57 protein-coding genes, 6 tRNA genes and 3 rRNA genes (2 of these 66 cut by a window edge) are annotated in these 56204 nt (G+C 62.8%); 4 read left to right on the top strand and 62 right to left on the bottom strand.

All coding sequences use genetic code 11. The features are described from left to right. Positions 1-133: the 3' portion of a ribosome biogenesis GTP-binding protein YihA/YsxC gene (gene yihA, locus BM43_RS25335; protein WP_013696389.1), read on the top strand. Its footprint begins 527 nt before the window's first position; the window shows 133 of its 660 coding nt (coding positions 528-660); the start codon falls outside the window, past its left edge; it ends in the stop codon at positions 131-133. Positions 134-377: 244 nt separating this feature from the next. Beyond that, positions 378-1376, top strand: coding sequence for a porphobilinogen synthase (gene hemB / locus BM43_RS25330; RefSeq protein ID WP_013696388.1), 999 nt, complete (start codon positions 378-380; stop codon positions 1374-1376). Between the two features lie 107 nt (positions 1377-1483). Here the strand turns inward: hemB and dsbD are convergent, their stop codons facing one another. The 37 genes from dsbD to BM43_RS25150 form a co-directional block, all read right to left on the bottom strand. Beyond that, positions 1484-3469, bottom strand: a complete 1986-nt coding sequence (dsbD, locus tag BM43_RS25325) for a protein-disulfide reductase DsbD (RefSeq protein ID WP_036048495.1) — start codon at positions 3467-3469, stop codon at positions 1484-1486. After that, entirely contained in the window at positions 3462-3788 is a 327-nt protein-coding gene (cutA, locus tag BM43_RS25320; RefSeq protein ID WP_025099464.1) for a divalent-cation tolerance protein CutA, read from the bottom strand. Before cutA ends, dsbD begins: the two co-directional genes overlap by 8 nt. A 180-nt stretch (positions 3789-3968) precedes the next feature. Beyond that, positions 3969-4361 carry a 50S ribosomal protein L17 gene (rplQ, locus tag BM43_RS25315; protein WP_013696385.1) on the bottom strand — a complete coding sequence of 131 codons (393 nt, stop codon included), beginning with the start codon at positions 4359-4361 and terminating at the stop codon, positions 3969-3971. Positions 4362-4502: 141 nt separating this feature from the next. Further along, positions 4503-5480, bottom strand: a complete 978-nt coding sequence (locus tag BM43_RS25310) for a DNA-directed RNA polymerase subunit alpha (RefSeq protein ID WP_013696384.1) — start codon at positions 5478-5480, stop codon at positions 4503-4505. Positions 5481-5601: 121 nt separating this feature from the next. Next, positions 5602-6225, bottom strand: a complete 624-nt coding sequence (gene rpsD, locus BM43_RS25305; RefSeq protein ID WP_013696383.1) for a 30S ribosomal protein S4 — start codon at positions 6223-6225, stop codon at positions 5602-5604. A gap of 143 nt (positions 6226-6368) precedes the next feature. After that, positions 6369-6770 (bottom strand): 30S ribosomal protein S11, encoded by a 402-nt coding sequence (gene rpsK / locus BM43_RS25300; RefSeq protein WP_012734376.1) that lies wholly within the window; start codon positions 6768-6770, stop codon positions 6369-6371. 23 nt (positions 6771-6793) lie between these two features. After that, the gene (gene rpsM, locus BM43_RS25295) at positions 6794-7159 is read right to left on the bottom strand and encodes a 30S ribosomal protein S13 (RefSeq protein WP_013696382.1); all 366 of its coding nucleotides are present in this window, start codon (positions 7157-7159) and stop codon (positions 6794-6796) included. Between the two features lie 38 nt (positions 7160-7197). After that, the gene (gene rpmJ, locus BM43_RS39405) at positions 7198-7314 is read right to left on the bottom strand and encodes a 50S ribosomal protein L36 (protein ID WP_004199844.1); all 117 of its coding nucleotides are present in this window, start codon (positions 7312-7314) and stop codon (positions 7198-7200) included. A gap of 20 nt (positions 7315-7334) precedes the next feature. Beyond that, complete coding sequence (gene infA, locus BM43_RS25290; RefSeq protein ID WP_012734373.1) at positions 7335-7553, bottom strand: translation initiation factor IF-1; 219 nt, start codon at positions 7551-7553, stop codon at positions 7335-7337. A gap of 7 nt (positions 7554-7560) precedes the next feature. Further along, on the bottom strand, positions 7561-8907 hold the full coding sequence (secY, locus tag BM43_RS25285; RefSeq protein ID WP_025099466.1) for a preprotein translocase subunit SecY: 1347 nt from the start codon (positions 8905-8907) through the stop codon (positions 7561-7563). A gap of 43 nt (positions 8908-8950) precedes the next feature. Then, positions 8951-9385, bottom strand: a complete 435-nt coding sequence (gene rplO / locus BM43_RS25280) for a 50S ribosomal protein L15 (RefSeq protein WP_013696380.1) — start codon at positions 9383-9385, stop codon at positions 8951-8953. Between the two features lie 27 nt (positions 9386-9412). Continuing rightward, a complete protein-coding gene (gene rpmD / locus BM43_RS25275) occupies positions 9413-9595 on the bottom strand; it encodes a 50S ribosomal protein L30 (RefSeq protein ID WP_007730608.1) in 183 nt (60 codons plus the stop codon). Between the two features lie 15 nt (positions 9596-9610). After that, positions 9611-10129 carry a 30S ribosomal protein S5 gene (gene rpsE / locus BM43_RS25270; RefSeq protein ID WP_013696378.1) on the bottom strand — a complete coding sequence of 173 codons (519 nt, stop codon included), beginning with the start codon at positions 10127-10129 and terminating at the stop codon, positions 9611-9613. A 14-nt stretch (positions 10130-10143) separates the two neighbouring features. Beyond that, a complete protein-coding gene (gene rplR, locus BM43_RS25265; RefSeq protein ID WP_012734368.1) occupies positions 10144-10509 on the bottom strand; it encodes a 50S ribosomal protein L18 in 366 nt (121 codons plus the stop codon). A gap of 12 nt (positions 10510-10521) precedes the next feature. Continuing rightward, positions 10522-11052 carry a 50S ribosomal protein L6 gene (rplF, locus tag BM43_RS25260; RefSeq protein WP_013696377.1) on the bottom strand — a complete coding sequence of 177 codons (531 nt, stop codon included), beginning with the start codon at positions 11050-11052 and terminating at the stop codon, positions 10522-10524. Between the two features lie 16 nt (positions 11053-11068). Beyond that, positions 11069-11464, bottom strand: coding sequence for a 30S ribosomal protein S8 (rpsH, locus tag BM43_RS25255; RefSeq protein WP_013696376.1), 396 nt, complete (start codon positions 11462-11464; stop codon positions 11069-11071). A gap of 14 nt (positions 11465-11478) precedes the next feature. Then, entirely contained in the window at positions 11479-11784 is a 306-nt protein-coding gene (rpsN, locus tag BM43_RS25250) for a 30S ribosomal protein S14 (RefSeq protein WP_013696375.1), read from the bottom strand. 7 nt (positions 11785-11791) lie between these two features. Then, positions 11792-12331, bottom strand: a complete 540-nt coding sequence (gene rplE, locus BM43_RS25245; RefSeq protein ID WP_013696374.1) for a 50S ribosomal protein L5 — start codon at positions 12329-12331, stop codon at positions 11792-11794. A 14-nt stretch (positions 12332-12345) separates the two neighbouring features. Continuing rightward, a complete protein-coding gene (rplX, locus tag BM43_RS25240) occupies positions 12346-12651 on the bottom strand; it encodes a 50S ribosomal protein L24 (protein ID WP_013696373.1) in 306 nt (101 codons plus the stop codon). A gap of 9 nt (positions 12652-12660) precedes the next feature. Then, positions 12661-13029 carry a 50S ribosomal protein L14 gene (gene rplN / locus BM43_RS25235; protein WP_013696372.1) on the bottom strand — a complete coding sequence of 123 codons (369 nt, stop codon included), beginning with the start codon at positions 13027-13029 and terminating at the stop codon, positions 12661-12663. A gap of 303 nt (positions 13030-13332) precedes the next feature. After that, positions 13333-13605 (bottom strand): 30S ribosomal protein S17, encoded by a 273-nt coding sequence (gene rpsQ, locus BM43_RS25230; protein WP_012734362.1) that lies wholly within the window; start codon positions 13603-13605, stop codon positions 13333-13335. Next, positions 13602-13796, bottom strand: a complete 195-nt coding sequence (gene rpmC / locus BM43_RS25225) for a 50S ribosomal protein L29 (protein WP_004199856.1) — start codon at positions 13794-13796, stop codon at positions 13602-13604. The genes rpsQ and rpmC overlap by 4 nt, the downstream gene beginning before the upstream one ends. 9 nt (positions 13797-13805) lie before the next feature. Continuing rightward, positions 13806-14222, bottom strand: a complete 417-nt coding sequence (rplP, locus tag BM43_RS25220; RefSeq protein WP_013696371.1) for a 50S ribosomal protein L16 — start codon at positions 14220-14222, stop codon at positions 13806-13808. Positions 14223-14224: 2 nt separating this feature from the next. Continuing rightward, positions 14225-15025 (bottom strand): 30S ribosomal protein S3, encoded by an 801-nt coding sequence (gene rpsC / locus BM43_RS25215; RefSeq protein ID WP_012734360.1) that lies wholly within the window; start codon positions 15023-15025, stop codon positions 14225-14227. An 11-nt stretch (positions 15026-15036) separates the two neighbouring features. Then, on the bottom strand, positions 15037-15366 hold the full coding sequence (gene rplV / locus BM43_RS25210) for a 50S ribosomal protein L22 (RefSeq protein WP_004199272.1): 330 nt from the start codon (positions 15364-15366) through the stop codon (positions 15037-15039). 12 nt (positions 15367-15378) lie between these two features. Next, on the bottom strand, positions 15379-15654 hold the full coding sequence (rpsS, locus tag BM43_RS25205; protein WP_004199273.1) for a 30S ribosomal protein S19: 276 nt from the start codon (positions 15652-15654) through the stop codon (positions 15379-15381). Between the two features lie 10 nt (positions 15655-15664). Further along, complete coding sequence (rplB, locus tag BM43_RS25200) at positions 15665-16492, bottom strand: 50S ribosomal protein L2 (protein WP_013696370.1); 828 nt, start codon at positions 16490-16492, stop codon at positions 15665-15667. A gap of 2 nt (positions 16493-16494) precedes the next feature. After that, positions 16495-16809 carry a 50S ribosomal protein L23 gene (rplW, locus tag BM43_RS25195; protein ID WP_012734358.1) on the bottom strand — a complete coding sequence of 105 codons (315 nt, stop codon included), beginning with the start codon at positions 16807-16809 and terminating at the stop codon, positions 16495-16497. Next, a complete protein-coding gene (gene rplD, locus BM43_RS25190; RefSeq protein ID WP_013696369.1) occupies positions 16806-17426 on the bottom strand; it encodes a 50S ribosomal protein L4 in 621 nt (206 codons plus the stop codon). The genes rplW and rplD overlap by 4 nt, the downstream gene beginning before the upstream one ends. Then, complete coding sequence (gene rplC / locus BM43_RS25185; RefSeq protein ID WP_013696368.1) at positions 17426-18076, bottom strand: 50S ribosomal protein L3; 651 nt, start codon at positions 18074-18076, stop codon at positions 17426-17428. The genes rplD and rplC overlap by 1 nt, the downstream gene beginning before the upstream one ends. Positions 18077-18262: 186 nt before the next feature. Continuing rightward, a complete protein-coding gene (gene rpsJ / locus BM43_RS25180) occupies positions 18263-18574 on the bottom strand; it encodes a 30S ribosomal protein S10 (protein ID WP_012734355.1) in 312 nt (103 codons plus the stop codon). A 148-nt stretch (positions 18575-18722) separates the two neighbouring features. Continuing rightward, positions 18723-19913: an elongation factor Tu gene (gene tuf, locus BM43_RS25175; protein WP_013696349.1), complete on the bottom strand. Its 1191-nt coding sequence runs from the start codon at positions 19911-19913 to the stop codon at positions 18723-18725. 40 nt (positions 19914-19953) lie between these two features. Then, the gene (fusA, locus tag BM43_RS25170; RefSeq protein WP_013696367.1) at positions 19954-22056 is read right to left on the bottom strand and encodes an elongation factor G; all 2103 of its coding nucleotides are present in this window, start codon (positions 22054-22056) and stop codon (positions 19954-19956) included. A gap of 116 nt (positions 22057-22172) precedes the next feature. Then, positions 22173-22643: a 30S ribosomal protein S7 gene (gene rpsG / locus BM43_RS25165; RefSeq protein ID WP_004198359.1), complete on the bottom strand. Its 471-nt coding sequence runs from the start codon at positions 22641-22643 to the stop codon at positions 22173-22175. A 172-nt stretch (positions 22644-22815) separates the two neighbouring features. Beyond that, the gene (gene rpsL / locus BM43_RS25160) at positions 22816-23196 is read right to left on the bottom strand and encodes a 30S ribosomal protein S12 (protein ID WP_012734353.1); all 381 of its coding nucleotides are present in this window, start codon (positions 23194-23196) and stop codon (positions 22816-22818) included. A 312-nt stretch (positions 23197-23508) separates the two neighbouring features. Continuing rightward, positions 23509-25356, bottom strand: coding sequence for a DNA helicase RecQ (gene recQ / locus BM43_RS25155; RefSeq protein WP_013696366.1), 1848 nt, complete (start codon positions 25354-25356; stop codon positions 23509-23511). 25 nt (positions 25357-25381) lie between these two features. Continuing rightward, positions 25382-25918: a hypothetical protein gene (locus tag BM43_RS25150; protein WP_036048497.1), complete on the bottom strand. Its 537-nt coding sequence runs from the start codon at positions 25916-25918 to the stop codon at positions 25382-25384. A 200-nt stretch (positions 25919-26118) separates the two neighbouring features. Here BM43_RS25150 and BM43_RS25145 point away from each other — a divergent pair, with 200 nt between their 5' ends. Next, entirely contained in the window at positions 26119-27102 is a 984-nt protein-coding gene (locus BM43_RS25145) for a LysR family transcriptional regulator (protein ID WP_036048498.1), read from the top strand. A gap of 97 nt (positions 27103-27199) precedes the next feature. Here BM43_RS25145 and BM43_RS25140 read toward each other — a convergent pair whose 3' ends face one another. The 7 genes from BM43_RS25140 to BM43_RS25110 form a co-directional block, all read right to left on the bottom strand. Then, positions 27200-28114: a 2-hydroxyacid dehydrogenase gene (locus tag BM43_RS25140; RefSeq protein WP_036048500.1), complete on the bottom strand. Its 915-nt coding sequence runs from the start codon at positions 28112-28114 to the stop codon at positions 27200-27202. A 2-nt stretch (positions 28115-28116) separates the two neighbouring features. Further along, a complete protein-coding gene (locus BM43_RS25135) occupies positions 28117-28896 on the bottom strand; it encodes a class II aldolase/adducin family protein (RefSeq protein ID WP_036048502.1) in 780 nt (259 codons plus the stop codon). 48 nt (positions 28897-28944) lie between these two features. Beyond that, entirely contained in the window at positions 28945-30264 is a 1320-nt protein-coding gene (locus BM43_RS25130) for an MFS transporter (RefSeq protein ID WP_036048505.1), read from the bottom strand. 143 nt (positions 30265-30407) lie between these two features. Then, positions 30408-31583 carry a porin gene (locus tag BM43_RS25125; RefSeq protein WP_036048506.1) on the bottom strand — a complete coding sequence of 392 codons (1176 nt, stop codon included), beginning with the start codon at positions 31581-31583 and terminating at the stop codon, positions 30408-30410. Positions 31584-31868: 285 nt separating this feature from the next. Beyond that, positions 31869-32894 carry a histone deacetylase family protein gene (locus BM43_RS25120; protein ID WP_036048507.1) on the bottom strand — a complete coding sequence of 342 codons (1026 nt, stop codon included), beginning with the start codon at positions 32892-32894 and terminating at the stop codon, positions 31869-31871. Further along, positions 32891-34165: a Zn-dependent hydrolase gene (locus BM43_RS25115; RefSeq protein ID WP_036048508.1), complete on the bottom strand. Its 1275-nt coding sequence runs from the start codon at positions 34163-34165 to the stop codon at positions 32891-32893. The genes BM43_RS25120 and BM43_RS25115 overlap by 4 nt, the downstream gene beginning before the upstream one ends. Before the next feature lie 63 nt (positions 34166-34228). Continuing rightward, entirely contained in the window at positions 34229-35542 is a 1314-nt protein-coding gene (locus BM43_RS25110) for an MFS transporter (RefSeq protein WP_036048510.1), read from the bottom strand. Positions 35543-35732: 190 nt separating this feature from the next. Here BM43_RS25110 and BM43_RS25105 point away from each other — a divergent pair, with 190 nt between their 5' ends. Then, on the top strand, positions 35733-36689 hold the full coding sequence (locus tag BM43_RS25105) for a LysR family transcriptional regulator (RefSeq protein ID WP_036048512.1): 957 nt from the start codon (positions 35733-35735) through the stop codon (positions 36687-36689). 118 nt (positions 36690-36807) lie between these two features. Here BM43_RS25105 and rpoC read toward each other — a convergent pair whose 3' ends face one another. The 18 genes from rpoC to BM43_RS25015 form a co-directional block, all read right to left on the bottom strand. After that, a complete protein-coding gene (gene rpoC / locus BM43_RS25100; protein ID WP_036028992.1) occupies positions 36808-41070 on the bottom strand; it encodes a DNA-directed RNA polymerase subunit beta' in 4263 nt (1420 codons plus the stop codon). Between the two features lie 21 nt (positions 41071-41091). Further along, on the bottom strand, positions 41092-45201 hold the full coding sequence (rpoB, locus tag BM43_RS25095) for a DNA-directed RNA polymerase subunit beta (RefSeq protein ID WP_013696355.1): 4110 nt from the start codon (positions 45199-45201) through the stop codon (positions 41092-41094). 375 nt (positions 45202-45576) lie between these two features. Next, complete coding sequence (gene rplL, locus BM43_RS25090) at positions 45577-45951, bottom strand: 50S ribosomal protein L7/L12 (RefSeq protein ID WP_013696354.1); 375 nt, start codon at positions 45949-45951, stop codon at positions 45577-45579. 54 nt (positions 45952-46005) lie between these two features. After that, positions 46006-46503 carry a 50S ribosomal protein L10 gene (gene rplJ, locus BM43_RS25085; protein WP_013696353.1) on the bottom strand — a complete coding sequence of 166 codons (498 nt, stop codon included), beginning with the start codon at positions 46501-46503 and terminating at the stop codon, positions 46006-46008. Between the two features lie 297 nt (positions 46504-46800). After that, positions 46801-47499 carry a 50S ribosomal protein L1 gene (gene rplA / locus BM43_RS25080; protein WP_013696352.1) on the bottom strand — a complete coding sequence of 233 codons (699 nt, stop codon included), beginning with the start codon at positions 47497-47499 and terminating at the stop codon, positions 46801-46803. Beyond that, entirely contained in the window at positions 47500-47931 is a 432-nt protein-coding gene (rplK, locus tag BM43_RS25075) for a 50S ribosomal protein L11 (protein WP_013696351.1), read from the bottom strand. A 141-nt stretch (positions 47932-48072) separates the two neighbouring features. Next, on the bottom strand, positions 48073-48630 hold the full coding sequence (nusG, locus tag BM43_RS25070; protein ID WP_013696350.1) for a transcription termination/antitermination protein NusG: 558 nt from the start codon (positions 48628-48630) through the stop codon (positions 48073-48075). Position 48631: 1 nt separating this feature from the next. Further along, positions 48632-49012 (bottom strand): preprotein translocase subunit SecE, encoded by a 381-nt coding sequence (secE, locus tag BM43_RS25065; RefSeq protein ID WP_012734344.1) that lies wholly within the window; start codon positions 49010-49012, stop codon positions 48632-48634. Between the two features lie 39 nt (positions 49013-49051). After that, positions 49052-49127: transfer RNA gene (locus BM43_RS25060), tRNA-Trp, on the bottom strand. Between the two features lie 57 nt (positions 49128-49184). Then, positions 49185-50375 carry an elongation factor Tu gene (tuf, locus tag BM43_RS25055; RefSeq protein WP_013696349.1) on the bottom strand — a complete coding sequence of 397 codons (1191 nt, stop codon included), beginning with the start codon at positions 50373-50375 and terminating at the stop codon, positions 49185-49187. A gap of 62 nt (positions 50376-50437) precedes the next feature. Next, positions 50438-50512, bottom strand: a tRNA-Thr gene (locus BM43_RS25050). A gap of 26 nt (positions 50513-50538) precedes the next feature. Beyond that, a tRNA-Gly gene (locus tag BM43_RS25045) sits at positions 50539-50612 on the bottom strand. A gap of 38 nt (positions 50613-50650) precedes the next feature. Continuing rightward, positions 50651-50736 (bottom strand) — tRNA-Tyr (locus BM43_RS25040). An 891-nt stretch (positions 50737-51627) separates the two neighbouring features. Beyond that, positions 51628-51741: ribosomal RNA gene (gene rrf, locus BM43_RS25035) — 5S ribosomal RNA — on the bottom strand. A 186-nt stretch (positions 51742-51927) separates the two neighbouring features. Further along, positions 51928-54807 (bottom strand): 23S ribosomal RNA (locus BM43_RS25030). Positions 54808-55102: 295 nt separating this feature from the next. Then, positions 55103-55178, bottom strand: a tRNA-Ala gene (locus BM43_RS25025). 36 nt (positions 55179-55214) lie between these two features. Next, positions 55215-55291 (bottom strand) — tRNA-Ile (locus BM43_RS25020). Between the two features lie 64 nt (positions 55292-55355). Next, positions 55356-56204, bottom strand: a 16S ribosomal RNA gene (locus BM43_RS25015) (it continues 684 nt past the right edge of the window). The 16S, 23S and 5S rRNA genes sit together here with 2 tRNA genes alongside, the layout of an rRNA operon.

Here is a 56204-nt window from a genome sequence, read left to right as displayed (position 1 = left end):
ATATGAAGGGGCGCTGACCTGCCAGCTGTTCTCGGCGCTCAAGCGCACCGGGATCGACGAGGCCCACGTGCTGGTCGAGAGCTGGCTGCGGCCGGAGGTCGCCGGCGAAGATGACGCAGCTGTTGCAGAATAAGCGCTCCGCGCCTGGGTGCGCGGCCCCGAACGGAGGCTTGCCGTCGGTTGGCGCATAAAAAAACCCGCCGTTTCGCGGCGGGTCAAACAGCCTAATCGAATAACGACAGGCACCCGCTCAGGGAGGAGAAGCGGGGAGCGCCGCGCCTTGGCGCGAAGCTCGATCGCTATCATATACCATTGTCTCGAAATTTCACCGAAGGCTTTCGTAAGCTTTCCTTCAGACTGATTCCAGCGATTCCGTCATGAGTCTCCATCCCTTGCACCGTCCGCGCAGAATGCGCCGCGACGACTTCTCGCGTCGCCTGATGCGCGAAAACCTCCTCACCACCAACGACCTGATCCTGCCGGTGTTCGTCGTCGAGGGCAGCAACGTGCGCCAGGCGGTGCCGTCGATGCCCGGCGTCGAGCGCGTCTCGGTCGACCTGCTGATGGGCGTCGCCGAGCAGTGCGTCGCGCTCGGCGTGCCGGTGCTGTCGCTGTTCCCGGCGATCGAACCCTCGCTGAAGACGCCCGACGGCCGCGAAGCGACCAATCCCGAGGGCTTGATTCCGCGCGCGGTGCGCGAGCTGAAGAAGCACTTCCCCGATCTCGGCGTGCTGACCGACGTGGCGCTCGATCCGTACACGAGCCACGGCCAGGACGGCGTGCTCGACGAGAACGGCTACGTGATCAACGACGTGACGCTCGAGATCCTCAGCGAGCAGGCGCAGGCGCAGGCCGAGGCCGGGGTCGACATCGTCGCGCCGTCGGACATGATGGACGGCCGGATCGGCACGATCCGCGAGATGCTCGAGAGCGAGGGCCACATCCACACGCGCATCATGGCCTACTCGGCCAAGTACGCCTCGGCGTTCTACGGCCCGTTCCGCGACGCGGTCGGCTCGGCCTCGAACCTCGGCAAGGGCAACAAGATGACCTACCAGATGGACCCGTCGAACTCCGACGAGGCCCTGCGCGAAGTCCGCCTCGACATTGAGGAAGGCGCCGACATGGTAATGGTCAAGCCCGGCATGCCGTATCTCGATATCGTGCGTCGCGTGAAGGACGAGTTCCGTTTCCCGACCTATGTCTACCAGGTCAGCGGCGAATACGCGATGCTGAAGGCCGCCGCGCAGAACGGCTGGCTCGATCACGACAAGGTGGTGCTCGAGTCGCTGCTCGCCTTCAAGCGCGCCGGCGCGGATGGCGTGCTGACCTACTTCGCGCTCGATGCGGCGCGACTGCTGCGCGATCAGAAGTAAATCGCGGCGCGCCACGCGAGGCGCGCGAGCATGAAAAAACGGCGAAGCGTTTCAGGCGCTTCGCCGTTTTTTCATTGGATCCGGAGCTGCCCGCCGTGGCAAGCAGCTCAGGCCGAGGGCGCCGCGGCCGGTGCCCCGGCGCGATCGAGGCTGCGCAGGAAACGGTCGGCTGCCTGGTAGCCCACTACTCGACCCAGTTCACGACCGTCCGCGCCGAACACGATGATGCCCGGCGGCCCGAACAGGCCGAAACGCTTGAGCAGCGCCTGGTCGTCGGCGTTGTTGGCGGTCACGTCGGCACGCACCAGGTGCAACTGGCCGAGACGCGCCTGCACGCGCGGGTCGGTGAAGGTCAGGTGCTCCATCTCCTTGCAGGACACGCACCAGTCGGCATAGAAGTCGAGCATCACGGGCCGGCCGGCGGTCTTGATCACCTGATCCAGCTCGGTACTGGAACGCACCGGCGCGAAGGCCGGGCCTTCGGGGGCGCCGGCGCTGGCCGTGGCGCTGCCGGCAGGGCCCGCCGCCGTGCCGCGCCCGGCGAAGATCGACAAGGGACGCAGCGGATCGGTCGAGCCGGCCGCGAGGCCCACCAGCAGCACGGCGGCCCAGATCGCGAAGGCCGCGCCGACGCCGCGTCCGAGCCGGCGCCAGATCGAGGTGCCACCCGCTGTCGGCGTGAACAGGCCGGTGGCCGCCGCGGCGATCAGCAGCCAGAGCGCGGCCAGGCCGATCTGCCAGGACGCGCCGAGCACCGGCCAGACGATCCACAAGGCGGCCGCCAGCAGCACCACGCCGAAGAACACCTTGACGCCATCCATCCAGGCACCCGCGCGCGGCAGCAGGGTGCCCGCGCCCAGGCCGATGATCAGCAACGGCACGCCCAGGCCGATCCCCATCGTGAACAGCGCGGCGCCGCCGAGCAGCGCGTTGCCGGTGTGCGCGATGAAGGCCAGCACGGCAAACAGCGGCGCCGTCATGCAGGCACCGACCACCAGCGCCGACAACGCGCCCATGGTGGCCACCGCCAGGAAGCGACCGCCCGAGCGCCGGCTCGATGCCTGCGCGGCGCCGTCCTGCCAGCGCTGCGGCAGCGAGATGTCGATACCGCCGATCAGGGTCAGCGCGAACACCGTCAACAGCAGGCCGAAGGCGCCCAGCATCCACGGGTTCTGCAGCCAGGCGCCGAGGCTCTGGCCGACCAGCGCGGCAGCGATGCCGAGCACCGTGTAGACCAGGGCCATGCCCACCACATAGGTCAGCGACAGCAGGAAGCTGCGTGCGCGCGTCGCCTGGGTACCCTCGCCGATGATGATCGCCGACAGGATCGGGATCATCGGGTAGGAGCAGGGCAGCAGGCTCAACACCATGCCGGCCACGAAGAACAGCGCGACGATGGTCAGGAAGCCATGGCCTTCGAGCAGCGATTGCGCGTAGTCGGCGCTGGTCACGCGGTCGTACCAGCTGCCGTCGGCGGACGGGGCCGGAGCGGGTGAGGCGGTGGTGGCCGGAGCCGGCGAGGACGAATCTGCGCCGGTCACGGGCGAAGGCGGCGTGGGCAAGGCTGGCGCGACCGATTGCGATTGCGCCGCCGGGGCCGGCGACGCCGCGCTCGACGTGGCGGCAACCTTCAGAGCCGCGCCGTCGACATGCACGACGTGCTCGGCCGGCGGATAGCAGATCCCGCCGTCGGCGCAGCCCTGGGAGGTAACCGACAGGTCGAACGGCCCGCTCGCCTTGGCGACCGGCACGTGGATCGTCACCTCGCCGCGGTAGGTTTCGACGTTCTTTGCGAAAGTTTCGTCGTACTTCACGTGGCCGGCGGGCGATTGCGCCTCGCCGAGCGTCGCGTTGCCGCTCTTCACCGCAAAGGCGAAGCGCTCGCGATACATGTAGTAGCCGTCGGCAATCTTGAAGTGGACGTCGACCTGTCCCGGCGCCTCGCTCGAGCTGAAGCGAAATGCGACCGAGGGATCGAGGAAATCGTCGTCGGCGCGCGCGGCCGACGAGATCCCGAACAGCGAGGCGAACAGCACCAGGCAGGCGAGCAGCAGACGCAGGCCGGCGGCCGCAGAGAATTGGCGATCAGACATGGAACAGGCGTTGGGTTTCGGCCGCCACCCAGGCGCCATAGGCATCGGAGGCGGTGGCCTGCCACGAGACGATTTCGGGCGTCTCGTAGGGATGATGGGACGCGATGAAGCGCTCGAGTTCGAGCGAGCGCTGCGCACTCGTCTTGAACAGCAGCTGGATCTCCTCCGCGGATTCGACCTTGCCCTGCCAGTGGTAGTTCGAGCGGATCGTGCCGAGCTCCGACACGCATGCCGCGAGCCGGCCGCCCAGCGCGCCGTCGGCGAGCAAGCGAGCCGTGGCCGCATCGGGCACGGTCGTCATCATCAGAACGATCACCATCGACATCTCCTGCTGGGGCTCGCCGAAACGTCATATCGTAGCGCAGCTGATCCATTCGCGCGTGAGACGGCCGGAGTTTCGGACTGGGCCGATGCGGCTCGCACATCATGTGGACGCGAGCGATCCGGAAAACAAAAAAGCCAGGCATCAGCCTGGCTTTTTCGCGACATCTAATGAAGCTTATTCCGCTTCCTGGACGTTCTCTTCCGAGACTTCCGGGCGGTCGAGCAGTTCGACCAGCGCCATCGGTGCATTGTCGCCAACGCGGAAGCCGAACTTCAGGATACGCAGGTAGCCGCCCGGACGGTTCGCGAAGCGCGGACCGAGCACGTCGAACAGCTTCGTGACCGAGTCACGATCGCGCAGGCGGTTGAACGCCAGGCGACGGTTGGCCAGCGACGGCTTCTTGCCCAGGGTGATGAGGGGCTCGACGACCTTGCGCAGTTCCTTCGCCTTCGGCAGCGTCGTCTTGATGACTTCGTGCTCGATCAGCGAGTTGGACATGTTACGGAGCATTGCCAGACGGTGGCTGCTCGTGCGGTTCAGTTTCCGCAGACCATGACGGTGACGCATTTCAGTTTCCTTGATTCAAAGTTTTGATCCAGCTCTTCTATCGCGCCTGAGGCGCACGGGCCGGTAGAAAAAAGACAAGACGCGGATTTTAAAGGAAAATCCGCGTCCTGACCAGATGACGACGCTGTCGCTGCCGTGCGATTACTTGTCGAGACCAGCCGGCGGCCAGTTCTCGAGCTTCATGCCCAGCGTAAGACCGCGCGAAGCGAGCACTTCCTTGATCTCGTTGAGCGACTTGCGACCGAGGTTCGGCGTCTTCAGCAGCTCGTTTTCCGTGCGCTGGATCAGGTCGCCGATGTAGTAGATGTTCTCGGCCTTCAGGCAGTTCGCCGAACGAACCGTCAGCTCGAGATCATCGACCGGACGCAGCAGGATCGGATCGATCTGCGGCGCGCGCGACGGGGCTTCGGCGGCCGTTTCCGTGCCTTCCAGCGCCGCGAACACGGACAGCTGGTCGACCAGGATGCGGGCCGACTGGCGAATCGCCTCTTCCGGGGTGATCACGCCGCTCGTCTCGATGTTCATGACGAGCTTGTCCAAGTCGGTACGCTGCTCGACACGGGCGCTCTCGACGGCGTAGCTCACGCGACGAACCGGCGAGAACGACGCGTCCAGCACGATGCGGCCGATGATCTTGGCCGACTCCTCGCCATAGCGACGCACGTTGCCCGGCACATAGCCGCGGCCCTTCTCGATCTTGATCTGGACGTCGAGCTTGCCGCCCTTCGTCAGGTGGGCGATCACGTGATCCGGGTTGATCACCTCGCAGTCATGCGCGAGTTCGATGTCGCCGGCCGTCACGATGCCTTCGCCTTCCTTGCGCAGCGTCACCGTGACTTCGTCGCGGTTGTGCAGCTTGAAAACCACGCCCTTCAGGTTCAGCAGCAGGTTGACGACGTCCTCTTGCACACCATCAAGCGTCGAATACTCGTGCACCACGCCGGCGATCGTCACTTCGGTCGGCGCGTAGCCGATCATCGACGACAGCAGGACACGACGGAGCGCATTGCCCAAGGTGTGACCGTAGCCGCGTTCGAACGGCTCCATGACCACTTTCGCATGGTTCTCGCCCAGCGATTCCACGGCGATGATCTTGGGTTTCAACAAACTGGTTTGCATAGGTTTTCCTTTTCAATACCCTCGGCTCGTTACACCGATAAGGCTGACCGGTAACACCTGAAAATGAAGAGCCGAGGCCCTGCCGGCTCTCGCAAGCAGGGTACCTCGGCTATCAATCGGATTAACGCGAATACAATTCGACGATCAGGCTTTCGTTGATGTCGCCTGCGATTTCGGCGCGCTCCGGCACTTGCTTGAAGGTGCCTTCGAACTTCTTCGCATCGACCGCGACCCAGCTCGGCATGCCGCCTTGCTCAGCCAGCGACAGCGCTTCGACGATACGCGCCTGCTTCTTCGACTTTTCGCGGATCGCGATGATGTCGCCCGCCTTGACTTGCAGCGACGGGATGTTCGAGACGATGCCGTTCACCGTGATGGCCTTGTGGCCCACGAGCTGACGCGCTTCGGCGCGGGTCGAACCGAAACCCATGCGGTAGACGACGTTGTCCAGGCGCGACTCGAGCAGTTGCAGCAGGGTTTCACCCGTGTTGCCCTTGCGGCGGTCGGCTTCCGCGAAGTAGCGACGGAACTGGCGCTCCAGCACGCCGTAGATGCGCTTGACCTTCTGCTTTTCACGCAGCTGCGTACCGTAGTCGGACGTGCGCGCACCGGAGATGCGGCCGTGCTGACCCGGCTTGCTGTCGAGCTTGCACTTGTCGGCGAGCGAGCGACGCGCGCTCTTCAGGAACAGGTCGGTGCCTTCACGGCGGGACAGCTTGGCCTTGGGGCCGGTATAACGTGCCACTTTGCGTTTCCTCTATCTATCGTCACGCGGTCGCAAAAACCGCGCTAGTTCGTGCCCTTTGGACCGAACGGTGGACTTAGTCAATCAATAGACTACGTTGCCCGAAGCCGCCCTGCGGCGACGACAGGCTGCGCCTGGCATCCTTAGATGCGGCGGCGCTTCGGCGGACGGCAGCCGTTGTGCGGGATCGGGGTCACGTCGGAAATCGCCGTGATCTTGATGCCGAGGCCGTGCAGTGCGCGCACTGCCGACTCACGACCCGGGCCCGGGCCCTTGATGCGAACTTCGAGGTTCTTCACGCCGTATTCCATCGCGACACGGCCAGCCGACTCGGCTGCGACCTGTGCTGCGAACGGGGTCGACTTGCGCGAACCCTTGAAGCCCTGGCCGCCCGACGTCGCCCACGCCAGAGCGTTGCCCTGACGATCGGTGATCGTGATGATCGTGTTGTTGAACGATGCGTGAACGTGAACCACGCCTTCCGCAACGTTCTTCTTAACCTTCTTGCGAACGCGTTGAGCCGCGTTATTGGAAGCCTTAGCCATGACGTTTTCCTGTAACTGTCAGCTTATTTCTTCAGCGCTTGAGCGGCGCGGCGCGGACCCTTGCGGGTACGTGCATTCGTACGCGTACGCTGGCCACGCATCGGCAGACCCTTGCGATGGCGGACGCCGCGGTAGCAGCCGAGGTCCATCAGGCGCTTGATGTTCATCGTCACTTCACGGCGCAGATCGCCTTCGACGACAAACTTGCCCACTTCTTCACGCAGCTTTTCGAGGTCTGCGTCGTTCAGGTCCTTGACCTTCTTCGAGAATTCGACGCCTGCTGCGACGCAGATGCTGCGAGCGCGCGTGCGGCCAACACCGAAAATCGCCGTCAGGCCGATCTCGGTATGCTGGTGATTCGGGATGTTAACCCCTGCGATACGAGCCATTGTTTTTCCTCAAACGAAAAGCGCAAATAAACGCGCGATCAGCCTTGACGCTGTTTATGGCGCGGGTCCGAGCTGCAGATCACGCGAACCACACCCTTGCGCTTGATGATCTTGCAATTGCGGCAAATGCGCTTAACCGATGCCATCACTTTCATGATATTACCCTTTTTACAAATCACTTCGCCCGGAACACGATCCGCGCACGCGACAGATCGTAAGGCGTCAATTCAACCGTCACCTTGTCGCCCGGCAAGATACGGATGTAGTGCATCCGCATCTTGCCTGAGATATGCCCCAACACGACATGGCCGTTTTCCAGCTTCACGCGGAAGGTAGCATTCGGAAGGTTTTCGACCACTTCTCCCTGCATCTGGATTACATCGTCTTTGGCCATAGTCCTTTCAACGCATTGGGATGTTGCTGCCCTTGAAATTGGCTTTCTTGAGCAGCGATTCATACTGTTGCGACATAACGTACGACTGCACCTGCGCCATGAAGTCCATCGTGACGACGACAATGATCAGCAGCGACGTTCCACCAAAATAAAACGGCACATTCCAGCGCAGCACCAGGAATTCCGGCAGCAGACACACGAAGACGATGTAGATCGCACCGGCCAGCGTCAGACGCGTGAGGATGCGATCGATGTATCGCGCGGTCTGGTCGCCCGGACGGATGCCCGGCACGAATGCACCGCTTTTCTTCAGGTTGTCCGCCGTTTCCCTGCTGTTGAACACCAGTGCGGTGTAGAAGAAGCAGAAAAACACGATCGCCAGCGTGTACAGCAGCACGTACACCGGCTGACCCGGCTTCAGCGCTTCCGCCACGTTGTGAAGCGTGTCGGACAGCCAGCTCTTGCGCTCACCCGAACTGAACCAGCTCAGAATGGTTGCCGGGAACAGGATGATCGACGACGCGAAGATCGGCGGAATCACGCCCGACATGTTCAACTTCAGCGGCAGGTGCGACGACTGCCCACCGTAAATCTTGTTGCCGACCTGGCGTTTCGCGTAGTTCACGAGGATCTTGCGCTGACCGCGTTCAATGAACACGACCAGGTAGGTCACCGCGGCAATCAGGACGACGATGATGATCGCCGAAATGATGCTCATCGAACCCGTACGCACCAGCTCGAACAGACCACCCACGGCATTCGGGAACCCTGCTGCGATCCCGCCGAAGATGATGATCGAAATACCGTTGCCCAGACCGCGCTCGGTGATCTGCTCGCCGAGCCACATCAGGAACATCGTGCCCGTCACCAGGGTGACGACCGTCGTGAGACGGAACAGCATGCCCGGATCGATCACGAGGCCAGGCTGATTTTCCAGCGCAGCCGCGATGCCGAAGGCCTGGAACGTGGCCAGCACGACCGTGAAGACACGCGTGTACTGCGTGATCTTCCGCTGCCCTGCCTGCCCTTCCTTCTTCAGCGCCTCGAGCTGCGGCGAGACAATCGCCAGCAACTGCATGATGATCGACGCGGAGATGTACGGCATGATCCCCAGCGCGAAGATCGTGAAGCGGGACAACGCACCACCCGAGAACATGTTGAACATGCCGAGGATGCCGCCTGCCTGGCTCTGGAACAGCTTCGCCAGTTGATCCGGATCGATGCCCGGAACCGGAATGTGCGCGCCGATGCGATAGACGATCAGCGCCAGCAGCAGGAACATCGCCCGCCGACGCAGATCGCCGAACTTCGCCGTGCTTCGACCGGGTTTTGCGAGACTCGGGCTGTTGGCCAAGTATCTTCTCCGATGCAGATGCTAGTAACGCGCGCGAGCTGCGTTACTCGGCGAACGAACCGCCAGCCGCTTCGATCGCTGCGCGTGCCGACTTCGTCGCGCCGAGACCCTTCACGGTGATCTTGCGCTTCAGCTCGCCCGTGGCGATGATCTTCGCGCTCTTCGTCAGCTCGCCGACCAGGCCGGCTTGCTTCAGTGCGAGCAGATCGATCTCGTCGACCGGCAGCTTCTCGAGGTCGCCCAGACGCACTTCACCGACGAATTCCTTCGTCAGCGACGTGAAGCCGCGCTTCGGCAGACGACGTTGCAGCGGCATCTGACCGCCTTCGAAGCCAACCTTGTGGAAGCCGCCCGAACGCGACTTCTGACCCTTGTGACCACGGCCGGCCGTCTTACCGAGGCCGGAACCGATGCCGCGGCCGACGCGACGCTTAGCGTGCTTCGCGCCTTCCGCCGGCTTCAGGTTATTCAATTCCATATCAACTCCTTGATCCGTAGTCGGCGCTTAGCCGATGACCTTAACAAGGTACGAGACCTTGTTGATCATGCCGCGCACGGCCGGCGTATCCTGCAGCTCGCTGACCGAGTTGAGTCGACGCAGACCCAGACCGCGCACGGTGGCGCGGTGCGATTCGCGGGTCCCAATCAGGCTCTTGACGAGCTGAACCTTGACAGTTTTATCAGACATGGTGACCACCTGGGCTTAGCCCAAAATTTCTTCGACCGACTTGCCGCGCTTGGCAGCAATGTCAGCCGGCGTCGATTGCTTGCGCAGGCCGTCGAGCGTCGCACGAACCAGGTTGTACGGGTTCGTCGAGCCGTGGCTCTTCGCGACGACGTTCTGCACGCCCATCACGTCGAACACCGCGCGCATCGGGCCGCCGGCGATCACGCCGGTACCACCCTTCGCCGGAGCGAGGAGGACCGTCGACGCGCCATGCTTGCCGTGCACTTCATGTTGCAGCGTGCCGTTCTTCAGCGGCACCTTGAACATGTTGCGGCGAGCCTGCTCCATTGCCTTCTGGACAGCGACCGGCACTTCCTTCGCCTTGCCCTTGCCCATACCGACGCGGCCATCACCGTCGCCAACCACGGTCAGCGCGGCGAAACCGAGAATCCGGCCACCCTTCACGACCTTGGTCACGCGATTGACCGAAATCATTTTTTCGCGAAGGCCGTCGTCGCGCTCGTCAGCCTGAACTTTCGCTTGCATCTTTGCCATGACGAATTCTTCCCTTAGAACTTGAGCCCAGCTTCGCGAGCTGCATCAGCCAGCGCCTTGACGCGGCCATGGTAGCGGAAGCCCGAGCGGTCGAAGGCGACGGATTCGATGCCGGCGGCCTTGGCCTTCTCGGCGATACGCTTGCCGATCAGCGTTGCGGCATTGACGTTGCCGCCCTTGCCCGACTGGTCAGCCAGCTGCGCACGCACTTCGGCTTCCAGCGTCGACGCACTGGCCACCACCTTGGTGCCGCACGGCGAGAACACTTGCGCGTAGATGTGCGAGTTCGTGCGATGCACGGCGAGACGCGCGACCTGCAGCTCAGCGATCTTGATACGCGTCTGGCGAGCGCGGCGCAGGCGAGATTGAGTCTTATCCATGATTGCGCACCCTTACTTCTTCTTCGTTTCTTTGAGGATCACAACCTCGTCGGAATAGCGCACGCCCTTGCCCTTGTAGGGCTCCGGCGGACGGTAACCGCGGACTTCCGCAGCCACTTGACCGACTTGTTGCTTGTTGATCCCCTTGATCACGATTTCGGTTTGCGTCGGGGTTTCAGCCTTGATGCCTTCCGGCATCTGGTGCACCACCGGGTGCGAGAAACCCAGCGACAGGTTCAGCTTGTCGCCTTGCGCCTGCGCACGATAACCGACGCCAACCAGCGTCAGCTTGCGCTCGAAACCCTTGGTCACGCCGTGCACCATGTTCGCGATGATCGCGCGCATCGTGCCCGACAGTGCATTCGCTTCGCGGCTTTCGTCGACCGGCGCCAGGTTCAGCGTGCCGTCCTGGTTCACCACCGTCACAAGCGGATTGACCACTTGCGAGATCGTGCCCAGCGGACCCTTCACGGTGATGGAGCCGTTTGCCAGCGTCACCTCGGCGCCTTGCAGCGCGATCGGGCTCTTACCTACTCGAGACATGTTTCTTTCTCCTCGGTTAAGCGACGTAGCAGATGACTTCGCCGCCGACGCCCGTAGCGCGCGCCTTGCGGTCGGTCATCACGCCCTTCGGCGTCGACACGATTGCCACACCCAGGCCATTCATGACCTGAGGGATGTCATTGCGACCGCGGTACACGCGCAGGCCGGGCTTCGACACGCGCTCGAGGCGTTCGATGACCGGACGGCCGGCATAGTACTTCAGTGCAATGTTCAGTTCTGCCTTCGCGCCTTCGGTCTTGACTGCGAAATCGTCGATGTAGCCTTCGTCCTTCAGGACTTGGGCGATCGCGATCTTGACCTTCGACGAGGGCATTGCCACCGAAACCTTCTCGACCATCTGCGCGTTGCGGATGCGAGTCAGCATATCGGCGATAGGATCACTCATGCTCATTTACGTTTCTCCTATTACCAGCTCGCCTTGGTCAGGCCAGGAATCTCGCCGCGGAAAGCGATTTCACGAATCTTGTTACGCGCGAGGCCGAATTTACGGAACGTGCCACGCGGACGGCCCGTGATCGCGCAGCGGTTACGCTTGCGGGTCGGGTTGGCGTTGCGGGGCAGTTGTTGCAGTTCGAGACGGGCGGCGTAGCGCTCTTCGTCCGACTTGCTCTCGTCGTCGATGATCGCCTTCAGTGCCGCACGCTTCGGTGCGTACTTCTCTGCCAGGCGAGCACGCTTCTTTTCACGTTCGATCAGTGCCAGTTTAGCCACGGTAACCTCAGTTTCTGAACGGGAACTTGAAGCTGGCGAGCAGTGCCTTCGCTTCGTCGTCGGTCTTCGCGGTGGTCGTGATGCTGATGTTCAGCCCACGCAGCGCGTCGATCTTGTCGTAATCGATTTCGGGGAAAATGATCTGCTCTTTCACACCGATGTTGTAGTTGCCACGGCCGTCGAACGCGCGACCCGACACGCCGCGGAAATCGCGCACGCGGGGCAGGGCGACCGTCACGAAACGATCGAGGAATTCATACATCGCGCGGCCGCGCAGCGTCACCATCGCGCCGATCGGATAGCCCTGGCGGATCTTGAAGCCGGCGATTGCCTTGCGGGCCTTCGTCACGACAGGCTTCTGACCTGCGATCTTCGTCAGATCGCCAACGGCGTTCTCGATGATCTTCTTGTCAGCGACGGCTTCGCCAAGGCCCATGTTCAGGGTGATCTTGGTGATGCGCGGCACTTCCATGATCGACTTGTAGCCGAACTTCTCGACCAGGCCGGGAACTACCGTTTCTTTGTAAAACTCTTGAAAACGTGCCATTTTTCTACTCCGCGTCAGGCCAGCACGGCGCCGGTCGTCTTCAGGAAGCGAACCTTCTTGCCTTCCTCGACCTTGATGCCGACACGCGAGGCCTTGCCGTTCGCGTCGACCAGTGCGACGTTCGAAATATGCAGCGGCATCGTCTTCGCTTCCACGCCACCCGTCGTACCCTTCATCGGGTTCGGCTTCACATGCTTCTTGACGAGGTTGATACCTTCGACGGTCACATGTTCGGCGCCGACGGCCAGCACGACGCCGCGCTTGCCCTTGTCCTTGCCGGTGACGACGATGACTTCGTCACCCTTGCGAATCTTGTTCATCGCGACTCCTTACAGCACTTCCGGCGCCAGCGAAACGATCTTCATGAATCGTTCGCTACGCAGCTCACGCGTGACCGGCCCGAAAATACGGGTGCCGATCGGCTCGAGCTTGTTGTTCAAAAGCACAGCGGCGTTGCCGTCGAACTTGATCAGCGAACCGTCTTGACGACGCACGCCCTTGGCGGTACGAACCACCACGGCGTTGTAGATTTCGCCTTTCTTCACGCGCCCGCGCGGCGTTGCTTCCTTGACGGTCACCTTGATGATGTCGCCAATGCTGGCATAACGACGCTTCGAGCCGCCGAGCACCTTGATGCACATGACTTCACGTGCACCCGTGTTGTCGGCCACTTCAAGCCGAGATTCGGTCTGGATCATGGTTTATCTTTCCCAACTTAATCCGGATGCGCCACCATGGCACATACGGTCAGTCTTGGTCCCGTCAGCCAACTGCGGCTGCTTGGGTTTGAACAGCAGCGATGGCAAACGAAACCCGCCATCGCAAATCGGTGAATCATCGGGCCGACAGAACGCCAGCCCGCTTCCCCCACCGTGACTTCGCCCGCGACGGGGCTCCCATAAAGAGGGAAGACCGGGATTATAACAAATAATCCCGGCCACGCAAGCAAAAACTTTGCGATTTCAAGCACTTCTACTGCTTGTGGCCTTTCGGCCTCCCGCTTAGATGACGCGGGCTGCTTCGATCAGGCGCGACACCGTCCAGGCCTTGGTCTTCGAGAGAGGACGCGTTTCCTGGATTTCGACGAGGTCACCCTCGTTGTAGGTGTTCGCTTCGTCGTGTGCGTGGTACTTCTTCGAGCGCACGACGTACTTGCCGTAGATCGGATGCTTGACGCGGTTCTCGATCAGCACCGTGACGGTCTTGTCCATCTTGTTGCTGACCACACGACCGACCAGCGTCCGCTTGAGCGAGGTTTTCACGCTATCGTTCATTTCTGGTTCGCCTTCTGAGTCAGGACGGTCCGCACACGAGCGATATCGCGACGAACCTTCTTCAGCTGGCTCGTGTTCGTGAGCTGCTGGGTCGCGAGTTGCATGCGCAGGCCGAATTGCGCCTTCAACAGGTCCGACAGCTCCTTGTTGAGCGCGGCCTGATCTTTCTGGAGAAGTTCGGAAGCCTTCATGTTTTCTCCTTAGGCGCCGAGCTGACGAACGATGAATGCCGTCTTGAGCGGCAGCTTGGCAGCTGCCAGACGGAACGCTTCGCGTGCCAGTTCTTCGGTTACGCCATCCATTTCGTACAGCATCTTGCCCGGCTGAATCTCGGCGACGTAGTACTCAGGGTTACCCTTACCGTTACCCATCCGCACTTCGGCCGGCTTCTGCGAAATCGGCTTGTCCGGGAAGATACGGATCCAGATCCGGCCGCCACGCTTGATGTGACGCGTCATGGCACGACGCGCCGCTTCGATCTGGCGTGCGGTCAGACGGCCGCGACCGATAGCCTTCAGGCCGAATTCACCGAACGACACGGCGTTGCCCCGCGTCGCGATACCGGTGTTACGACCCTTCTGCTCCTTACGATACTTTCTGCGTTTCGGTTGCAGCATCGTTATTCTCCAGTCTTGCCGTCTTCCGGCTTGCCTGCAGCGCGACGCGGCGCGCCACGACGGGCACCCGGACCACCGCCTTCACCGTCACGGCGCGGACGACGATCGCCAGGACGCGCATTGCGGCGCGGGCGCTTGTCTTCCGTCACTTCCTCGACCACCGGCGCATCGTTGCGGCCCAGCGTGTCGCCCTTGTACACCCACACCTTGACGCCGATGATGCCGTACGTCGTCTTGGCTTCCGACGTTGCGTAATCGATGTCGGCGCGCAGCGTGTGCAGGGGCACGCGACCTTCGCGATACCACTCGGTACGAGCGATTTCGATGCCGTTCAGACGACCGGCGCTCATGATCTTGATGCCCTGCGCACCCAGACGCATGGCGTTCTGCATCGCACGCTTCATCGCGCGGCGGAACATGATCCGGCGCTCGAGCTGTTGCGTGATCGAATCGGCGATCAGCTGAGCATCGGTTTCCGGCTTGCGGATCTCTTCGATGTTGACGTGAACCGGCACGCCCATGCGGCGTTGCAGTTCCGTCTTCAGCAGTTCGATGTCCTCACCCTTCTTGCCGATGACGACGCCCGGACGCGAGCTGTAAATCGTGATCCGTGCGTTCTTCGCCGGGCGCTCGATGACGACGCGACCGACCGAAGCGTTCTTCAGCTTCTTCTTCAGATACTCACGGACGCCGATGTCTTCCTGCAGCATCGCCGCGAAATTGTTGTTGTTCGCGTACCAACGCGAAGCCCAATTGCGGCTGACGGCCAAACGGAAGCCAGTCGGATGAATTTTCTGTCCCATCGTGTGACCCCTTAATTCCCGACCGTCACAGTGATGTGACAGGATTGCTTCTCAATGCGGTTGCCGCGGCCCTTGGCGCGCGCGGTGAAGCGCTTGAGCGAGGCAGCCTTGTCGACGTAGATGCTCTTGATCTTGAGCTCGTCGATGTCGGCGCCTTCGTTGTGCTCCGCATTCGCGATAGCCGACAACACCACCTTCTTCACGATGCCGGCGGCCTTCTTCGGCGAGAACGTCAGGACGTTCAGCGCCTTGTCGACCGGCAAACCGCGGATCTGGTCAGCCACCAGGCGCGTCTTCTGCGCCGAGATGCGGGCACCGCGATGAATTGCTTTCACTTCCATCTTGATTGCCCCTTATTTCTTGGCCTTCTTGTCGGCCGCGTGACCCTTGAACGTCCGGGTCAGTGCGAACTCGCCAAGCTTGTGGCCGACCATGTTTTCCGAGATGTACACCGGAACGTGTTGACGGCCGTTGTGGACGGCGATCGTCAGACCGATGAAGTCCGGGAGGATCGTCGAACGACGCGACCAGGTCTTGATCGGCTTCTTGTCGCGCGAAGCTGCAGCCGCCTCAACTTTCTTCAGCAAATGGGCGTCGCAGAACGGACCTTTTTTAACAGAACGTGCCATTGCCTACTCCTTAACGCTTGTGACGGCGCTGGACGATCATCGTCGTCGTGCGCTTGTTGCGACGCGTACGGAAGCCCTTCGCCGGCGTGCCCCACGGGCTCACCGGATCGCGGCCTGCCGCGGTCTTGCCTTCACCACCACCGTGCGGGTGATCGATCGGGTTCATCGCGACGCCACGAACCGTCGGGCGGATACCGCGCCAGCGGTTGGCACCGGCCTTGCCGATCTGGCGCAGGCTGTGCTCTTCGTTGCCGACTTCACCGATCGTCGCGCGGCACTCGATGTGCACGCGGCGAATTTCGCCCGAACGCAGACGAACCTGTGCGTAGACGCCTTCGCGCGCCAACAGCATGGCCGAGGTACCGGCCGAACGCGCGATCTGCGCACCCTTGCCCGGCAGCATCTCGATGCAGTGGATCGTCGTACCGACCGGAATGTTGCGGATCGGCAGGGCATTGCCCGCGCGGATCGGCGCTTCCGAACCGGACAGCAGCTGCTGGCCGACCGTCACGCCCTTCGGCGCGATGATGTAGCGACGCTCGCCGTCTGCGTACAGAACCAGCGCGATGTTCGCGCTCCGGTTCGGGTCGTACTCGAGACGCTCGACCTTTGCCGGGATGCCGTCCTTGTTGCGACGGAAATCGACGACACGGTAGTGTTGCTTGTGACCACCGCCCTTGTGGCGCGTGGTGATGCGGCCGTTGTTGTTACGGCCGGCGGTCGTGCTCTGCGTGTCGAGCAGCGGTGCGAACGGCTTGCCCTTGTGCAGATCCTTGTTGACCACCTTGACCATCGCGCGGCGACCCGGCGAAGTCGGCTTAACTTTAACGATTGCCATGATTACTTGGCCTCCGCTTCAAAGTTGATTTCCTGGCCGGGCTTCAGGCAGACGTACGCCTTCTTCACGTCCTTGCGACGGCCCATCGAGCGGCCGAAACGCTTTTGCTTGCCCTTCTGGACCAGCACGTTGACGGAATCAACTTCCACCTTGAACAGCAGCTCGACAGCGGCCTTCACTTCCTGCTTCGTGGCATCCGGCGCGACTTCGAACACGACTTGCTCGTTCTTGTCGGCAACCAGGGTCGCCTTCTCGGAGACCACCGGCGCGAGCAGGACCTGCATCAAACGATGATCGTTCTTGCGAATCTCGCTCATGACAGCAACTCCTCGATCTGGGCGACCGCAGCCTTCGTGACCAGGATCTTCTTGAAGTAGATCAGCGACAGCGGGTCGGCGTAACGCGGCTCGACAACCGCCACATTCGGCAGGTTGCGCGACGCGAGGTACAGGTTCTCATCGACCGTATCGGTGATGACGAGCACGGATTCGAGGCCCATGGCCTTGAACTTCTCGGCCAGCAGCTTGGTCTTCGGTGCTTCGAGCGTCAGTTGCTCGACGACCGACAGACGGCCTTCGCGGGCCAGCTGCGAGAAGATGGAGCGCAGACCTGCGCGGTGCATCTTCTTGTTGACCTTGTGCGAGAAGTTTTCTTCCGGCGAATTCGGGAAGATACGGCCACCGCCGCGCCACAGCGGGCTCGACGACATACCGGCACGAGCGCGGCCCGTACCCTTCTGGCGCCACGGCTTCTTGGTCGTGTGCTTGACTTGTTCGCGATCCTTCTGCGCGCGGTTACCCTGGCGAGCGTTCGCCTGGTAAGCCACGACGACCTGGTGGATCAGCGCTTCGTTGTAGTCACGGCCGAACACGACGTCCGACGCGTTGACCGACGCACCTTCCTGACCATTTTCATTCAGGAGCTTGAGTTCCATTATTTCGCCCCCTTGGTCTTGACGGCCGGCGTCACGAAGACCTTGCCGCCCTTCGCGCCCGGAATTGCGCCCTTCACGAGCAGCAGCTTGCGCTCTGCGTCGATACGCGCGATTTCGAGGTTCTGAACCGTAACCGTCACGTCACCCATGTGACCGGTCATGCGCTTGCCCGGGAACACACGACCCGGATCCTGCGCCATACCGATCGAGCCCGGCACGTTGTGCGAGCGCGAGTTACCGTGCGTTGCGCGGCCCGAGCTGAAGTTGTAACGCTTGATCGTACCGGCATAGCCCTTACCGATCGACACGCCTTGCACGTCGACCTTCTGGCCTACTTCGAAGAGATCGGGACCGACGATGGCGCCATTCGACAGCTCGGCTGCCTTGGCCGCATCGATGCGGAATTCCTTGAGAACTTCACCGGCTTCGACGCCGGCTTTGGCGAGATGACCTGCCAACGGCTTCGTCACGCGCGATGCGCGACGGGAGCCAAATGCAACCTGCACGGCCGTGTAGCCGTCGGTTTCAACAGTCTTGATCTGCGTCACGCGGTTGTCCGACACGTCCAGCACGGTGACGGGAATCGAATCCCCTTCAGCCGTGAAAATACGGGTCATGCCAACCTTGCGACCTACGAGTCCAAGGCTCATCGTTTTCTCCATTCCCGACTGCGATTGGTCGGGGCTAATTTACAAAACGGCGCGCTTGCCGCAAGAGCAGGCGCGTCGGTTTTTACGCAAATACGCGAAAAGCCTTGCATTATAGCGAGGCTTTACGTTTTCCGCAAGCAATCAAAGACTTAGCGTTTCCAGCCGGGGCCGGATCCGCCACGAGCCTTACTGCAGCTTGATTTCGACGTCCACGCCAGCCGGCAGATCGAGCTTCATCAGCGCGTCGACCGTCTTGTCGGTCGGATCGACGATGTCCATCAGGCGCTGGTGGGTGCGGATTTCGAGCTGGTCACGCGAGGTCTTGTTGACGTGCGGCGAACGCAGGATGTCGAAGCGCTGGATGCGGGTCGGCAGCGGCACCGGGCCACGGACGATTGCACCCGTCCGCTTCGCCGTGTCGACGATCTCGGCGGCCGACTGGTCGATCAGGCGATAGTCGAAAGCCTTCAGGCGAATGCGGATTTTTTGCTTTTGCATGACAATTCCTTGAAAAGAGCGAGGCGATATTGCATCGCCGGATCAATAAAAGAACGTGGGAGCGGGCGCCTGGGGAGACCAGGCGCCCGCTCCCGGGCGCTGAGCCGCAGATGATACACCAGCTGCGGCCCGGCAGCGATACTCGAGTTTAGTCGAGGATCTTGGCGACGACGCCGGCGCCGACGGTACGGCCGCCTTCGCGGATCGCGAAGCGCAGACCTTCTTCCATCGCGATCGGAGCGATCAGCTTCACCGTGATCGACACGTTGTCGCCCGGCATGACCATTTCCTTGTCCTTCGGCAGCTCGATCGAGCCCGTCACGTCCGTCGTACGGAAGTAGAACTGCGGACGGTAGTTGTTGAAGAACGGCGTGTGGCGGCCGCCTTCGTCCTTGCTCAGCACGTACACTTCAGCCGTGAAGTGCGTGTGCGGCTTGATCGAACCCGGCTTGGCCAGAACCTGGCCACGCTCCACGTCTTCACGCTTCGTGCCGCGCAGCAGGATACCCACGTTGTCGCCAGCCTGACCTTGGTCCAGCAGCTTGCGGAACATTTCCACGCCCGTGCAGGTCGTCTTCTGCGTGTCCTTGATGCCGACGATTTCGATTTCCTCGCCGACCTTCACGATGCCACGCTCGACACGACCCGTCACCACCGTGCCGCGACCCGAGATCGAGAACACGTCTTCCACCGGCATCAGGAACGTACCGTCGACCGCGCGCTCCGGCGTCGGGATGTACGTGTCCAGCGCGTCGGCCAGGCTCATGATCGCCGTCTCGCCCAGCTCGCCCTTGTCGCCTTCCAGCGCCAGCTTCGCCGAACCCTTGATGATCGGCGTGTCGTCGCCCGGGAAGTCGTACTTCGACAGGAGTTCGCGAACTTCCATCTCGACCAGCTCGAGCAGTTCAGCGTCGTCCACCATGTCGCACTTGTTCAGGAACACGATGATGTACGGAACGCCAACCTGACGCGCCAGCAGGATGTGCTCACGCGTTTGCGGCATCGGGCCGTCGGCGGCCGAGCACACCAGGATCGCGCCGTCCATCTGCGCGGCACCCGTGATCATGTTCTTCACGTAGTCGGCGTGGCCCGGGCAATCGACGTGTGCGTAGTGGCGGTTCGCCGTTTCGTACTCGATGTGCGCGGTGTTGATCGTGATACCACGCGCCTTTTCTTCCGGCGCCGCATCGATTTCGTCGTACTTCTTCGCTTCGCCGCCGAACTTCGACGACAGAACCGTTGCGATGGCTGCCGTCAGCGTCGTCTTGCCGTGGTCAACGTGACCGATCGTACCGACGTTGACGTGCGGCTTGGTCCGTTCGAACTTCTCTTTTGCCATGATTCTCTTCTTTCAAAAATGAATGTTGGATGGAGACGATTTACTTCGACTTGGCGCTGATGATCGCTTCGGCGACGTTACGCGGAGCTTCCGAGTAGTGCTTGAACTCCATCGTGTAGGTCGCGCGACCTTGCGTGAGCGAACGCAGCGAGGTCGAGTAGCCGAACATTTCCGACAGCGGCACTTCGGCGCGAACGATCTTGCCGCCGCCAACCATGTCTTCCATGCCCTGGACGATACCGCGACGGCCCGACAGGTCGCCCATCACGTTGCCCATGTAGTCTTCCGGCGTTTCGACTTCGACTGCCATCATCGGCTCGAGCACCACCGGGCTGGCGCGGCGCATTGCTTCCTTGAACGCCATCGAACCGGCCATGCGGAACGCGTTTTCGTTCGAGTCCACGTCGTGGTACGAACCGAAGGTCAGGTGCACCTTCACGTCGACCACCGGGAAGCCCGCCAGCACGCCCGCCTTCAGCGTGTCCTGGATGCCCTTGTCGACCGCCGGGATGTATTCGCGAGGAATCACACCGCCCTTGATCTCGTCCAGGAACTCGTAGCCCTTGCCCTGCTCGTTCGGCTCGAGCGTGATGACCGCATGGCCGTACTGGCCGCGACCACCCGACTGCTTGACGAACTTGCCGTCGACATCCTTCGCCGTCGAACGGATCGTTTCGCGATAGGCAACCTGCGGCTTGCCGACGGTTGCCTCGACGCCGAACTCACGCTTCATCCGGTCGACCAAGATTTCGAGGTGGAGCTCGCCCATGCCCGAAATGATGGTCTGGCCCGATTCCTCGTCCGTCTGGACGCGGAACGACGGATCTTCCTGAGCCAGGCGGTTCAGCGCCAGGCCCATCTTTTCCTGGTCGGCCTTGGTCTTCGGCTCGACGGCCTGCGAGATCACCGGCTCCGGGAACACCATGCGTTCCAGGACGATCGGGTGCTGCGGGTCGCACAGCGTGTCGCCGGTGGTCGCTTCCTTCAGGCCGACCGCCGCGGCGATGTCGCCGGCACGGACTTCCTTGATTTCCTCGCGCTGGTTCGCGTGCATCTGCAGGATCCGGCCCAGGCGTTCCTTCTTGCCCTTGGTCGAGTTCAGCAGCGTGTCGCCCGAATTGACGACGCCCGAGTACACGCGGAAGAAGATCAACTGGCCGACGAACGGGTCGGTCATGATCTTGAACGCCAGCGACGAGAACTTCTCTTCGTCGGAAGCCTTGCGCTCGGCCGATTCGCCGCTTTCCAGCTCGCCCTTGACCGGCGGGATGTCGACCGGCGACGGCAGGAAATCGATCACGGCGTCGAGCATGCGCTGCACGCCCTTGTTCTTGAACGCGGTACCGCACAGCATCGGCTGGATTTCGCAGGCGATCGTACGATCACGCAGCGCCTTGACGATGTCGGCTTCCGGCAGATCGCCTTCTTCCAGGTACTTGTTCATCAGGTCTTCGCTGGCTTCGGCAGCCGCTTCGACCATCTTTTCACGCCATTCCTGGCAGGTATCGGCGAGCTCGGCCGGGATGTCGACGTAGTCGAACTTCGTGCCTTGCGAGGCCTCGTCCCAAACGATCGCCTTCATCTTCAGCAGGTCGACCACGCCCTTGAAGTTTTCTTCCGAGCCGATCGGCACCACCACCGGCACCGGGTTCGCCTTCAGGCGCAGACGGAGCTGGTCGTAGACCTTGAAGAAGTTCGCGCCGGTGCGGTCCATCTTGTTGACGAAGGCCAGACGCGGGACCTTGTACTTGTTGGCCTGGCGCCAGACGGTTTCCGACTGCGGCTGCACGCCGCCCACGGCGCAGTACACCATGCACGCGCCGTCGAGCACGCGCATCGAGCGCTCCACTTCGATCGTGAAGTCGACGTGGCCCGGGGTATCGATGATGTTGATGCGGTGTTCCGGATAGTTGCCGCCCATGCCCTTCCAGAAGGCGGTGGTGGCAGCGGAGGTGATCGTGATGCCACGCTCCTGTTCCTGCTCCATCCAGTCCATCGTGGCGGCGCCGTCGTGAACTTCACCGATCTTGTGGTTCACGCCGGTATAAAACAGAATGCGCTCGGTCGTCGTCGTCTTGCCGGCGTCGATGTGGGCGCTAATACCGATGTTGCGGTAGCGCTCGATAGGAGTCTTGCGAGCCACTTTGATCCTCTATGGGTTAACGCGACGCAAAGCCGCGTCACGCCTCAACACAAACGGGCGAGGCGCTCGAAAAAGCGCACCCGCCCGGATTTTTACCGCTTGATTCGCGCTTTCGCTTAGAAGCGGAAGTGCGAGAACGCGCGGTTGGCTTCTGCCATCCGGTGAACTTCGTCGCGCTTCTTCATCGCGCCGCCACGGCCTTCGGCCGCTTCGGAGAGTTCACCAGCCAGGCGCAGGGCCATCGACTTCTCGCTACGCTTCTTCGCGGCCTCACGCAGCCAGCGCATCGCCAATGCCATACGACGCGACGGGCGCACTTCGACCGGAACCTGATAGTTCGCACCACCAACGCGACGGCTCTTCACTTCGACCACCGGCTTCACGTTGTTCAGCGCGACAGTGAACACTTCCAGCGGGTCCTTGCCACCCTTGGTCTGGATCTGTTCGAAAGCGCCATAAACGATGCGTTCAGCGACCGACTTCTTGCCGGACAGCATCAGCATGTTCATGAATTTTGCAACATCAACGTTGCCGTACTTCGGATCCGGCAACACTTCCCGCTTGGGGACTTCGCGACGACGCGGCATGTTTCTTCCTTTAACTTTTCAGTTGGAGCTGAGACCAGCTCCGCGGCCACCAACAAACCCGATTCATCTCGTTCGACTAACCAGCTTGGCCGGGTGACCACTTACTCGACAGCACCGGCTATCCGGCACCACCGCATTAACCGCCTGACGGCGATCACCATTCGGAGTCTGCTTACTTCGCAGCCTTCGCACGCTTCGCGCCGTACTTCGAGCGCGCTTGCTTACGGTCCTTCACGCCCTGCGTATCCAGCGAGCCGCGAACCATGTGGTAACGCACACCCGGCAAATCCTTCACACGGCCGCCGCGGATCAGCACAACCGAGTGTTCCTGCAGGTTGTGGCCTTCACCGCCGATGTACGAAATCACTTCGAAGCCGTTCGTCAGACGAACCTTGGCGACCTTACGGAGTGCCGAGTTCGGCTTCTTCGGCGTCGTCGTGTACACACGGGTGCACACGCCGCGACGCTGGGGGCAGTTCTGCAGGGCCGGGCTCTTGCTCTTGGTCGTTTCCGACTCACGGCCTTTGCGAACCAATTGATTGATGGTTGGCATTGTGTATTCCTGAAAATGACAAAAACCGGCACACTGACGACGGGCAAAGCGACGCCGGCATGCCTGTGGCTATCCGAAACCTGGAAGAACACTCCACCCGCCGGCGCATGACGTCGGCACGCGTGTTTACCTCCCGAGAATCGGAACCCGGCATCATAAAGCAAAAATCTCAAGCGAGTCAACAGCTTGCGTGATTTGCCGGCGCAAGAATAAGTGACGAATCAGCGATGCCCGCTGCGGTGATCGCACCGCAACATCCCACCTCACCGATCCCACCCCCTTCGATCCCGCCCGGCAGCCCTTCGGCCGGGCTCAGGCCGACTCGACCACGTCGATCAGCTCGTCGCCAAAACGCTCGAGCTTGCGCGCCCCGATGCCGGGGATATGGCGCAGGTCCTCGATCGACTCCGGCGCGTTGCGGGCGATCTCGGCGAGGGTCGCATCATGGAAGATCACGTAGGCGGGCACGCCGTCGCTCTTGGCGGTCTCGGCGCGCCAGGCGCGCAGCCGCTCCCAGCAGGCGCGCTCGCGCGTCGACATGCCGGCGGTCGGGTCGGCCCGCGCGCCGCTGCGCGCCGAGGACTGGCGCGAGCTCTTCGGCTTCACGTAGCGACGCAGCGTGACGGTCTCCTCGCCCTTGAGCACCGGCTTGCTGGCTGCCGTCAGCACCAGCGCGCCGAAACCGCCGTGATCGACCGCCAGGTAGCCGAAGGCCACCAACTGACGGAAGATCGCGCGCCATTCCGGCTCGGAGAGCTCAGCGCCGATGCCGAAGGTGCTCAGCGCGTCGTGGCCGCGCTGCTGGATCTTCTCGGTCTTGGCGCCGCGCAGGATCTCGATCAGGTGGCTGGCGCCGAAATTGAAGCCGCTCGCGCGTTGCGCGCGAAACACGCAGGACAGGGCCATCTGCGCCTCGCGCGTGGCATCCCAGGTGGCCGGCGGCTCCAGGCAGGTATCGCAATTGCCGCAGGGCTGGCTGGCCTCGCCGAAATAACCGAGCAGGCGCACGCGCCGGCACGAGGCGGTTTCGCACAGGCCCAGCAGCGCATCGAGCTTCGAGGTCTGGACCCGCTTGTGCGCGTCGTCGGCGTCGGACTCGTCGATCATCTTGCGCTGCTGCACCACGTCGCCGAGCCCGTAGGCCATCCAGGCATTGGCGGGCAAGCCGTCGCGGCCCGCGCGGCCGGTTTCCTGGTAATAGCCCTCGACGCTCTTGGGCAAGTCCAGGTGGGCCACGAAGCGCACGTCGGGCTTGTCGATGCCCATGCCGAAGGCAATCGTTGCGCACATCACGATGCCCTCCTCTCGCTGGAACATCTCCTGGTGACGCTGGCGGATCTCGAACTCCATCCCGGCGTGGTACGGCAGCGCGCGCACGCCCTGGGTCTTGAGCCACTCGGCGGTTTCCTCCACCTTGCGGCGTGACAGGCAGTACACCACGCCCGCATCGGTGGTGCCGTCGGCGTTGGTATGCTCGGCGCGGATGAAGTCGAGCAACTGCGAGCGTGCATTGTCCTTCTCGACGATCCGGTAGCGGATATTGGGCCGGTCGAAGCTCGACACGAACACGCGAGCGTCGTCGAGCGCGAGGCGCTGGATGATCTCGTCGCGCGTGATGGCGTCGGCGGTAGCCGTCAGCGCGATGCGCGGCACGTAGGGGAAGCGCTCGTGCAGGATCGACAGCTGGATGTACTCGGGCCGGAAGTCATGCCCCCACTGCGACACGCAGTGCGCCTCGTCGATCGCGAACAGGCCGATGCGCGTGCGCTCGAGCAGGTCGAGGAAGCGCGGCGTCATGAGCCGCTCGGGCGCCACGTAGAGCAGGTCGATCTCGCCCTCACGCAGCGCGCGCTCGGTGGCGGCCGCCTCCGCGCCCGACAGCGTCGAGTTCAGGTAGGCCGCCCTCACGCCGACCTCGGTCAGCGCGGCCACCTGGTCCTGCATCAGCGCGATCAGCGGCGAGACCACGATGCCGGCGCCCTGCCCCGATTCGTGGCGCACCAGCGCCGGGATCTGGTAGCAGAGCGACTTGCCGCCACCGGTGGGCATCAGCACCAGGCAGTCGCCGCCCGACGCGACATGCTCGACGATCTCCCCCTGTTGGCCGCGGAAGGCCGGATAACCGAAAACTTCGTTCAGGATTTCGAGCGCGCGCGACATGAGGCAGGAGGGTTCGGGTGGAAAATCAAGGCTGCATTTTACAGACAGAAGCGCCCTCGCCCCCTTCTTCCTTCACGTCCTGGCCATTCGGACGGGTGAGCGCCTGGCGCGAGACGCCCGGCGGACTCGCCACGATCGCGATCGCAATCGCGCGCCGGGTACCCCCGAGATCGAGTGCGACCTTGTTGGCGAAGCCATGGACATGGCCGAACAGGGCCACGCAGACCATCCCCTCGCCGTCCATGGTGATCTCGGCCTGGTCGCTGTCGGCGACCAGGAAGGGCGCGCGGCGATCCATCAGCGCGCCGAGCGTGCCCCGGTCGATCAGGCGCCCCGTCAGGTAATAGTCGTAGAGGACCGGCACCGGCGCGCCGCCGCCTTCGCGGCGCACCACGTAGAGCTGCAGCCCGGGCCGCAGCACCTGGCTGCGCACGATCGCGTCGTCCGGCACCCAGTGATGGCGCAGATACCACCAGCCCGGCAGCGACAGCACCGCCAGCAGGATACAGAGCGAGAGACCGGCCAGGCCGACCCAGCGATTCACCACCGCCACATTGCGCATGATTCCCTCCTCGTTTGTCGCGCGGCCGGGACGCGATCGAGGGCAACGAGATCATGCCGGCGCAGGCCGGTTCAAGCGCGCCGGCCTGAGTTCGAAAAAAACGAGGTCCGAACATAGCACCCGCCTCATCTCGAAACAACGGATGCACGGGGCAAAATGGCGCACCTATAATTCGGCATTTCCCGCCTCCGGAGCCCGCGATGACCCGCAGCGTGCGCGCCGCACTGATCAACGACCGGCTCGACTGGAACCTGCTGCGGACCTTCCTGGTGATCGCTCGCGAGCAGAGCGTGAGCCGCGCCGCCGCCCACCTGCACATCACCCAGCCGGCGGTCAGCCACGCGCTGCGCCGCCTCGAGGAACAGCTCGGCCGCAAGCTCGTGCAACGCAGCGGCCCGCGCATCGACATCACGCGCGCCGGCAACGAGGTGCGCGAGATCGCCGAGGAGATCTACGGCAGCATCTCGCGCCTGGCCAGCGACGAGGGCGAAGGCGGTCATTACGTGTCGGGGCAGGTGCGGCTGATCACGGTCAGCGGCGTGCAGTCCGAGGCCTACGACGATTTCCTCGCCGACTTCCACGCCGACTATCCCGATATCGATTTCGAGGTGCAGGTGATGCGCAGCGCCGACGTGCCGAGCGCCTTGCTGCAGCACACGGCCACCGCCGCGCTGAGCCTGAACCGGCACGTGGGCGGCAAGATCGCCCAGCAGTTGTTCATGCCGCAGCGCTACGCGCTGTTCTGCGGGCGCCGCCATCCGCTGTTCGGTCGAGAGGGCCTGAGCGTCGAGGACCTGCGCGAGGAGAATTTCGTGTCCTTCGCGGGCGACCAGCTCGGCGCCTCGCTGTCGGTGCTCGGCGTGTTTCGCGACCAGCATGGCCTGGCCGGGCGGGTGGTCGCGACCTCGGCGAGCATGGCGGAGGTGATGCGGCTGATCGTTGCCGGGTTCGGCATCGGCAGCCTGCCCGAGCACGTCGGGCAGGCCCAGGTCGCCGCGGGCCGCATGATGCGCCTGCCGCCGGCCGAGGGCATCGCCGATCTCGACGTGGTGCTGCTGTGGGCCGCCGAACGCAAGCCGCGCGCGGCCGAGGCCGTGTTCCTGGAGCGGCTGCGCGCGTTCGCGGCGGGGCAGGTGCGGGCACATGGCGGCGAGAGCCTCGACACGCCGGCGAAGACCGGCTGAGCGACGCGGCGGCTGCCGCGCATCTTCTTTCGGAACCCACCGCGACCTTCAGCAGCAGCAGCAGGACACAAGGCAACGCCCTTGCCGCCAGGCCCGCTCAGTAGCCCAGCGCCGGATCGACCCGATTGGCCAGCGGCAAACCCTCGCGCAGACGCATCACGTTGTCCGCGATCTGCGCGGCGATCCGCTCGAAGCTGGCCACCGAGGCCATGTGCGGCGTGACGATCAGGTTCGGCGCATCCCAGAACGGATCGTCCTCGGGCAGCGGCTCGCGCTCGAACACGTCGATCACCGCGCCGCCGAGCCTGCCGTCCTCGAGCGCGGCCAGCACGTCCGCCGCGACCAGGTGCTCGCCGCGCCCCACATGGATCAGCTTCGCGCCGCGCGGCAGGCGCGCGAGCAGGCGCCGGTCGATCAGGGCGCGTGTATCGGCGGTGAGCGGCAGCAGGCAGACCAGCATCTCGCTGCCGGCCAGGAAGTCGTCGAGCTGCCCGGCACCGAAGGTCTCGATGCCATCGAGACGCTTGCGCTCGCGCGACCAGCCGCGCACGCGAAAACCCGCCCCGGCAAGCAGCCCGGCGACATGCCGGCCCAGCGCGCCGAGCCCCATCACGCCGATCGTGCGTGCCTGCGCCGCGACCTGCGGCTCGCGCAGCCAGCGCCGTTCGCGCTGGTTGGCGAGCACGCGATCGAAACCGCGATGGAAATGCAGCACGGCCCACATCGCGAACTCGCCCATGCCCTCGGCGTGGACGGGATCGACCACGCGGCACACGGGCACCGCGGGCAGCTCGGGATCGACCAGGATGTGGTCGACACCGGCGGCGATGCTGTGCACCAGCCGCAGCGAGGGCAGCCGCGCCAGCGCGCCGGCCGGCGGACGCCAGCAGACGGCGATCTCGGCATCGTGCCCGTCGGCGCCGACCACCTGCAGCCCGGGCAGGCGCTCGCGCAGCGGCGCGAACAGCGGCGACAGGTCGAACCCGTCGCTGAGAAAGGCGATGCGCGTCATGATCAGCTACGGTAGTCGGTCGCGCCGCCTTCGATGAGCCGCAGCGCGGCCTGCCATTGCAGCGCGATGATCGCGTCGGCTTCGTCGCGATCGAACTGCTCCGCCGTGAGTCGGCGCACCGCTTCGGGCGGCAGGATCAGCTCGGCGTTGCCGGCCAGCGCGCGCACCTGGATCTGGCAGGCGCGCTCCAGGAAGTAGATGTTCTGGAAGGCCGCCGCCACCGAGCGCCCGGCCGCGAGCAGCCCGTGGTTGCGCAGGATCATCGCGCTATGCGGGCCCAGGTCGCGAATCAGCCGTTCGCGCTCGCCGAGATCGAGCGCGATGCCCTCGTAGTCGTGATAGCCGATCCGCTCGTGGAACTTGAGCGCGTGCTGGCTGATCGGCAGCAGCCCGTGGCGTTGCGCCGAGACGGCCGAGCCGGCCGCCGTGTGCGTGTGGATCACGCAGCACAGGTCCGGGCGCGCCATGTGGATCGCCGAGTGGATCGTGAAGCCGGCCGCGTTGACGCGACGGCGCGCCGGGTCGCCATCGCCATTGGCGGCAGCGGGCTCGACCACGCGCCCTTCGGCGTCGATCCTGACCAGGTCGGAGGCGCGCATTTCATGGAACAGCACGCCGTAGCGGTTGATCAGGAAGTGATGCTCGGGGCCCGGCACGCGCGCGGTGATGTGCGTGTCGATCATGTCGGTCATGCCGAAGTGCGCGACCAGCCGATACAGCGCGGCGAGCTCGACGCGCGTCGTCCATTCGGCCTCGGGAGTCGGATGTGGTTCGGTGTGCATGGTGGTCGATGACAGGAAGAAAAAGGGACGAGACTGGATGCCCGCGCGTCACGCCGCCGGCACGGAGCCGGCCGCCGCCTCGTGCGCGGGCGCGAGACGGCGCTGGTAGCGCGCCAGCGCGACGATGCCGACCAGCGAGACGGCCGACAGCAGCGAGAAGAACATCGCGAGCGGCAGCCACTGGCCGCGGTAATGCTGCGCGAGCATGGTGCCGATCAGCGGGGTGGTGCCGCCGGCCACGGTCGCGCAGAGCTGGTAGGCGATCGAGATGCCGGAATAGCGCAGCGGGGTCGGGAAGGCGCGTGTCATGAAACCGGCGATCACGGCATAAACGGCCGACAGCACCACCACCGCCAGCGCGATGCCGAGCACGATCAGCACCGGCTGCTGGCTGTTGACGAGCGCGAACATCGGATAGGGCGTGAAGATCGACAGCAGCGCCGCCGCGCTCAGGAAGCGCGCATCGCCGAAACGCTGGGCCAGCAGCGCCGAGACCGGCTGCGAGGCGAGCTGGATCAGCGTGACCGCGAACAGGCAGTCGAGGATCAGCGGCTTGGGCATCTTCAGGAAGCTCGTCACGTAGGAGATCATGAAGGTGTTGGTGAAGAAGAAGCCGGCCGAGCCGATGGTGGTGGCCGCCGCGGCATAGACGATCGGCCGCCAGTAGCCGCGCAGCACCTCCCTGACCGGCGCCTTGGCGCGCCGGTTCTCGCGCCGGGCCTGCTCGAACTCTGGCGATTCGTTCACGCCGAGGCGCACCACCACGCCGGCCACCAGCAGCACGAAGCTGGCCAGGAACGGCAGCCGCCAGCCCCAGGCCAGGAAGGCCTCGTGATCGAGCGCCGAGACGGCGCGGAATGCGATCAGCGAGAGCAGCAGCCCGGCCGGGCTGCCCAGCTGCGGGAACGAGGCGAACAGCGTCTTGCGCCCGGGCGCGGCATGCTCGCTCGACATCAGCACCGCGCCGCCCCATTCGCCGCCGACCGCGATGCCCTGCACGATGCGCAGCAGAATCAGGATCACCGGCGCGGCCACGCCGATCGACGCATAGGATGGCAGCAGGCCGATGCCGGTGGTCGCCACGCCCATCAGGAACATGGTCAGGATCAGCATTTTCTTGCGGCCGAGCCGGTCGCCCCAATGACCGAACACGGCGCCGCTCAGCGGCCGCGCGACGAAGCCGACCGCGAAGGTCGCGAACGAGGCGAGCGTGCTGACGAACGGATCCGCGCTTGGGAAGAACACGCCGCCGAGCACCAGCGCGGCGGCCGTGGCGTAGGTATAGAAATCGTAGAACTCGATGGTCGTGCCGATGAAGGCCGCGAGCGCGGCGCGGATCGGCTGGCGTTGAGGGACGGTGGACGTCATCGGGGATCCTGGGTCGGGTTGCCGTGCATGCGGCCTTGCGGCGCCACGGCCTGCCACCTTTATCGGTGACCAATATCGGCTCGTAAAATGCCGAATTCTTATGCGGAGCATGAGCCGGATTCATGCTCCGCCCGGCGCCTCGCTCAGAACCGGTGCCGGATCCCGGCGACCGTGACGAGCTGGTGGCTGTTCGAGGACGGCGTGGCGAAGGCCACCGCCGCGACCGCCTTGCGACCCGTCGAGTCGGTGCCGCTGGCGAGCTGGTAGACGCTGACCGCGTAGAGGTCGGTGCGCTTGGAGAGCGAATAGTCGAGGCCGGCCTCGAGCTGGCTGTACTTCGCGCCCTCGCGACCGTTCACGCTGCTGCTCCTGGTCAGCGCGTAGGAGGCCGCCACCTGCAACGCCGGCGTGATCAGGTACTTCGCGTTCAGCTCGAAGGTATTGAAGGCGACGCTCGCGCCCAGCATCGCGCTGGCCGAGCCGCTCACGGCGGTGGCGCCGAGGTTCTGGAAACGCGTGTTGCTGTAGACGGCGCCGAAGGTCGCCGCGCCGAGCGTGTAGGTGCCGCCCGCATTGACGATCTGCTGCGAGCCGGCGCTGGCGTAGCCGCTGTAGACGGGGCTCGCCATGTTGCTGCCGCTCGCGCTGTCGTTGGCCTTGTTGCCGTACAGCGAGAAGTTCGGGTTACGCGCGAAGGTGTAGGCCGCGGCGGCCTTGAACGGGCCGCCTTGCCAACCTAGGCCGAAGCCGTAGATCTGGTTGCGCGAGCTGCTGCCGGCCACGCCGCCGAAACTGTAGAGCGCCTCGGCATTGAAGCCGGCCCAGGTCGGCGAGCTGTACTTCAGTGCGTTGTTGACGCGAAACGAGCCGTCGAGGTCGTCGAGATCGCCCGGATGCGCGCCGTAGCCGGCCCCCGACAGCGCCCAGTCCTCGCCCGCCTCGAAGATGCCGACCATCTCCGCATTCGGAAGGTACTGGCGCCCCGCCGTCAGCGTGCCCAGGCGCGAGGAGCCCAGGCCCACATAGACCTGGCGGCCGAACAGGTCGCCGTTCTGCCCGAGCGCGCCGGTCGAGCCGTTGAAGCCGCCTTCCAGCACGAACAGCGAAAACAGGCCGCCGCCGAGTTCCTCGCGGCCGCGCAGCCCCCAGCGGCTGCCCGATTCGTTGCCGCTCGTCAGCGCGTACTGGCGGCTGCCAGCCGCGTTGGTATTGATCGCGATACCCTGGTCGATGATGCCGTACAGCGTCACCGAGTTCTGCGCGTGGGCCAGGCCGTTGGCGCACAGCAAGGCGGCGCCGAGGCAAAGCGGTTTGTACATGGTGGACTCCCTGTCGTATGGTCGATGAGTCGATTCGCAGTGCGAAGCTGTGAATTCGTGAAATGGCTCGCACAGGCGGCCTGGGTGATTTATCCATCGCCGATATCGCTGCGTAAAATGCCGTTTACTCATCGTCAGTATTAATGGCGTTCATCCATCGATACCGCGCGACGCGCCTGAAAAAAACAAACGCGGCGCCGGGAGCATGAGCCTGCTCCCGGCGCCGCGTTTCCTTGCATCGAACCCCTGACGATCCGCCTCCGGCGGATCGCGTTCAACGCATCGCTAGCCTCGTGCCTCGCCGAACCCGCCGAAGAAAGCGCGCGCATTCGCCTCCAGGCTCTCCAGGTGATAACCGCCCTCCTGCACGATCACGGTCGGCAGGCCCAGCGCGCCCACCGCGCCGCCAAGACGACCGAAGCCCTCGGTGGTGACGGCCACCTTCGATTGCGGATCGTCGCGGTAGATGTCGAAGCCGAGCGCGAGCACGATCGCATCGGCTTCGAAGCGGCGCAGTACGCGCAGCGCATCGTCGACGCGTTCGAAGAACATCGCCTCCGAGGCGCCGTGCGGCATCGGCAGGTTGACGTTGTAGCCATCGCCCGCGCCGCTGCCGGTTTCCTCCTCGTAGCCGGCGACGACCGGGTAGAAGTTGGTCGGATCGCCGTGGATCGAGATGTAGAGCACGTCGTCGCGACCGTAGAAGATCTCCTGCACGCCCTGGCCGTGATGCATGTCGGTGTCGAGGATCGCCACGCGGCCGAAGCGCTGGCGCAGCGCCTGCGCGGCAATCGCGGCATTGTTCAGGTAGCAGAAGCCGCCCGCCGCATCGCGCCGTGCGTGATGGCCGGGCGGCCGGCACAGGCCCCAGGCCTCGCGTGCGCCGCCATTCACGGCCTCGGCCGCGGCCAGCGCGCTCTGCGCCGACCAATAGGCCGAACGCCAGGTCTGTTCGCCGACCGGGCAACTGCCGTCGGCCAGGTAGCGCGCCGCCTGGGCCAGCACGCCGCGCAGCGGGTTCGGCTCGCGCACGAAGATGTTCGACATCACCTCGTCGCCCCAGTCGTCGGGCATGCGCTTCCAGTCGCGATGCGCTTCCTCGAGAAAGCGCAGGTAGTTCATGTCGTGCACGGCCGCGATCGCCGCGGTACCGCGATCGGCCGGCGCCTCGACCGTGAAGTCCAGCGAGCCGGCGGCCGCCACCAGCCGCGCCGCGCGCTCCGGCACTTCCTGCGGCTCGCGCATCTGGCCGCGTGACAGATAGCTGCGCGGATGGTGCAACAGTTGCTCGGGATGGAAGAAGGTTTTCATCGGCTCTCCGACTCGTCGTTGATCGTGGCGGCGCTGCGCGCGCCGACGCGCGCGAGCACGGCCTGCAGCAGCACCTCGGCGCCGCGCGTCACGTCCTCGGGCAGTGCGTCCTCGGCTTCGTTGTGCGAAAGGCCGTCCACGCAGGGAATGAAGACCATCGCGGTCGGGCAGTGACGCGCGAGGTGGATAGCGTCGTGGCCGGCGCCGCTGACGATGCGCTGGTTCGAATACCCGAGTGCGTCGACCGCCTGCTGCACCAGCGCCACGCAGCTCGCGTCGAAGGGCGTGGCGGGGCTGCGCCAGTAGGTCGAGATCTCGACGCGCAGGCCGCGCTCGGCCGCGATCCGCTCGAACGCGGCGCGCAGTTCGCGCTCGATCGCATCGACCTCTGCATCCTCGTGATGGCGCAGGTCGACGGTGAACGCGAGCTGCCCGGCGATGGTGTTGCGCGAGGCGTTGGGGATCGTCGCCTGGCCGATGGTGGCCAGCCCGCGCGGCGCGTAGCTTGCGATGATGCGCTCCAGTTCGAGCGCCATCCGAGCGCTCGCGAACAGCGCATCCTTGCGATACGGCATCGGCGTGGTGCCGGCGTGGGCGGCCACGCCCGTCACCGTCACGTCGAGCCAGCGGATCGCCTGGCCGCCCGTCACCACGCCGATGGTGGTGCCGTTGGCCTCGAGCACCGGCCCCTGCTCGATGTGCGCCTCGAAATAGGCATCGATGCGTTCGCCGCCGATCGCGCGCTGCCCGCGATAGCCGCTGGCATCGAGCGCCTCGCCGAGCGTCACGCCGTCCGCGTCGCTCGTCGCCAGCGCGGCATCGAGCGGCGTCGCGCCCGTATAGACGGCCGAGCCGAGCATGGCGGGCGTGAAGCGGGCTCCCTCCTCGTTGGTCCACGAGACGATCTCGATCGGCTTCTCGGTGGCCTGCCCCGCATCGTTCAATGCGCGCACCAGTTCCAGCCCGGCCAGCACGCCGTAGACGCCGTCGAAGCGGCCGCCTTCGGGCTGCGTGTCGAGGTGGCTGCCGACCAGCACCGGCGCGGCTTCGGGATCGGTGCCGGCGCGCCGCGCGAACAGGTTGCCCACCGCATCGACGCTGACCGCCATGCCGGCTTCGCGGCACCATTGCGCGAAACGCTCGCGCCCACGCCGATCCTCGTCGGTGAGCGCCAGGCGCCGTACGCCGCCGCGCGCGGTCGCGCCGATTTCCGCCATCTCCATCAGGCTGCGCCAGAGGCGCGCGCCGTCCACCTTCACTTGCCTGTCCATTCGTTTTCCTGAGCGTTGTCCACAGCGAATCGTGTTGCCCGCCGGCTCGGCGCTGGCCTTGCCTCAGCCATGCGAGGTAAGCGCGTCGGCCGCGTCCTGGCGTGCTTCGCGTCGCGCGTCGAGCGCCACGATGCAAAGCAGCGAGATCGCCGCGAGGCAGGTATAGAACACCGCCAGCGGCCACCACTGGCCGCTGTAGCGATGCGCGAGCCAGGTGCCGACCAGCGGCGTGAGACCGCCCGCGATCGCGCCGCAGACCTGGTAGGCCAGCGAGATCGCCGAGTAGCGGATATGGGTCGGGAAGATGCCGCTGATGAAGCCGGCGATCACCGAGTAGAAGCTCGCCATGCAGATCACCGCCAGCGCGATGCCGATCACCATCGAGACGGTGCTGCCCTGCTGCACCAGCACGAACATCGGATAGGGCGAGGCCATCGCCAGCAACGCGGCCAGCTTGAGGAAGCGCGCCCCGCCGATCTTCTCGGCCAGCCAGGCGGCGCAGGGCTGCGACAGCAACTGGATCACGGCGACCACGAACAGGCAGTCGAGGATCATCGAGCGCGTCACGCCGACATACTGCGTGGTGTACGCGATCATGAAGGTATTGGTGAAGTAGACGCCGGCGATGCCGATCGTGTTGGCGCCAATGCCGAGCAGCACCAGGCCGCGCGCGGAACGGAACACCTCGGCGATCGGCAGCTTGGCGGTGCGCCGCGTCTCGCGCAGGCGGGCGAACTCGGGCGATTCGTTGACGCCGAGCCGGATCAGGATGCCGACCACCAGCAGCAGCGAACTCGCGAGGAAAGGCAGGCGCCAGCCCCAGGACAGGAAGGCGGCCTTGTCCATCGAGGTAACGGCGCGGAATGCCAGCAGCGAGAGGATCAGGCCGGCCGGGCTGCCGAGCTGCGCGAACGAGGCGAAGAAGGTGCGGCGCCCTTGCGGCGCGTGTTCGCCGGCCATCAGCACCGCGCCGCCCCATTCACCCCCCACCGCGATGCCCTGCACCACGCGCAGCAACACCAGCAGCACCGGGGCGAGCACGCCGAGCGTGGCGTAGTCGGGCAGCAGGCCGACGCAGACGGTGGCCGCGCCCATCATCATCAGGGTGGTCATCAGCGCCTTCTTGCGGCCGATCCGGTCGCCCAGGTGGCCGAACACGATGCCGCCCAGCGGCCGCGCGAAGAAGCCGACCGCGAAGGTCGCGAACGAGGCCATAGTGCTGACGAAGCGGTCGCCGGACGGGAAGTAGAGCTCGCCGAACACCAGCGCGGCAGCCGTGGCGTAGATGTAGAAGTCGTACCACTCGATCATCGTGCCGATGAAGGCGGCACTCGCCGCGCGAGCGGGCTGGCGGGCAGGGGTGGATTGCGGGGTCATGCTGGCTCCTGATGCGCCGGCAGGCCGCGCGGGCCCCGGGCGCGTTCGTCACGGGTCGGCGTGCCCGGTTCAGCGATCGACCGCGCACGGGGTCTTTATCGATAGCCAGAAAACATTAGTCAAATTTCAAGTTATTATTCACCGCATAATTGAAATTTATAGTTTGCCAGCGACCTGCCCGGACCTCACGATGCGCGCCGATTTCTCCCGCTTCCTCAACGATCGCCTCGACTGGAACCTGCTGCGCACCTTCCTGGTGATCATGCAGGAGCGCAGCCTGAGCCGCGCCGCCGCGCGCCTGCACGTGACGCAGCCGGCGGTGAGCCAGGCGCTCAAGCGGCTCGAGGAGGCGCTCAAGCACCGGCTGATCGAGCGGCGCGGGCCCTACTTCGCGCCCACCGCCGCCGGCGACGCGGTCTACCGGATCGCCAGCGACCTGTACGGCACCATCTCGCGGCTCGATTCCGAGCTCGACGACCGCGCCGACATCACCGGCGCGATCCGCCTGCTCAGCATCAGCCGCATCGAATCGCCGGTCTACGACGAATTCCTGGCCGAGTTCCACCGCACGCATCCGCGCATCGACCTGCAGATCGAGGTGATGCGCTCCTCCGACATCATTTCCTCGCTGCTGCAGAAGACCGCCACGGCCGGGCTCGGCCTGTGCCGCACGCCGCACGACAAGCTCGAGATGCGCCCCTTCCTGCGGCAGCGCTACGCGATCTTCTGCGGGCGCCATCACCGGCTGTTCGGCAAGTCCTCGCTGAGCATGGACGACCTGCTGGCCGAGAACTTCGTGTCCTTCACCAGCGACCAGCTCGGCGACAGCCTCTCACCGCTGACGGTGTTTCGCGACCAGCGCGGCTTCACGGGCCGCATCGTGGCCTCCTCGCCGAGCCTGGACGAAGTGCGGCGGCTGATCTTCTCGGGTTATGGCATCGGCTGCCTGCCCGAGCACATCGTGCGCGACGACCTCGCCCAGCAGCGGCTCTGGCGACTGCCGCCGGACGAGGGCCTGGTCGACGTCGACGTGCACCTGCTCTGGCATCGCGAGCGCAAGATGAACGCGGCCGACCTGGCCTTCCTCGAGAGCCTGGAGCGCCACATGCGACGCTATTCGTTCGCCGAGCGGCTCGGCGCGAAGTAAGCTTCGACGCCCGCACTGGCGCCGGCCGCCGCGAAAACGATGGACGAAAAAAAACCGCCCGGTCGAAACCGGGCGGTCTTGATGGCGGAGCCTGGAAGGCGGCTTGCGCCGCTCCCGCTTACTCCGCGCTCGGGTGCTGCTGCGACTCGACGGCGTCGGGCGTGTCGGCAGCCGGCGTTTCCGGGATACCGAACTCGAAGGCCTCTTCCGCCGCGATCTGGTCGAAACGCTCGCGATCCGAGACTTCCTTGGTCCGGCGTGCCTTGTGGAACGCCAGGCCGGTACCGGCCGGGATCAGACGGCCGACGATCACGTTTTCCTTCAGGCCGCGCAGATCGTCGCGCTTGCCCATGATCGCCGCTTCCGTCAGCACGCGCGTCGTTTCCTGGAACGATGCCGCCGAGATGAACGAATCCGTCGACAGCGACGCCTTCGTGATACCCAGCAGGATGTTCTCGTAGGTGGCCGGACGCTTGTCTTCCGCGATCATGCGATCGTTTTCGTCAAGCATGTCCGAACGCTCGACCTGCTCGCCCGGGATGAAGCGCGTATCGCCGTTGTCGGTGATCTGCACACGACGCAGCATCTGGCGAACGATCACCTCGATGTGCTTGTCGTTGATCTTCACGCCCTGCAGACGATACACGTCCTGCACCTCGTCGACGATGTAGCGCGACAGCGCCTCGATACCCTGCAGACGCAGGATGTCGTGCGGATCGGCCGGGCCGTCCACGATCATTTCGCCCTTGTTGACGACCTGGGCATCGTGGACCAGGACCTGCTTTTCCTTGGCGATCAGGAACTCGTGCTGGTTGCCCTCGAGATCCGTGATGACCAGGCGCTGCTTGCCCTTGGTGTCCTTGCCGAACGAGGTGGTACCCGTGACTTCGGCCAGGATGCCGGCATCCTTCGGCGAACGCGCCTCGAACAGTTCCGCCACCCGCGGCAGACCGCCGGTAATGTCACGCGTCTTCTGCGCTTCGGTCGGGATACGTGCGAGCACTTCACCCACCTGCACCTGCTGGCCGTCCTTCACGGTGATCAGCGCGCCGACCTGGAAGCCGATCTGCACCGAGTGCTCGGTGTTCGGGATCTTCACTTCCTCGCCGTTCGCGTCGAGCAGCTTGACCTGCGGGCGCACGCTCTTCGAGGCTTGCGAGCCGCGGCGCTTCACGTCGATCACGACGAGCGTCGACAGCCCCGTCACGTCGTCGATCTGCTTGGCGACCGTCACGCCTTCCTCGACGTTCTCGAACTTCACCGTACCGCCGTACTCGGTGATGATCGGGCGCGTCAGCGGATCCCAGGTGGCCAGTTGCGTGCCGGCCTTGATCACGTCGCCGTCGAGCTGCAGCAGCGTCGCGCCGTACGGGATCTTGTGACGTTCGCGCTCGCGGCCGAGATCGTCGGTGATCATGGCCTCGCCCGAACGCGAAATGACGATCTGCTCGCCCTTCGCGTTGGTGACGTAGCGCATGGTCGCCGTGAAGCGGACCGTACCGTTGCTCTTCGCCTCGACCGACGAAGCCACCGCCGCACGCGAAGCCGCGCCGCCGATGTGGAAGGTACGCATGGTCAGCTGCGTGCCCGGCTCGCCGATCGACTGCGCGGCGATCACGCCGACCGCCTCGCCGACGTTGACAAGCGAACCGCGGCCCAGGTCGCGGCCGTAGCAGGCAGCGCACAGGCCGTAACGCGTTTCGCAGGTCAGCGCGGTGCGCACGCGCACCTCGTCGATGCCGAGGCGTTCGATTTCCTCGACCGCCGTCTCGTCGAGCAGGGTGCCCGATTCGTACAGCGTTTCCTGCGTTTCCGGGTTGACCACGTCGGCCACGGCCACGCGGCCGAGGATCCGGTCGCGCAGCGCCTCGACGACTTCACCGCCTTCCACCAGGGCCTTCATGGCCACGCCGTTGCTCGTGCCGCAATCGTCCTCGACCACCACCAGATCCTGCGTGACGTCGACCAGACGACGCGTCAGGTAACCCGAGTTCGCGGTCTTCAGTGCCGTATCAGCCAGACCCTTACGTGCACCGTGGGTCGAGATGAAGTACTGCAACACGTTCAGGCCTTCGCGGAAGTTCGCCGTGATCGGCGTCTCGATGATCGAGCCGTCCGGCTTCGCCATCAGGCCGCGCATCCCGGCCAGCTGACGGATCTGGACCGCGGAACCCCGCGCGCCCGAGTCGGCCATCATGTAGATCGAGTTGAACGATTCCTGGCGCGTTTCCTTGCCGTCGCGATCGACCACCGGCTCCGTCGAGAGCTGCTCCATCATCGCCTTGCCGACCGCTTCCGACGTCGCCGACCAGATGTCGACCACGTTGTTGTAGCGTTCCTGGGCGGTGACGAGACCCGACATGTACTGGCGGTCGTATTCCTTCACCTTCTTCGCGGCATCGCCGACGATGGTTTCCTTCTGCGTCGGCACCAGCATGTCGTCCACGCAGATCGAGATACCGGCGCGCGTCGCGAGACGGAAACCCGACTGCATCAGCTGGTCGGCGAACACCACGGTCGCGCGCAGACCGCACTTGCGGAACGCGGTGTTGATCAGGCGCGAGATTTCCTTCTTCTTCAGCGGCTTGTTCAGCACCGAGAACGGCAGGCCGGCCGGCAGGATTTCCGACAGGATCGCGCGGCCGACGGTGGTCGCGTACAGCGAGATCTTCGGCACGAACTGCGGCGCGCCTTCCGACTTGTCCTCGTTGTGGACCATTTCGGTGATCCGCACGTTGACGCGCGAGGCCAGCTCGACTTCCTTGTTCTCGTACGCACGCAGGACTTCCGACACGCCCGTGAAGGACATGCCCTCGCCCTTGCCGTTGACGGCTTCGCGCGTCGCGTAGTACAGGCCGAGCACGATATCCTGCGACGGCACGATCGACGGATCGCCGTTGGCCGGGAACAGCACGTTGTTCGAGGCCAGCATCAGCGTGCGCGCTTCCATCTGCGCTTCCAGCGACAGCGGCACGTGGACGGCCATCTGGTCACCGTCGAAGTCGGCGTTGAACGCCGCGCAGACCAGCGGGTGCAGCTGGATCGCCTTGCCTTCGATCAGCACCGGCTCGAACGCCTGGATGCCCAGGCGGTGCAGCGTCGGCGCGCGGTTCAGCATCACCGGATGCTCGCGGATCACCTCTTCGAGGATGTCCCACACCACCGCCGTCTGGTTCTCGACTTCCTTCTTCGCGGCCTTGATGGTGGTGGCCACGCCCATCACTTCGAGCTTGTTGAAGATGAAGGGCTTGAACAGCTCGAGCGCCATCAGCTTGGGCAGGCCGCACTGGTGCAGCTTCAGCGTCGGGCCCACCACGATGACCGAACGGCCCGAGTAGTCGACACGCTTGCCCAGCAGGTTCTGACGGAAACGACCGCCCTTGCCCTTGATCATGTCGGCCAGCGACTTGAGCGGACGCTTGTTGGCGCCCGTCATCGCCTTGCCGCGACGACCGTTGTCGAGCAGCGAATCGACCGCTTCCTGCAGCATGCGCTTTTCGTTGCGCACGATGATCTCCGGCGCCTTCAGCTCGAGCAGACGCTTCAGACGGTTGTTCCGGTTGATCACGCGGCGATACAGGTCGTTCAGGTCCGAGGTCGCGAAACGGCCGCCGTCGAGCGGCACCAGCGGACGCAGCTCCGGCGGCAGCACCGGCAGGACTTCGAGGATCATCCACTCGGGCTTGATGCCCGAGCGCTGGAATGCCTCGAGGACCTTCAGACGCTTCGCGTACTTCTTGATCTTCGCTTCGGAGCCGGTGTTCTTGAGCTCGGTGCGCAGCGTCTCGACCTGTTCGTCGATGTTGATCGCGCGCAGCAGCTCGCGAACGCCTTCCGCGCCCATCTCGGCGCGGAACTCGTCACCGTATTCCTCGACCTTGTTGTAGTAATCCTCCTCGGTCATGATCTGCCGCGCCTTCAGCGGCGTCATGCCCGGTTCGATCACCACGTAGGCTTCGAAGTACAGCACGCGTTCGATGTCGCGCAGCGTCATGTCGAGCACCATGCCCAGACGCGACGGCAGCGACTTCAGGAACCAGATGTGCGCGACCGGCGAGGCCAGCTCGATGTGGCCCATGCGCTCGCGGCGCACCTTGGCGAGCGTCACTTCGACGCCGCACTTCTCGCAGATCACGCCGCGGTGCTTCAGGCGCTTGTACTTGCCGCACAGGCACTCGTAGTCGCGGATCGGCCCGAAGATCTTCGCGCAGAACAGACCATCCCGCTCCGGCTTGAAGGTGCGGTAGTTGATGGTTTCCGGCTTCTTGACTTCGCCGAACGACCAGGAGCGGATCTTGTCCGGCGAGGCCAGACCGATCTTGATCGCGTCGAAGACTTCTTCCTGTTGGACTTGCTTGAATAGATCGAGCAGAGCTTTCATTGCTTTCTCTCCGTAGTCCGATTAGTTGCGATCGAGGTCGATGTCGATACCGAGCGAGCGGATTTCCTTCACCAGCACGTTGAAGGATTCCGGCATGCCCGCGTCGATCACGTGGTCGCCCTTGACGAGGTTCTCGTACACCTTCGTCCGGCCGTTCACGTCGTCCGACTTCACCGTCAGCATTTCCTGCAGCACATACGATGCGCCGTAGGCCTCGAGCGCCCACACTTCCATTTCCCCGAAACGCTGGCCACCGAACTGCGCCTTGCCGCCCAGCGGCTGCTGCGTGACGAGCGAGTACGGGCCGGTCGAACGCGCGTGCATCTTGTCGTCGACCAAGTGGTGCAGCTTCAGGTAGTGCATGTAGCCGACCGTCACGGTCCGCTCGAATGCCTCACCCGTGCGGCCGTCGTACAGGCGCACCTGGTTCTTCGACGGCGTCATGCCGAGCTGCTGCGCGATGTCGTCCGGGAACGCCAGGTCGAGCATCTTCGACATTTCCTCTTCGGTCGCGCCGTCGAACACCGGCGTGGCGAACGGAACGCCCTCGCGCAGGTTCTTCGCGAGTTCGAGGATCTCGTCGTCGCTGAAGCTCTCGAGGTCTTCCGCGCGGCCCGACTCGTTGTAGATCTTGGTCAGGAACACACGCAGTTCCTCGATCTTCGCCTGGCGCGCCAGCATTTCGCCGATCCGCCAGCCGAGGCCCTTCGCGGCCCAGCCGAGATGGACTTCGAGCACCTGGCCCACGTTCATCCGCGACGGCACGCCGAGCGGGTTCAGCACGACGTCGGCCGGACGGCCGTCGGCCATGTACGGCATGTCTTCCACCGGCACGATCTTCGAGACCACGCCCTTGTTACCGTGACGACCCGCCATCTTGTCGCCAGGCTGCAGGCGACGCTTGACCGCGAGGTAGACCTTGACCATCTTCAGCACGCCCGGCGGCAGTTCATCGCCTTGCGTGAGCTTCTTGCGCTTCTCTTCGAAGGCCAGGTCGAACTGGTGGCGCTTCTCCTCGATCGAGTTCTTGATCGCTTCGAGCTGGGCCGCCGCTTCCTCGTCCGCCAGGCGGATGTCGAACCAGTGGTAGTGGTCCAGATCCGACAGGTAGGCCTGGTCGATCTTGGTGCCCTTGGCCAGCTTCTTCGGGCCGCCGTTGGCGACCTTGCCGTCGAGCATGCGCGCCAGACGCTGGAAGGCATCGCCTTCCACGATACGCAGCTGGTCGTTCAGGTCGAGGCGGTAGCGCTTCAGTTCGTCGTCGATGATCTGTTGCGCGCGCTTGTCACGCACGATGCCTTCGCGCGTGAACACCTGCACGTCGATCACCGTGCCGCTCATGCCCGAGGGCACGCGCAGCGAGGTGTCCTTCACGTCCGAGGCCTTCTCGCCGAAGATCGCGCGCAGCAGCTTCTCTTCCGGCGTCAGCTGGGTCTCGCCCTTCGGCGTGACCTTGCCGACCATCACGTCGCCCGCTTCGACCTCGGCACCGATGTAGACAATGCCCGATTCGTCGAGACGGCCGAGCTGGATTTCCGCCAGGTTCGAGATGTCGCGCGTGATTTCTTCCGGTCCGAGCTTGGTGTCGCGAGCGACCACGTTCAGCTCTTCGATGTGGATCGACGTGTAGCGATCGTCCGCCACCACGTTCTCCGAGATCAGGATCGAATCCTCGAAGTTGTAGCCGTTCCACGGCATGAACGCGATCAGCATGTTCTGGCCGAGCGCGAGCTCGCCCAGGTCCGTCGAGGCGCCGTCGGCCAGCACGTCACCGCGCGCGACCTTGTCGCCCATCTTCACGATCGGACGCTGGTTGATGTTCGTGTTCTGGTTCGAACGCGTGTACTTGATGAGGTTGTAGATGTCGACACCGACCTCACCCGCCACCGCTTCGTCGTCGTTCACGCGAATCACGATACGGCCCGCATCGACATAGTCGACCACGCCGCCGCGATAGGCCTGGACCGTGGTGCCCGAGTCGACCGCGCAGGTGCGCTCGATGCCCGTGCCGACCACCGGCTTTTCCGGACGCAGGCAAGGCACGGCCTGGCGCTGCATGTTCGAGCCCATCAGTGCGCGGTTCGCGTCATCGTGCTCGAGGAACGGGATCAGCGATGCGGCCACCGAGACGATCTGCGACGGCGCCACGTCCATGTACTGGATGCGGTCCGGCGTGACCATCATGGTTTCGCCCGCTTCACGCGCCGACACCAGTTCGTCGGTCAGCTCGCCCGTGTTCTCGTCCACCGAGGCGTTCGCCTGGGCGATCACGTAGCGGCCTTCCTCGATCGCCGACAGGTAGTCGATCTGGTCGGTCACCTTGCTGTCCGTCACCTTGCGGTACGGCGTCTCGAGGAAGCCGTATTCGTTCAGGTGGGCGTACAGCGCCAGCGAGTTGATCAGGCCGATGTTCGGACCTTCCGGCGTTTCGATCGGGCACACGCGGCCATAGTGGGTCGGGTGCACGTCACGGACTTCGAAGCCGGCGCGCTCACGCGTCAGGCCGCCCGGGCCCAGTGCGGAAACACGGCGCTTGTGCGTGATTTCCGACAGCGGGTTGGTCTGGTCCATGAACTGCGAGAGCTGCGACGAACCGAAAAACTCGCGGATCGCCGAGGAAATCGGCTTCGAGTTGATCAGGTCGTGCGGCATCAGGTTTTCGCTTTCGGCCTGGCCGAGGCGTTCCTTCACCGCGCGCTCCACACGCACCAGGCCGGCACGGAACTGGTTCTCCGCCAGTTCGCCGACGCAACGCACGCGACGGTTGCCGAGGTGGTCGATATCGTCCACTTCGCCCTTGCCGTTGCGCAGCTCGACCAGGATCTTGATGGTCGCGAGGATGTCGTCGTCCAGCAGCGTCATCGGGCCGACGATCTCGTCACGGCCGACACGGCGGTTGAACTTCATGCGGCCGACCTTCGACAGGTCGTAGGCGTCTTCGCTGTAGAACAGACGGTTGAACAGCGCCTCGACGGCTTCTTCGGTCGGCGGCTCGCCCGGGCGCATCATGCGGTAGATGGCGATACGCGCGGCCGTCTTGTCCGCCGTCTCGTCGACGCGCAGCGTCGAGGAGATGTACGGACCCTGGTCCAGATCGTTCGTGTAGATCGTCTGGATTTCCTTGATCTTCGCGTCGCGCAGCTTGTCCAGCACGCTCTCGGTGATCTCGTCGTTCGCGTTCGCGATCACTTCGCCGGTGTCGCCGTCGACCACGTTCTTCGCCAGCACGCGGCCGAGCAGGTAGTCTTCCGGCACCGAGATGAACTTGGTCTTCGCGGCTTCCAGGTCACGGATGTGCTTCGCGTTGATCCGCTTGTCCTTCTGGACGATGACCTTGCCATCGCGATCGCTGATGTCGAAACGCGCCACTTCGCCACGCAGGCGCTCGGGCACGAACTCCATCTGCGCGCCTTCGTCCATCAACGTGAAGTTGTCGAACACGAAGAAGTTCGCGAGGATCTGTTCCGGCGTCAGGCCGATGGCCTTCAGCAGGATCGACACCGGCATCTTGCGGCGACGGTCGACGCGGAAGTACAGGATGTCCTTCGGGTCGAATTCGAAGTCGAGCCACGAGCCGCGGTAGGGAATGATCCGCGCCGAGAACAGCAGCTTGCCCGAGCTGTGGGTCTTGCCCTTGTCATGTTCGAAGAACACGCCCGGGGAACGGTGGAGCTGCGACACGATCACGCGCTCGGTACCGTTGATGACGAACGAGCCGGTCGGCGTCATGAGCGGAATTTCGCCCATGTACACTTCCTGCTCTTTCACTTCCTTGACCACCGGCTTGCTCGGCGATTCCTTGTCGAGCAGCACCAGGCGCACCTTGGCGCGCAGTGCCGAGCAATAGGTCAGGCCGCGCTGCTGGCATTCCTTGATGTTGAATGCCGGCGACGACAGGGCATAGCTCACGAACTCGAGACGAGCGAAGCCATTGTGCGAAACGATCGGGAAAACAGAGGTGAAGGCGGCTTGCAGGCCTTCGGACTTGCGTTGTGCTGCAGACACTTCAGCTTGCAGAAACGTGCTGAATGATTCAAGCTGAGTGGCTAGCAGGAAAGGAACTTGGTGAACGATGGAGCGCTTCGCGAAACTCTTGCGAATACGCTTCTTCTCGGTGAAGGAATATTGCATACGATCTCCGAATCACGGCGGGCGCTATCGAGGCGGGATACCTGGACGTGTCAAACCCGAGTGTTCACCGACTGAGACCCGATAGCCGTGCGGCGGCTCGAGCCGAGAAGCTTGGTGGTTGGCCGCTACCAACCGCTGGCTGACGGCAGCGGATGCCTGTGTTGCCCGCTACCCGACCAAACTTGCCTTCTGCAGTCGCTTCAGAAGACAAAGAGAATCGCCGGTTGCACGCATCGCGATGCGCCTTGGGCGGTTTTCTTTGGCTTCTGGGGCCATCCATTTCGACACACGAATTGAGTGTCAAAACAGCGTCCCCACAAAGCACAAAAAGGCCGGCGGTATAAAACCGCCAGCCTTCGCGCAGCTCGTCGAAACTTACTTGATTTCGACCTTTGCGCCAGCTTCTTCCAGCTTCTTCTTCGCTTCTTCAGCGGCAGCCTTGGGCACGGCTTCCTTGACGGGCTTCGGTGCGCCGTCGACCAGGTCCTTCGCTTCCTTCAGGCCCAGGCCCGTCAGTTCGCGAACGGCCTTGATGACGGAAACCTTGTTGGCGCCCGTTTCAGCCAGGATGACCGTGAATTCGGTCTGCTCTTCGGCTGCAGCAGCTGCGCCGCCGCCTGCCGGGCCAGCAACTGCCACTGCAGCTGCCGACACGCCGAACTTCTCTTCGAACGCCTTGACCAGTTCGTTCAGTTCCAGAACAGTCATGCCTTCGACTGCTGCCAGGATGTCTTCTTTTGCGATTGCCATGTGAAATACTCCTAAATTGAATGCGGGTACAGCCAGCGATCTGTGATGCCGACGTTATGCAGCTTCGGCCTGCTTCTTCTCGGCCAGCGCGGCCAGGGCGCGCGCGAAACCGGAAACAGGCGACTGCATGACGAACAGCAGCTTCGAGAGCAGTTCTTCGCGGCTCGGGATGCTTGCCAGCGCTTGCACGCCAGCCTTGTCCATCACCTTGCCATCGAACGAACCTGCCTTGATGATCAGCTTGTCATTGCTCTTCGCGAAGTCGTTCACGACCTTCGCGGCAGCAATCGCATCTTCAGAGATGCCGTAGATCAGCGGGCCGGTCATCTGCTCTGCCAGCGTAGCAAACGGCGTACCTTCAACTGCGCGACGTGCCAGGGTATTCTTCAGCACGCGCAGGTACACCTGCTTTTCACGCGCTTGCGCGCGCAGCTTGGTCAGATCGCCAACCGCAATTCCACGATACTCAGCCAGCACAACGGTCTGGGCCTTCGCGACTTGCGCGGAAACCTCAGCCACGACGGCTTGCTTGTCTTCTCTATTAAGCGGCACGGTTAGCCTCCAGAAACGATACGATCGGCATGGGCCTTTCGTACCTCGTTCAACAACGGCGTCCGAGTCGTCAGGAGTATTTCCGCCGCCGGCCCGGATCGCTCCGCGCCATCGGCTTCACCACTTCAAAACTTGTTCGGGTTCGCCATCTGCGTTGGCCTGCATTAAGGGAGTGCCTGCCTGCTGCCTCCCACCAACGGTCTTTGATAACCGGTCACCCTGCGCTCGCGCGCCGGGCAACCGCCCAAAGCCCTGGTTGGACGGCCCCACCGCGGCGGGACCATCCGAATACTGCGATTACTGTGCGGCCAGCGACGATTGGTCGACGCGAACGCCGATGCCCATCGTGCTCGACAGCGCGATCTTGCGCAGGTACACGCCCTTGCTGGTCGCCGGCTTGGCCTTCTGCAGCGCTTCGATCAGCGCCGACAGGTTGGAGCGCAGCGCGGTCGGCTCGAACGATGCACGGCCGATCGTGGCGTGGATGATACCGGCCTTGTCCACACGGAACTGGACCTGACCCGCCTTCGCATTCTTGACCGCGGTGGCGACGTCCGGCGTGACCGTGCCGACCTTCGGGTTCGGCATCAGGCCGCGCGGGCCGAGGATCTGGCCCAGCGTACCGACGATACGCATCGTGTCCGGCGAAGCGATCACGATGTCGAAATCCATTTGACCGGCCTTGATCTGCTCGGCCAGGTCTTCCATGCCGACGATTTCCGCGCCGGCTGCACGAGCCTGCTCGGCCTTGTCGCCTTGTGCGAACACGGCAACGCGAACCGACTTGCCGGTACCTGCCGGCAGCACGACCGAACCGCGAACCACTTGGTCCGACTTCTTTGCGTCGATGCCGAGCTGGACTGCAACGTCGATCGACTCGTTGAACTTCGCGCTCGCGCATTCCTTCACGAGTGCCAGTGCGTCTTCGATCGCGTACAGCTTCTGACGGTCGACCTTAGCGGCAAATGCCTGACGACGCTTCGAGATCTTGGCCATTTACACGCCCTCCACGGTGATGCCCATCGAGCGTGCGCTCCCCGCGATGGTACGAACTGCCGCGTCCAGATCCGCTGCCGTGAGGTCAGGCATCTTGGTCTTCGCGATTTCTTCAGCTTGTGCGCGCGTGATCGAGCCGACCTTATCGGTGTGGGGCTTGCTCGAGCCCTTGTCGATCTTCGCTGCCTTCTTGATCAGGACGGTCGCCGGCGGCGTCTTCATCACGAACGTGAAGCTCTTGTCCGCGAATGCCGTGATCACGACCGGAACCGGCAGGCCCGGCTCCATGGCTTGGGTCTGCGCGTTGAACGCCTTGCAGAACTCCATGATGTTCAGGCCGCGCTGGCCCAGTGCCGGACCGACCGGCGGCGACGGGTTGGCTTTACCTGCAGGGATCTGCAGCTTGATAAAGCCGACAATCTTCTTTGCCATGTGTACACCTCGTTGGAACGCCAGGCTGGCGTTCGGTGAGTGATAACGCGCGTTCGCCATCCGGCTACTGACGCTCCTCAACGGTCAATGATGCGGACCGTAATCGCGACGACGGGCAGCGCGAAGGCTGCCCATCCAAACTCAGACTTTCTCGACCTGGCCGAACTCGAGCTCGACCGGTGTAGCCCGTCCAAAAATGGTGACGGACACGCGTACTCGCGATTTTTCGTAGTTGACTTCTTCGACCGTGCCGTTGAAATCGGTGAACGGGCCTTCCTTGACCCGGACCATCTCGCCCACTTCGAACAGGGTTTTCGGACGCGGCTTCTCCACGCCTTCCTGCATCTGCGACATGATCTTTTCGACTTCCCGCGGGGAAATCGGGCTCGGCCGATTGCGTGCGCCGCCGACGAAGCCAGTCACCTTGGCCGTGTTCTTCACGAGGTGCCAGGTCTCATCCGTCATTTCCATCTCGACCAGCACGTAGCCGGGGAAGAAACGACGTTCGGTCACTGCCTTATGACCACCCCGGACTTCGACGACCTCTTCGGTCGGCACCAGGATCTGGCCAAACTTGTCTTGCATGCCAGCACGTTCAATGCGCTCCTGAAGCGCACGCTGCACGCTCTTCTCCATACCGGAGTAGGCGTGCACGACGTACCAACGCTTTCCGCTCGGGATCGCCGGAGTATCGCTCATATCATTTCCAACCCAGAATCGCCGAGAAAATCACCCATTCGATCGACTTATCGCTAAGCCAAAGGAAGAGCGCCATGACCAACACAAACCCGAACACCACCAGCGTGGTTTGCGTGGCTTCCTTGCGCGTCGGCCATACGACCTTGCGCACCTCCCGGTAGGAATCCTTCGCGAAGGCGATGAAGCTCTTGCCCGGAAGCGACATCAGGGCGACGGCGACACCAGCGATGACCCCAACTGCCAATGCAGCGCCGCGGATGTACCACTCCTTGCCACCAAGCAAGAAGAAGCCCGCAAATCCGGCCAAGACCAGCAATACGCCCAGGCCCAGCATCAGCTTATCGCCGGAGGTATTTACAGTTTCGACGGATGGATTCGCCATAACACCTTAAAACAAATGCCACGTCTGAACGTGGCGATTTGGCAGGGGCAGAGGGAATCGAACCCCCAACCTTCGGTTTTGGAGACCGACGCTCTGCCAGTTGAGCTATACCCCTGTACCAATGGGACCGGACAGCTCCGGCCCCAAAACTGTCGATCAGCGACTAACTGGCTTAGTCGAGGATCTTGGCGACGACACCGGCGCCGACGGTACGGCCACCCTCGCGGATCGCGAAGCGCAGACCTTCTTCCATCGCGATCGGAGCGATCAGCTTCACCGTGATCGACACGTTGTCACCCGGCATGACCATTTCCTTGTCCTTCGGCAGCTCGATCGAGCCCGTCACGTCCGTCGTACGGAAGTAGAACTGCGGACGGTAGTTGTTGAAGAACGGCGTGTGGCGGCCGCCTTCGTCCTTGCTCAGCACGTACACTTCAGCCGTGAAATGCGTGTGCGGCTTGATCGAACCCGGCTTGGCCAGAACCTGGCCACGCTCCACGTCTTCACGCTTCGTACCGCGCAGCAGGATACCCACGTTGTCGCCAGCCTGACCTTGGTCCAGCAGCTTGCGGAACATTTCCACGCCCGTGCAGGTCGTCTTCTGCGTGTCCTTGATGCCGACGATTTCGATTTCCTCGCCGACCTTCACGATGCCACGCTCGACACGACCCGTCACCACCGTGCCGCGACCCGAGATCGAGAACACGTCTTCCACCGGCATCAGGAACGTACCGTCGACCGCGCGCTCCGGCGTCGGGATGTACGTGTCCAGCGCGTCGGCCAGGCTCATGATCGCCGTCTCGCCCAGCTCGCCCTTGTCGCCTTCCAGCGCCAGCTTCGCCGAACCCTTGATGATCGGCGTGTCGTCGCCCGGGAAGTCGTACTTCGACAGGAGTTCGCGAACTTCCATCTCGACCAGCTCGAGCAGTTCAGCGTCGTCCACCATGTCGCACTTGTTCAGGAACACGATGATGTACGGAACGCCAACCTGACGCGCCAGCAGGATGTGCTCACGCGTTTGCGGCATCGGGCCGTCGGCGGCCGAGCACACCAGGATCGCGCCGTCCATCTGCGCGGCACCCGTGATCATGTTCTTCACATAGTCGGCGTGGCCCGGGCAATCGACGTGTGCGTAGTGGCGGTTCGCCGTTTCGTACTCGATGTGCGCAGTGTTGATCGTGATACCACGTGCCTTTTCTTCCGGCGCCGCATCGATTTCGTCGTACTTCTTCGCTTCGCCGCCGAACTTCGACGACAGAACCGTTGCGATGGCTGCCGTCAGCGTCGTCTTGCCGTGGTCAACGTGACCGATCGTACCGACGTTGACGTGCGGCTTGGTCCGCTCAAATTTTTCCTTGGCCATTTTCAACTCCCTTAAGGAATTTCACATGTTGCGCCGCGCGCAAACAGACACTGACAACTTGATGGTGCCCATGGGCAGGATCGAACTGCCGACCTCTCCCTTACCAAGGGAGTGCTCTACCACTGAGCCACATGGGCGAAACAAGTACTTACTACATGGAACGTGGAGCGGGTGAAGGGAATCGAACCCTCGTCGTAAGCTTGGAAGGCTTCTGCTCTACCATTGAGCTACACCCGCGCGGGCCACTTTACGATCCCTTACCGCTCTGCATGTCTTGGTGGAGGAGGTTGGATTCGAACCAACGTAGGCGTAAGCCAACAGATTTACAGTCTGCCCCCTTTAGCCACTCGGGCACCCCTCCGTAGAGAACTGACGATTATGGTGGTACGCAGACCTCGTGTCAAGCACCCTCGGAGATTTTTTATCGCCCCGCTGATACCGCCGTGCCGGCATGCCATGTCGATCGCCTCCCTCGGTGCGCCGTCCGTCAATGCCCTGTAAAAGCATCGTATCGCGCCGAATTCGATGACCGCAGCGGAAACTGCTCCCGCCCAGACCGTCGCTCCGATTTCCGTGAAAGCTCCCCAGAAAAACGGAAGACGCAAATCATAAGGGGTCGCGACGATTAAGCCAAGGGCTAAAGCACGTTTTCTGAAAATTTTTTGATGTTTCGTGCTTTGGGGCGTGGTCGACCGAACGCTGCGGGCCCCCGAGAAGCAGCCGGTTGTGCCTGGTGCAAAGGCGAGCGCGGCCATCCGGCCGTGCTTGCGATGTCCCGTGCAGTTCCTCGACGCCCTCCAGCGCCAAGACGCTACTTCGCTTCGGGCAGTCGGCATTGAGCCATGCGGCAGATGAAGGCTCGCGGATCAGCTCGTCGGAACGTCTCATCCAACTCCCGTTCGCCGTGACGGTTGCTCTGCCTTCAACTTGCCCGCCACGCCGCCGAAACACTCGAGCGCTCTCCCACGTCATCCTCGGGCCTGCGACAGCTGCAGACGCGGCATACGCGTCCTCTACAAGCCAAGGCATGACGAACACCATCGATTCGACGGGAGATGGCGACTTGAGCTTGTTTGCATTGCGCCGCAACCGCCATGGGGCCACTAGAGCGGGATCAGCAGTCGATCGATCCACCGGCTTGAATTTCACCAGGTTGCCGGCTCAGTTGAGGTGCGCTGATTGGATTAATTTTCTTGCGCTGAGAAGACAAAACCCCCGCTGCCTTTGGGCAACGGGGGTTGTCATGAGGGAAGCCTGACGATTACCTACTTTCACACGGGCAATCCGCACTATCATCGGCGTGGAGTCGTTTCACGGTCCTGTTCGGGATGGGAAGGGGTGGTACCGACTCGCTATGGTCATCAGGCTAAAGGGGTTGTCGCGTCGCTATGAGCGCCACGACCAATCTCGAAGAAGTAGTAACGGGGTTGTGTGTATCAGCACACGAGACTCCATCTGTATGACCTGTCGCGCTCCAAGATCCTGAGCTTGGGCTCAGGACGGGATAATCGCGGTGCCTTGGCACCTGCGAACATCGGCGCAGACTGGTTATAGGATCAAGCCTTACGGGCAATTAGTATCAGTTAGCTGAACGCATTACTGCGCTTACACACCTGACCTATCAACGTCCTGGTCTCGAACGACCCTTCAAGGAGGTCAAGCCTCCAGGGATATCTCATCTTAAGGCGAGTTTCCCGCTTAGATGCTTTCAGCGGTTATCTCTTCCGAACATAGCTACCCGGCGATGCCACTGGCGTGACAACCGGTACACCAGAGGTTCGTCCACTCCGGTCCTCTCGTACTAGGAGCAGCCCCCTTCAAATATCCAACGCCCACGGCAGATAGGGACCAAACTGTCTCACGACGTTTTAAACCCAGCTCACGTACCTCTTTAAATGGCGAACAGCCATACCCTTGGGACCGGCTACAGCCCCAGGATGAGATGAGCCGACATCGAGGTGCCAAACACCGCCGTCGATATGAACTCTTGGGCGGTATCAGCCTGTTATCCCCAGAGTACCTTTTATCCGTTGAGCGATGGCCCTTCCATACAGAACCACCGGATCACTATGACCTGCTTTCGCACCTGCTCGACTTGTCGGTCTCGCAGTTAAGCACGCTTATGCCATTGCACTATCAGCACGATTTCCGACCGTACCTAGCGTACCTTCGTACTCCTCCGTTACACTTTGGGAGGAGACCGCCCCAGTCAAACTGCCTACCATGCACTGTCCCCGACCCGGATCACGGGCCAAGGTTAGAACCTCAAACAAACCAGGGTGGTATTTCAAGGACGGCTCCACCGAAACTAGCGTTCCGGTTTCATAGCCTCCCACCTATCCTACACAGATCGGTTCAAAGTCCAATGCAAAGCTACAGTAAAGGTTCATGGGGTCTTTCCGTCTAGCCGCGGGGAGATTGCATCATCACAAACACTTCAACTTCGCTGAGTCTCGGGAGGAGACAGTGTGGCCATCGTTACGCCATTCGTGCAGGTCGGAACTTACCCGACAAGGAATTTCGCTACCTTAGGACCGTTATAGTTACGGCCGCCGTTTACCGGGACTTCAATCAAGAGCTTGCACCCCATCATTTAATCTTCCGGCACCGGGCAGGCGTCACACCCTATACGTCCACTTTCGTGTTTGCAGAGTGCTGTGTTTTTATTAAACAGTCGCAGCCACCAGTTTATTGCAACCCCTTCACCCTTCTGGCGCAGGCCAGTCAAGCTACAGGGGCGTACCTTATCCCGAAGTTACGGTACCAATTTGCCGAGTTCCTTCTCCCGAGTTCTCTCAAGCGCCTTAGAATACTCATCTCGCCCACCTGTGTCGGTTTGCGGTACGGTCACTGTTAAACTGAAGCTTAGAGGCTTTTCTTGGAACCACTTCCAATTGCTTCGCTTCCTAAGAAGCTCGCGCCACGCCCTTGAATTCTGCACCCGGATTTGCCTAAGTGCCTTCTCCAACGCAGCGACCGGGACTTCCAACACCCGGACAACCTTCCGCGATCCGTCCCCCCATCGCATTTAACAATGGTGCAGGAATATTGACCTGCTTCCCATCAGCTACGCATTTCTGCCTCGCCTTAGGGGCCGACTCACCCTACGCCGATGAACGTTGCGTAGGAAACCTTGGGCTTACGGCGAGGGGGCCTTTCACCCCCTTTATCGCTACTCATGTCAGCATTCGCACTTCCGATACCTCCAGCACACTTTACAATGCACCTTCGCAGGCTTACGGAACGCTCTCCTACCATGCATATAAATATGCATCCGCAGCTTCGGTATATAGCTTAGCCCCGTTACATCTTCCGCGCAGGACGACTCGATCAGTGAGCTATTACGCTTTCTTTAAAGGGTGGCTGCTTCTAAGCCAACCTCCTGACTGTTTTAGCCTTCCCACTTCGTTTCCCACTTAGCTATATTTGGGGACCTTAGCTGGCGGTCTGGGTTGTTTCCCTCTTGACACCGGACGTTAGCACCCGATGTCTGTCTCCCGTGATTGCACTCTTCGGTATTCGGAGTTTGCTATGGCGGGGTAATCCGCAATGGACCCCCCAACCATGACAGTGCTCTACCCCCGAAGGTGAGACACGAGGCACTACCTAAATAGTTTTCGGAGAGAACCAGCTATTTCCAAGTTTGTTTAGCCTTTCACCCCTATCCACAGCTCATCCCCTAACTTTTCAACGTTAGTGGGTTCGGACCTCCAGTACGTGTTACCGCACCTTCATCCTGGCCATGGATAGATCACTTGGTTTCGGGTCTACGCCCAGCAACTGAACGCCCTATTCGGACTCGCTTTCGCTACGCCTGCCCTATTCGGTTAAGCTTGCTACTGAACGTAAGTCGCTGACCCATTATACAAAAGGTACGCCGTCACCCCTTACGAGGCTCCGACTGTTTGTATGCATGCGGTTTCAGGATCTATTTCACTCCCCTCCCGGGGTTCTTTTCGCCTTTCCCTCACGGTACTGGTTCACTATCGGTCGATCACGAGTATTTAGCCTTGGAGGATGGTCCCCCCATCTTCAGACAGGATTTCACGTGTCCCGCCCTACTTGTCGTACACCTAGTTCTTTCATACTGTTTTCGTCTACAGGGCTATCACCTGCTATGGCCGCACTTTCCAGAGCGTTCGACTAACAATACAAATAAAGAGTACAGGCTCTTCCCATTTCGCTCGCCACTACTTTGGGAATCTCGGTTGATTTCTTTTCCTGCGGTTACTTAGATGTTTCAGTTCACCGCGTTCGCTTCACATAGCCTATGTATTCAGCTATGGATACTCCAAAAGGAGTGGGTTTCCCCATTCGGACATCTACGGATCAAAGCTCGTTTGCCAGCTCCCCGTAGCTTTTCGCAGGCTACCGCGTCCTTCATCGCCTGTGATCGCCAAGGCATCCACCACATGCACTTGTTCGCTTGACCCTATAACGAGTCTGTCTCGCTTTCGCTTGACAGGCCGCTACAGGTTGAGTTCTCGCATTTGTGCCGTATTCCAATTGAGCCGAACATGAAGTTCGAATCATCTTGAGATACATCGATACAATCACAACCCGGATAGTTTCCACGCCCATCTCAATAGACGCTTCCGCTATCCAAATTACTACTTCTTCTAGATTGTTAAAGAACGACAGCCGATATCTTTCAATATCCTCTGACTGGCTCAATCGCCAATGACAAAGACTCGAGTCAACTGACCCGAACGTTTGTCATTGAAGATTGGTGGAGGCAGACGGGATCGAACCGACGACCCCCTGCTTGCAAAGCAGGTGCTCTCCCAGCTGAGCTATGCCCCCATACAGAGACGTCTCAGGTTTCTACCGCCAGACAATTGGTGGGTCTGGTTGGATTCGAACCAACGACCCCCGCCTTATCAAGACGGTGCTCTAACCGACTGAGCTACAGACCCCTGAGTCTGTCTTGATTTACAGCCGATAAGCGTGAACGCTCAACTTTCGCGGTATTAGCTCGAGAAAGGAGGTGATCCAGCCGCACCTTCCGATACGGCTACCTTGTTACGACTTCACCCCAGTCATGAATCCTACCGTGGTGACCGTCCTCCTTGCGGTTAGACTAGCCACTTCTGGTAAAACCCACTCCCATGGTGTGACGGGCGGTGTGTACAAGACCCGGGAACGTATTCACCGCGGCATGCTGATCCGCGATTACTAGCGATTCCAGCTTCATGCACTCGAGTTGCAGAGTGCAATCCGGACTACGATCGGTTTTCTGGGATTAGCTCCCCCTCGCGGGTTGGCGACCCTCTGTTCCGACCATTGTATGACGTGTGAAGCCCTACCCATAAGGGCCATGAGGACTTGACGTCATCCCCACCTTCCTCCGGTTTGTCACCGGCAGTCTCCCTAGAGTGCTCTTGCGTAGCAACTAAGGACAAGGGTTGCGCTCGTTGCGGGACTTAACCCAACATCTCACGACACGAGCTGACGACAGCCATGCAGCACCTGTGTATCGGTTCTCTTTCGAGCACTCCCAGATCTCTCTAGGATTCCGACCATGTCAAGGGTAGGTAAGGTTTTTCGCGTTGCATCGAATTAATCCACATCATCCACCGCTTGTGCGGGTCCCCGTCAATTCCTTTGAGTTTTAATCTTGCGACCGTACTCCCCAGGCGGTCAACTTCACGCGTTAGCTACGTTACTAAGGAAATGAATCCCCAACAACTAGTTGACATCGTTTAGGGCGTGGACTACCAGGGTATCTAATCCTGTTTGCTCCCCACGCTTTCGTGCATGAGCGTCAGTATTGGCCCAGGGGGCTGCCTTCGCCATCGGTATTCCTCCACATCTCTACGCATTTCACTG

The organism is Burkholderia gladioli (assembly GCF_000959725.1).
Classification (GTDB): domain Bacteria; phylum Pseudomonadota; class Gammaproteobacteria; order Burkholderiales; family Burkholderiaceae; genus Burkholderia; species Burkholderia gladioli.
This window is presented reverse-complemented; position numbering and strand designations above follow the sequence as displayed.

Coding starts and splice junctions, on each gene's coding strand:
- rpsS (WP_004199273.1), bottom strand. CDS start 15,654: ATGGCACGTTCTGTTAAAAAAGGTCCGTTCTGCGACGCCCATTTGCTG.
- rplR (WP_012734368.1), bottom strand. CDS start 10,509: ATGGATAAGACTCAATCTCGCCTGCGCCGCGCTCGCCAGACGCGTATC.
- rplE (WP_013696374.1), bottom strand. CDS start 12,331: ATGGCACGTTTTCAAGAGTTTTACAAAGAAACGGTAGTTCCCGGCCTG.
- BM43_RS25310 (WP_013696384.1), bottom strand. CDS start 5,480: ATGCAAACCAGTTTGTTGAAACCCAAGATCATCGCCGTGGAATCGCTG.
- rpoC (WP_036028992.1), bottom strand. CDS start 41,070: ATGAAAGCTCTGCTCGATCTATTCAAGCAAGTCCAACAGGAAGAAGTC.
- rpsH (WP_013696376.1), bottom strand. CDS start 11,464: ATGAGCATGAGTGATCCTATCGCCGATATGCTGACTCGCATCCGCAAC.
- rplL (WP_013696354.1), bottom strand. CDS start 45,951: ATGGCAATCGCAAAAGAAGACATCCTGGCAGCAGTCGAAGGCATGACT.
- hemB (WP_013696388.1), top strand. CDS start 378: ATGAGTCTCCATCCCTTGCACCGTCCGCGCAGAATGCGCCGCGACGAC.
- rplX (WP_013696373.1), bottom strand. CDS start 12,651: ATGAACAAGATTCGCAAGGGTGACGAAGTCATCGTCGTCACCGGCAAG.
- BM43_RS25135 (WP_036048502.1), bottom strand. CDS start 28,896: ATGCACACCGAACCACATCCGACTCCCGAGGCCGAATGGACGACGCGC.
- BM43_RS25140 (WP_036048500.1), bottom strand. CDS start 28,114: ATGACGCGCATCGCCTTTCTCAGCGACGGGTTCGACCTGTCGCCGCTG.
- BM43_RS25105 (WP_036048512.1), top strand. CDS start 35,733: ATGCGCGCCGATTTCTCCCGCTTCCTCAACGATCGCCTCGACTGGAAC.
- nusG (WP_013696350.1), bottom strand. CDS start 48,630: ATGAGCGATACTCCGGCGATCCCGAGCGGAAAGCGTTGGTACGTCGTG.
- tuf (WP_013696349.1), bottom strand. CDS start 19,913: ATGGCAAAAGAGAAGTTCGAACGGACCAAGCCGCACGTCAACGTCGGT.
- rplD (WP_013696369.1), bottom strand. CDS start 17,426: ATGGAACTCAAGCTCCTGAATGAAAATGGTCAGGAAGGTGCGTCGGTC.
- cutA (WP_025099464.1), bottom strand. CDS start 3,788: ATGGTGATCGTTCTGATGATGACGACCGTGCCCGATGCGGCCACGGCT.
- BM43_RS25115 (WP_036048508.1), bottom strand. CDS start 34,165: ATGGACAGGCAAGTGAAGGTGGACGGCGCGCGCCTCTGGCGCAGCCTG.
- rpmC (WP_004199856.1), bottom strand. CDS start 13,796: ATGAAGGCTTCCGAACTTCTCCAGAAAGATCAGGCCGCGCTCAACAAG.
- rpsE (WP_013696378.1), bottom strand. CDS start 10,129: ATGGCAAAGATGCAAGCGAAAGTTCAGGCTGACGAGCGCGACGACGGC.
- rpsL (WP_012734353.1), bottom strand. CDS start 23,196: ATGCCAACCATCAATCAATTGGTTCGCAAAGGCCGTGAGTCGGAAACG.
- recQ (WP_013696366.1), bottom strand. CDS start 25,356: ATGTCGCGCGCGCTCGAAATCCTGAACGAAGTTTTCGGTTATCCGGCC.
- BM43_RS25110 (WP_036048510.1), bottom strand. CDS start 35,542: ATGACCCCGCAATCCACCCCTGCCCGCCAGCCCGCTCGCGCGGCGAGT.
- rpsM (WP_013696382.1), bottom strand. CDS start 7,159: ATGGCTCGTATCGCAGGGGTTAACATCCCGAATCACCAGCATACCGAG.
- rplP (WP_013696371.1), bottom strand. CDS start 14,222: ATGCTGCAACCGAAACGCAGAAAGTATCGTAAGGAGCAGAAGGGTCGT.
- rplV (WP_004199272.1), bottom strand. CDS start 15,366: ATGGAAGTGAAAGCAATTCATCGCGGTGCCCGCATCTCGGCGCAGAAG.
- rpsG (WP_004198359.1), bottom strand. CDS start 22,643: ATGCCGCGTCGTCGCGAAGTCCCCAAGCGGGAAGTGTTGCCGGATCCG.
- tuf (WP_013696349.1), bottom strand. CDS start 50,375: ATGGCCAAGGAAAAATTTGAGCGGACCAAGCCGCACGTCAACGTCGGT.
- rplW (WP_012734358.1), bottom strand. CDS start 16,809: ATGAGCGAGATTCGCAAGAACGATCATCGTTTGATGCAGGTCCTGCTC.
- rplN (WP_013696372.1), bottom strand. CDS start 13,029: ATGATCCAGACCGAATCTCGGCTTGAAGTGGCCGACAACACGGGTGCA.
- BM43_RS25130 (WP_036048505.1), bottom strand. CDS start 30,264: ATGACGTCCACCGTCCCTCAACGCCAGCCGATCCGCGCCGCGCTCGCG.
- secE (WP_012734344.1), bottom strand. CDS start 49,012: ATGGCGAATCCATCCGTCGAAACTGTAAATACCTCCGGCGATAAGCTG.
- rpoB (WP_013696355.1), bottom strand. CDS start 45,201: ATGCAATATTCCTTCACCGAGAAGAAGCGTATTCGCAAGAGTTTCGCG.
- infA (WP_012734373.1), bottom strand. CDS start 7,553: ATGGCCAAAGACGATGTAATCCAGATGCAGGGAGAAGTGGTCGAAAAC.
- rpmJ (WP_004199844.1), bottom strand. CDS start 7,314: ATGAAAGTGATGGCATCGGTTAAGCGCATTTGCCGCAATTGCAAGATC.
- BM43_RS25125 (WP_036048506.1), bottom strand. CDS start 31,583: ATGTACAAACCGCTTTGCCTCGGCGCCGCCTTGCTGTGCGCCAACGGC.
- BM43_RS25150 (WP_036048497.1), bottom strand. CDS start 25,918: ATGCGCAATGTGGCGGTGGTGAATCGCTGGGTCGGCCTGGCCGGTCTC.
- rplB (WP_013696370.1), bottom strand. CDS start 16,492: ATGGCAATCGTTAAAGTTAAGCCGACTTCGCCGGGTCGCCGCGCGATG.
- rplQ (WP_013696385.1), bottom strand. CDS start 4,361: ATGCGTCACCGTCATGGTCTGCGGAAACTGAACCGCACGAGCAGCCAC.
- BM43_RS25145 (WP_036048498.1), top strand. CDS start 26,119: ATGACCCGCAGCGTGCGCGCCGCACTGATCAACGACCGGCTCGACTGG.
- rpmD (WP_007730608.1), bottom strand. CDS start 9,595: ATGTCTGATAAAACTGTCAAGGTTCAGCTCGTCAAGAGCCTGATTGGG.
- rplK (WP_013696351.1), bottom strand. CDS start 47,931: ATGGCAAAGAAGATTGTCGGCTTTATCAAGCTGCAGATCCCTGCAGGT.
- BM43_RS25120 (WP_036048507.1), bottom strand. CDS start 32,894: ATGAAAACCTTCTTCCATCCCGAGCAACTGTTGCACCATCCGCGCAGC.
- rplA (WP_013696352.1), bottom strand. CDS start 47,499: ATGGCCAAGATCTCGAAGCGTCGTCAGGCATTTGCCGCTAAGGTCGAC.
- rpsC (WP_012734360.1), bottom strand. CDS start 15,025: ATGGGACAGAAAATTCATCCGACTGGCTTCCGTTTGGCCGTCAGCCGC.
- rplF (WP_013696377.1), bottom strand. CDS start 11,052: ATGTCTCGAGTAGGTAAGAGCCCGATCGCGCTGCAAGGCGCCGAGGTG.
- rpsJ (WP_012734355.1), bottom strand. CDS start 18,574: ATGCAAAAGCAAAAAATCCGCATTCGCCTGAAGGCTTTCGACTATCGC.
- rpsQ (WP_012734362.1), bottom strand. CDS start 13,605: ATGAACGATAGCGTGAAAACCTCGCTCAAGCGGACGCTGGTCGGTCGT.
- rpsK (WP_012734376.1), bottom strand. CDS start 6,770: ATGGCTAAGGCTTCCAATAACGCGGCTCAACGCGTTCGCAAGAAGGTT.
- dsbD (WP_036048495.1), bottom strand. CDS start 3,469: ATGTCTGATCGCCAATTCTCTGCGGCCGCCGGCCTGCGTCTGCTGCTC.
- rplO (WP_013696380.1), bottom strand. CDS start 9,385: ATGGAATTGAATAACCTGAAGCCGGCGGAAGGCGCGAAGCACGCTAAG.
- rplC (WP_013696368.1), bottom strand. CDS start 18,076: ATGAGCCTTGGACTCGTAGGTCGCAAGGTTGGCATGACCCGTATTTTC.